The sequence below is a fragment of the Novosphingobium sp. FG90 genome (assembly GCF_057808725.1).
Genome location: NZ_JBMDIO010000028.1, coordinates 1 through 54,186, shown reverse-complemented (window position 1 = coordinate 54,186; position 54,186 = coordinate 1). Strand labels below are relative to the sequence as shown.

61 protein-coding genes, 1 tRNA gene and 1 riboswitch (1 of these 63 only partly in view) are annotated in these 54,186 nt (G+C 65.8%); of the genes, 31 read left to right on the top strand and 31 right to left on the bottom strand.

Going from position 1 to position 54,186, the window contains the following annotated elements; all coding sequences use genetic code 11:
- Both ACODRZ_RS20115 and ACODRZ_RS20110 read right to left on the bottom strand, forming a co-directional pair.
- Positions 1–1,873, bottom strand: partial view of a TonB-dependent receptor gene (locus ACODRZ_RS20115; RefSeq protein WP_488970323.1) — the 5' portion only. It extends 161 nt beyond the left edge of the window; 1,873 of the gene's 2,034 nt are visible here — the first part of the coding sequence; it begins with the start codon at positions 1,871–1,873; its stop codon lies off the left edge, out of view.
- A gap of 172 nt (positions 1,874–2,045) precedes the next feature.
- On the bottom strand, positions 2,046–2,858 hold the full coding sequence (locus ACODRZ_RS20110; RefSeq protein WP_488970324.1) for a DUF7847 domain-containing protein: 813 nt from the start codon (positions 2,856–2,858) through the stop codon (positions 2,046–2,048).
- Positions 2,859–2,941: 83 nt separating this feature from the next.
- On the opposite strand from ACODRZ_RS20110, the gene lipB reads away from it, so the two are divergent.
- The 3 genes from lipB (at position 2,942) to ACODRZ_RS20095 (ending at position 4,791) form a co-directional block, all read left to right on the top strand.
- Positions 2,942–3,625, top strand: coding sequence for a lipoyl(octanoyl) transferase LipB (gene lipB / locus ACODRZ_RS20105; RefSeq protein ID WP_488970325.1), 684 nt, complete (start codon positions 2,942–2,944; stop codon positions 3,623–3,625).
- A complete protein-coding gene (locus tag ACODRZ_RS20100) occupies positions 3,622–3,948 on the top strand; it encodes a hypothetical protein (protein ID WP_488970326.1) in 327 nt (108 codons plus the stop codon). The genes lipB and ACODRZ_RS20100 overlap by 4 nt, the downstream gene beginning before the upstream one ends.
- 195 nt (positions 3,949–4,143) lie before the next feature.
- Entirely contained in the window at positions 4,144–4,791 is a 648-nt protein-coding gene (locus tag ACODRZ_RS20095) for a glutathione S-transferase family protein (protein WP_488970327.1), read from the top strand.
- Positions 4,792–5,136: 345 nt separating this feature from the next.
- Here ACODRZ_RS20095 and ACODRZ_RS20090 read toward each other — a convergent pair whose 3' ends face one another.
- Positions 5,137–6,297, bottom strand: coding sequence for a GNAT family N-acetyltransferase family protein (locus ACODRZ_RS20090; protein ID WP_488970328.1), 1,161 nt, complete (start codon positions 6,295–6,297; stop codon positions 5,137–5,139).
- Positions 6,298–6,443: 146 nt separating this feature from the next.
- Here ACODRZ_RS20090 and ACODRZ_RS20085 point away from each other — a divergent pair, with 146 nt between their 5' ends.
- On the top strand, positions 6,444–7,550 hold the full coding sequence (locus tag ACODRZ_RS20085) for a fatty acid desaturase family protein (protein WP_488970329.1): 1,107 nt from the start codon (positions 6,444–6,446) through the stop codon (positions 7,548–7,550).
- A gap of 100 nt (positions 7,551–7,650) precedes the next feature.
- Here the strand turns inward: ACODRZ_RS20085 and lptG are convergent, their stop codons facing one another.
- From lptG to ACODRZ_RS20060, 5 genes are all read right to left on the bottom strand, one after another.
- A complete protein-coding gene (lptG, locus tag ACODRZ_RS20080) occupies positions 7,651–8,748 on the bottom strand; it encodes an LPS export ABC transporter permease LptG (protein WP_488970330.1) in 1,098 nt (365 codons plus the stop codon).
- 2 nt (positions 8,749–8,750) lie between these two features.
- Positions 8,751–9,977, bottom strand: coding sequence for an LPS export ABC transporter permease LptF (gene lptF, locus ACODRZ_RS20075; protein ID WP_488970331.1), 1,227 nt, complete (start codon positions 9,975–9,977; stop codon positions 8,751–8,753).
- A 172-nt stretch (positions 9,978–10,149) separates the two neighbouring features.
- Positions 10,150–10,548 (bottom strand): ATP-dependent Clp protease adapter ClpS, encoded by a 399-nt coding sequence (gene clpS / locus ACODRZ_RS20070; RefSeq protein ID WP_488970332.1) that lies wholly within the window; start codon positions 10,546–10,548, stop codon positions 10,150–10,152.
- 118 nt (positions 10,549–10,666) lie between these two features.
- On the bottom strand, positions 10,667–11,659 hold the full coding sequence (locus ACODRZ_RS20065) for a phasin family protein (RefSeq protein ID WP_488970333.1): 993 nt from the start codon (positions 11,657–11,659) through the stop codon (positions 10,667–10,669).
- A 282-nt stretch (positions 11,660–11,941) separates the two neighbouring features.
- Positions 11,942–13,801, bottom strand: a complete 1,860-nt coding sequence (locus ACODRZ_RS20060; protein ID WP_488970334.1) for a PHA/PHB synthase family protein — start codon at positions 13,799–13,801, stop codon at positions 11,942–11,944.
- 191 nt (positions 13,802–13,992) lie between these two features.
- Between ACODRZ_RS20060 and ACODRZ_RS20055 the strand changes: the two genes are divergently transcribed.
- Positions 13,993–15,192 carry an LL-diaminopimelate aminotransferase gene (locus ACODRZ_RS20055; protein WP_488970335.1) on the top strand — a complete coding sequence of 400 codons (1,200 nt, stop codon included), beginning with the start codon at positions 13,993–13,995 and terminating at the stop codon, positions 15,190–15,192.
- A gap of 339 nt (positions 15,193–15,531) precedes the next feature.
- A complete protein-coding gene (locus ACODRZ_RS20050; protein ID WP_488970386.1) occupies positions 15,532–16,071 on the top strand; it encodes a winged helix-turn-helix domain-containing protein in 540 nt (179 codons plus the stop codon).
- Positions 16,072–16,086: 15 nt separating this feature from the next.
- Here the strand turns inward: ACODRZ_RS20050 and mobA are convergent, their stop codons facing one another.
- Positions 16,087–16,617, bottom strand: a complete 531-nt coding sequence (gene mobA, locus ACODRZ_RS20045; RefSeq protein ID WP_488970336.1) for a molybdenum cofactor guanylyltransferase — start codon at positions 16,615–16,617, stop codon at positions 16,087–16,089.
- A gap of 181 nt (positions 16,618–16,798) precedes the next feature.
- Between mobA and ACODRZ_RS20040 the strand changes: the two genes are divergently transcribed.
- A tRNA-Cys gene (locus ACODRZ_RS20040) sits at positions 16,799–16,872 on the top strand.
- Between the two features lie 154 nt (positions 16,873–17,026).
- Positions 17,027–17,164, top strand: coding sequence for a hypothetical protein (locus tag ACODRZ_RS20035; protein ID WP_488970337.1), 138 nt, complete (start codon positions 17,027–17,029; stop codon positions 17,162–17,164).
- Between the two features lie 61 nt (positions 17,165–17,225).
- Here the strand turns inward: ACODRZ_RS20035 and ACODRZ_RS20030 are convergent, their stop codons facing one another.
- The 3 genes from ACODRZ_RS20030 to ACODRZ_RS20020 all read right to left on the bottom strand — a co-directional run bounded on the left by ACODRZ_RS20030 (position 17,226) and on the right by ACODRZ_RS20020 (position 19,856).
- Positions 17,226–17,804, bottom strand: coding sequence for a Smr/MutS family protein (locus tag ACODRZ_RS20030; protein ID WP_488970338.1), 579 nt, complete (start codon positions 17,802–17,804; stop codon positions 17,226–17,228).
- Positions 17,801–19,051: a murein transglycosylase A gene (gene mltA, locus ACODRZ_RS20025; RefSeq protein WP_488970339.1), complete on the bottom strand. Its 1,251-nt coding sequence runs from the start codon at positions 19,049–19,051 to the stop codon at positions 17,801–17,803. Before mltA ends, ACODRZ_RS20030 begins: the two co-directional genes overlap by 4 nt.
- A gap of 115 nt (positions 19,052–19,166) precedes the next feature.
- Complete coding sequence (locus ACODRZ_RS20020) at positions 19,167–19,856, bottom strand: Tim44/TimA family putative adaptor protein (RefSeq protein ID WP_488970340.1); 690 nt, start codon at positions 19,854–19,856, stop codon at positions 19,167–19,169.
- Positions 19,857–20,199: 343 nt separating this feature from the next.
- Between ACODRZ_RS20020 and secB the strand changes: the two genes are divergently transcribed.
- The 3 genes from secB (at position 20,200) to trpS (ending at position 23,682) form a co-directional block, all read left to right on the top strand.
- Positions 20,200–20,715 carry a protein-export chaperone SecB gene (gene secB, locus ACODRZ_RS20015; protein ID WP_488970341.1) on the top strand — a complete coding sequence of 172 codons (516 nt, stop codon included), beginning with the start codon at positions 20,200–20,202 and terminating at the stop codon, positions 20,713–20,715.
- A gap of 180 nt (positions 20,716–20,895) precedes the next feature.
- The gene (gene murJ / locus ACODRZ_RS20010) at positions 20,896–22,467 is read left to right on the top strand and encodes a murein biosynthesis integral membrane protein MurJ (protein ID WP_488970342.1); all 1,572 of its coding nucleotides are present in this window, start codon (positions 20,896–20,898) and stop codon (positions 22,465–22,467) included.
- 195 nt (positions 22,468–22,662) lie between these two features.
- Positions 22,663–23,682, top strand: coding sequence for a tryptophan--tRNA ligase (gene trpS / locus ACODRZ_RS20005; protein ID WP_488970343.1), 1,020 nt, complete (start codon positions 22,663–22,665; stop codon positions 23,680–23,682).
- A gap of 151 nt (positions 23,683–23,833) precedes the next feature.
- Here trpS and ACODRZ_RS20000 read toward each other — a convergent pair whose 3' ends face one another.
- Entirely contained in the window at positions 23,834–24,490 is a 657-nt protein-coding gene (locus tag ACODRZ_RS20000; RefSeq protein ID WP_488970344.1) for an MOSC domain-containing protein, read from the bottom strand.
- 217 nt (positions 24,491–24,707) lie between these two features.
- Here ACODRZ_RS20000 and ACODRZ_RS19995 point away from each other — a divergent pair, with 217 nt between their 5' ends.
- The 3 genes from ACODRZ_RS19995 to ACODRZ_RS19985 all read left to right on the top strand — a co-directional run bounded on the left by ACODRZ_RS19995 (position 24,708) and on the right by ACODRZ_RS19985 (position 25,877).
- On the top strand, positions 24,708–25,394 hold the full coding sequence (locus tag ACODRZ_RS19995; protein WP_488970345.1) for a DUF4136 domain-containing protein: 687 nt from the start codon (positions 24,708–24,710) through the stop codon (positions 25,392–25,394).
- Positions 25,395–25,524: 130 nt separating this feature from the next.
- On the top strand, positions 25,525–25,707 hold the full coding sequence (locus tag ACODRZ_RS19990; RefSeq protein ID WP_488970346.1) for a hypothetical protein: 183 nt from the start codon (positions 25,525–25,527) through the stop codon (positions 25,705–25,707).
- Between the two features lie 38 nt (positions 25,708–25,745).
- Positions 25,746–25,877, top strand: coding sequence for a hypothetical protein (locus ACODRZ_RS19985; RefSeq protein ID WP_488970347.1), 132 nt, complete (start codon positions 25,746–25,748; stop codon positions 25,875–25,877).
- A 1-nt stretch (position 25,878) separates the two neighbouring features.
- Here ACODRZ_RS19985 and dut read toward each other — a convergent pair whose 3' ends face one another.
- From dut to ACODRZ_RS19960, 5 genes are read right to left on the bottom strand one after another with little or no spacing between them, the layout of a single operon-like run.
- The gene (dut, locus tag ACODRZ_RS19980) at positions 25,879–26,349 is read right to left on the bottom strand and encodes a dUTP diphosphatase (RefSeq protein WP_488970348.1); all 471 of its coding nucleotides are present in this window, start codon (positions 26,347–26,349) and stop codon (positions 25,879–25,881) included.
- Positions 26,333–27,691, bottom strand: coding sequence for a bifunctional phosphopantothenoylcysteine decarboxylase/phosphopantothenate synthase (locus tag ACODRZ_RS19975; RefSeq protein ID WP_488970349.1), 1,359 nt, complete (start codon positions 27,689–27,691; stop codon positions 26,333–26,335). The genes dut and ACODRZ_RS19975 overlap by 17 nt, the downstream gene beginning before the upstream one ends.
- A 37-nt stretch (positions 27,692–27,728) precedes the next feature.
- Positions 27,729–28,889, bottom strand: a complete 1,161-nt coding sequence (locus tag ACODRZ_RS19970) for a hypothetical protein (protein WP_488970350.1) — start codon at positions 28,887–28,889, stop codon at positions 27,729–27,731.
- Positions 28,856–30,421, bottom strand: a complete 1,566-nt coding sequence (gene ubiB / locus ACODRZ_RS19965; protein ID WP_488970351.1) for a 2-polyprenylphenol 6-hydroxylase — start codon at positions 30,419–30,421, stop codon at positions 28,856–28,858. The genes ACODRZ_RS19970 and ubiB overlap by 34 nt, the downstream gene beginning before the upstream one ends.
- A gap of 7 nt (positions 30,422–30,428) precedes the next feature.
- Positions 30,429–31,187, bottom strand: a complete 759-nt coding sequence (locus ACODRZ_RS19960) for a class I SAM-dependent methyltransferase (RefSeq protein WP_488970352.1) — start codon at positions 31,185–31,187, stop codon at positions 30,429–30,431.
- Positions 31,188–31,318: 131 nt separating this feature from the next.
- On the opposite strand from ACODRZ_RS19960, the gene ACODRZ_RS19955 reads away from it, so the two are divergent.
- A complete protein-coding gene (locus ACODRZ_RS19955; protein WP_488970353.1) occupies positions 31,319–31,657 on the top strand; it encodes a hypothetical protein in 339 nt (112 codons plus the stop codon).
- Between the two features lie 61 nt (positions 31,658–31,718).
- On the top strand, positions 31,719–32,093 hold the full coding sequence (locus ACODRZ_RS19950; protein ID WP_488970354.1) for a DUF4870 family protein: 375 nt from the start codon (positions 31,719–31,721) through the stop codon (positions 32,091–32,093).
- Here ACODRZ_RS19950 and ACODRZ_RS19945 read toward each other — a convergent pair.
- The 12 genes from ACODRZ_RS19945 to ACODRZ_RS19890 all read right to left on the bottom strand — a co-directional run bounded on the left by ACODRZ_RS19945 (position 32,090) and on the right by ACODRZ_RS19890 (position 41,072).
- Complete coding sequence (locus tag ACODRZ_RS19945) at positions 32,090–32,344, bottom strand: DUF1294 domain-containing protein (protein ID WP_488970387.1); 255 nt, start codon at positions 32,342–32,344, stop codon at positions 32,090–32,092. The genes ACODRZ_RS19950 and ACODRZ_RS19945 overlap by 4 nt on opposite strands.
- 29 nt (positions 32,345–32,373) lie before the next feature.
- On the bottom strand, positions 32,374–32,799 hold the full coding sequence (locus ACODRZ_RS19940; RefSeq protein WP_008833131.1) for an MAPEG family protein: 426 nt from the start codon (positions 32,797–32,799) through the stop codon (positions 32,374–32,376).
- Between the two features lie 51 nt (positions 32,800–32,850).
- Positions 32,851–33,375, bottom strand: a complete 525-nt coding sequence (locus ACODRZ_RS19935; RefSeq protein ID WP_488970355.1) for a hypothetical protein — start codon at positions 33,373–33,375, stop codon at positions 32,851–32,853.
- A 167-nt stretch (positions 33,376–33,542) separates the two neighbouring features.
- Positions 33,543–34,592, bottom strand: a complete 1,050-nt coding sequence (locus ACODRZ_RS19930; RefSeq protein ID WP_271182071.1) for a ribonucleotide-diphosphate reductase subunit beta — start codon at positions 34,590–34,592, stop codon at positions 33,543–33,545.
- Between the two features lie 212 nt (positions 34,593–34,804).
- Positions 34,805–35,536 (bottom strand): sigma-70 family RNA polymerase sigma factor, encoded by a 732-nt coding sequence (locus tag ACODRZ_RS19925; RefSeq protein WP_488970356.1) that lies wholly within the window; start codon positions 35,534–35,536, stop codon positions 34,805–34,807.
- The gene (locus ACODRZ_RS19920) at positions 35,533–37,659 is read right to left on the bottom strand and encodes a flagellar biosynthesis protein FlhA (RefSeq protein ID WP_488970357.1); all 2,127 of its coding nucleotides are present in this window, start codon (positions 37,657–37,659) and stop codon (positions 35,533–35,535) included. The genes ACODRZ_RS19925 and ACODRZ_RS19920 overlap by 4 nt, the downstream gene beginning before the upstream one ends.
- Positions 37,656–38,504: a transglycosylase SLT domain-containing protein gene (locus ACODRZ_RS19915; RefSeq protein ID WP_488970358.1), complete on the bottom strand. Its 849-nt coding sequence runs from the start codon at positions 38,502–38,504 to the stop codon at positions 37,656–37,658. Before ACODRZ_RS19915 ends, ACODRZ_RS19920 begins: the two co-directional genes overlap by 4 nt.
- A gap of 235 nt (positions 38,505–38,739) precedes the next feature.
- A complete protein-coding gene (locus tag ACODRZ_RS19910) occupies positions 38,740–39,078 on the bottom strand; it encodes a flagellar protein FlgN (RefSeq protein WP_488970359.1) in 339 nt (112 codons plus the stop codon).
- 2 nt (positions 39,079–39,080) lie between these two features.
- The gene (flgM, locus tag ACODRZ_RS19905; protein ID WP_488970360.1) at positions 39,081–39,392 is read right to left on the bottom strand and encodes a flagellar biosynthesis anti-sigma factor FlgM; all 312 of its coding nucleotides are present in this window, start codon (positions 39,390–39,392) and stop codon (positions 39,081–39,083) included.
- 105 nt (positions 39,393–39,497) lie between these two features.
- The gene (locus ACODRZ_RS19900; RefSeq protein WP_488970361.1) at positions 39,498–39,986 is read right to left on the bottom strand and encodes a flagella basal body P-ring formation protein FlgA; all 489 of its coding nucleotides are present in this window, start codon (positions 39,984–39,986) and stop codon (positions 39,498–39,500) included.
- Positions 39,987–40,026: 40 nt separating this feature from the next.
- On the bottom strand, positions 40,027–40,431 hold the full coding sequence (locus ACODRZ_RS19895) for a hypothetical protein (RefSeq protein WP_488970362.1): 405 nt from the start codon (positions 40,429–40,431) through the stop codon (positions 40,027–40,029).
- Positions 40,428–41,072, bottom strand: a complete 645-nt coding sequence (locus tag ACODRZ_RS19890; protein ID WP_488970363.1) for a MotA/TolQ/ExbB proton channel family protein — start codon at positions 41,070–41,072, stop codon at positions 40,428–40,430. Before ACODRZ_RS19890 ends, ACODRZ_RS19895 begins: the two co-directional genes overlap by 4 nt.
- 295 nt (positions 41,073–41,367) lie before the next feature.
- Here ACODRZ_RS19890 and flgB point away from each other — a divergent pair, with 295 nt between their 5' ends.
- From flgB to ACODRZ_RS19815, 15 genes are all read left to right on the top strand, one after another.
- Complete coding sequence (gene flgB, locus ACODRZ_RS19885) at positions 41,368–41,715, top strand: flagellar basal body rod protein FlgB (RefSeq protein WP_488970364.1); 348 nt, start codon at positions 41,368–41,370, stop codon at positions 41,713–41,715.
- A 13-nt stretch (positions 41,716–41,728) separates the two neighbouring features.
- Entirely contained in the window at positions 41,729–42,133 is a 405-nt protein-coding gene (flgC, locus tag ACODRZ_RS19880; protein WP_488970365.1) for a flagellar basal body rod protein FlgC, read from the top strand.
- The gene (locus tag ACODRZ_RS19875) at positions 42,130–42,453 is read left to right on the top strand and encodes a flagellar hook assembly protein FlgD (RefSeq protein WP_488970366.1); all 324 of its coding nucleotides are present in this window, start codon (positions 42,130–42,132) and stop codon (positions 42,451–42,453) included. Before flgC ends, ACODRZ_RS19875 begins: the two co-directional genes overlap by 4 nt.
- Before the next feature lie 22 nt (positions 42,454–42,475).
- Positions 42,476–43,285, top strand: coding sequence for a flagellar hook-basal body protein (locus tag ACODRZ_RS19870; protein WP_488970367.1), 810 nt, complete (start codon positions 42,476–42,478; stop codon positions 43,283–43,285).
- 225 nt (positions 43,286–43,510) lie between these two features.
- Positions 43,511–44,254, top strand: coding sequence for a flagellar basal body rod protein FlgF (locus ACODRZ_RS19865; protein WP_488970368.1), 744 nt, complete (start codon positions 43,511–43,513; stop codon positions 44,252–44,254).
- Between the two features lie 66 nt (positions 44,255–44,320).
- Positions 44,321–45,109 (top strand): flagellar basal-body rod protein FlgG, encoded by a 789-nt coding sequence (flgG, locus tag ACODRZ_RS19860; protein WP_488970369.1) that lies wholly within the window; start codon positions 44,321–44,323, stop codon positions 45,107–45,109.
- A 173-nt stretch (positions 45,110–45,282) separates the two neighbouring features.
- Complete coding sequence (locus tag ACODRZ_RS19855) at positions 45,283–45,936, top strand: flagellar basal body L-ring protein FlgH (RefSeq protein ID WP_488970370.1); 654 nt, start codon at positions 45,283–45,285, stop codon at positions 45,934–45,936.
- A 71-nt stretch (positions 45,937–46,007) separates the two neighbouring features.
- Positions 46,008–47,138, top strand: a complete 1,131-nt coding sequence (locus ACODRZ_RS19850; protein WP_488970371.1) for a flagellar basal body P-ring protein FlgI — start codon at positions 46,008–46,010, stop codon at positions 47,136–47,138.
- Positions 47,135–47,491, top strand: coding sequence for a rod-binding protein (locus ACODRZ_RS19845; protein ID WP_488970372.1), 357 nt, complete (start codon positions 47,135–47,137; stop codon positions 47,489–47,491). Before ACODRZ_RS19850 ends, ACODRZ_RS19845 begins: the two co-directional genes overlap by 4 nt.
- Before the next feature lie 299 nt (positions 47,492–47,790).
- Complete coding sequence (flgK, locus tag ACODRZ_RS19840) at positions 47,791–49,128, top strand: flagellar hook-associated protein FlgK (protein ID WP_488970373.1); 1,338 nt, start codon at positions 47,791–47,793, stop codon at positions 49,126–49,128.
- Between the two features lie 8 nt (positions 49,129–49,136).
- Positions 49,137–50,054, top strand: a complete 918-nt coding sequence (locus tag ACODRZ_RS19835) for a flagellin N-terminal helical domain-containing protein (protein WP_488970374.1) — start codon at positions 49,137–49,139, stop codon at positions 50,052–50,054.
- A 109-nt stretch (positions 50,055–50,163) separates the two neighbouring features.
- Positions 50,164–51,027, top strand: coding sequence for a flagellar motor stator protein MotA (gene motA / locus ACODRZ_RS19830; protein ID WP_488970375.1), 864 nt, complete (start codon positions 50,164–50,166; stop codon positions 51,025–51,027).
- 2 nt (positions 51,028–51,029) lie between these two features.
- Positions 51,030–51,845: a flagellar motor protein MotB gene (locus ACODRZ_RS19825; protein ID WP_488970376.1), complete on the top strand. Its 816-nt coding sequence runs from the start codon at positions 51,030–51,032 to the stop codon at positions 51,843–51,845.
- A 190-nt stretch (positions 51,846–52,035) separates the two neighbouring features.
- On the top strand, positions 52,036–52,434 hold the full coding sequence (locus ACODRZ_RS19820) for a nuclear transport factor 2 family protein (protein WP_488970377.1): 399 nt from the start codon (positions 52,036–52,038) through the stop codon (positions 52,432–52,434).
- Between the two features lie 68 nt (positions 52,435–52,502).
- A riboswitch (cobalamin riboswitch) is annotated at positions 52,503–52,757 on the top strand.
- Positions 52,758–52,943: 186 nt separating this feature from the next.
- Complete coding sequence (locus tag ACODRZ_RS19815; protein WP_488970378.1) at positions 52,944–53,975, top strand: HoxN/HupN/NixA family nickel/cobalt transporter; 1,032 nt, start codon at positions 52,944–52,946, stop codon at positions 53,973–53,975.
- 92 nt (positions 53,976–54,067) lie between these two features.
- Here the strand turns inward: ACODRZ_RS19815 and ACODRZ_RS19810 are convergent.
- A partial coding sequence (locus tag ACODRZ_RS19810; RefSeq protein WP_488970388.1) for a flagellin occupies positions 54,068–54,186 on the bottom strand: 119 nt, incomplete at its 5' end.

The following is a 54,186-nucleotide window of genomic DNA, read 5'->3' as shown; positions in this document are numbered from 1 at the left end:
GCGTCGTCGCGGCGGGCAGGGTGTCGACCTGAAGGTCGTGCTCGTACTGCGCGCCGGTGCGGCGCAGCGTGGCGGCAAGGCGCCAGCCGTCGGCGGGTGCCCATGCCACCGTTCCGCTCGCCGCCAGCTTGGGCACCTGCGCCGGGCGCATGCCGTCGAGCGCGATCTGCGCGGCGGTCGCCTTCACCTTGGCGTCGGTCCACGACAGCGAGCCGGACAGATCGACCTTGCCCAGCTTGAGGTCGGCGCTCGCCTCGATCCCGCGCGCGTGGATCGAATCGACGTTCTGCCGCTCGCGCACGGTGGAGGACAAGGTGACGTTGGCGATGGCGTCCTTGAGGGTGTTGTCGAAGGCGTTGAGCGACAGGTTCAGCGCCTCGGAGGGGTGGAAGTCCACGCCCGCCTCGTAGCCGCGCAGACGCTCGGGCTTGAGGGCGGCATTGGCGTTGGTAGTGATCGGGAACACCACGAAGGGCCGGTACAGCTCGTTCAGGGTCGGCAGGCGCAGGCCGGTATAGGCGGCGGCGCGCAGCGAGACGGCGGTGCCGGCATTCCACACGATCCCGCCGCGTCCGTTCGCGTTCCAGCCGTCGCGGTAGGCGTAGCGGGTGTCCTGCGTCACCACACCCGCCGCGCTTACCTGATGGTAGTAGCCGTCGGTGATCGTCCAGCGGTCGAGGCGGCCGCCCGCGGTCAGCACGAACTGGCCGATGGTCCAGTCGTCCTCGATATAGAAGCCGAGGTCGGACTGCCGCCCGCCCGCCTTGCGATGCGCGGTGGCGAGGCCGGTGACGGCGCTATAGGGTGCTTCCACAAGGTTCCCGCGCGAGAGCTTCACGTCGGTGCCGATGCGCAGCACGTGGTTCTCGCCGACCGGCGGGCGGATCTCCGCCTTGCCGCCGACCGCCAGCGTCGGGGTCTTGGCCTGATCGAGCGTCTTCCTGTAGCTCGTTGAACTGATGACGATGTTCGAGAAGTCCTGCGCCTGGACGAAGCCCAGCACGTCGAACTGCCAGTCGCCCCGGCCGACGAAGCGCAGCGAACCCTGTTGGCCGGACGACGTCGAATCCGCACCCTTGAAGCGCAAGGTACGCGAATCGTCATAGACGAGACCCGATGCCTGCACTTCGACGGTGTCGCTCAGCGGCGCCACGGCGCGCAGTGAGCCGGACAGGCTTTCGTACTGTGCGCGGGCGGTTGCGGCGACGCGCTGGTCCTTGGGGGTGGTCCAGAAGCCCTGACCGCGATCCCACTGCACGCCCGCGACGACGAAGCCTTCACCCAGGCGCGGGGCCACGGTGAGCGAGCCTTGCGTCTCGCCCCGGTTGTTGACCAGCGCCTCCGCGCTTACCGGGCCGAGTTCATCGGGGCCGGCGCTCTCCATCTCGATCGTGCCCGAGACCGCGCCCATGCCGAACGCGCCCATGCCGCCGCCGCGCGTCACGCGCACGGTGCTCAGGCGGTCGGGAGAGAGCGCGCTGAGCGGAATGTAGCCGAAGAACGGGTTCGCCACCGGCACCCCGTCGAGCAGCACTTGCGCGCGGCTCGATGCATTGCCGCCCAGCGCGCGCAGGGTCACGCCCTGGTTCGAGGGATTGGACGAGCGGCTGTCGGAGCGGCGGAACTGCTGGAACCCCGCGACCGAGGCCAGCACGTCCTCGATCCGGCCCGAGGCGCTGGAGACCAGCTTGTCGCGCTCGATCGTCTGGACGTCGTAGGCGGGCGTCGTCGGGCCGTCGGAAAGCCCGTGTCCGGTGACGACGATGGGCTCGCGCGGGGCGGCGTCATCGTCCTCGGCCAGCGCGGGATGCGCGAGCAGGGTGAGCGGCAGGGTGAGCAGGGCACGGGCGGTACGGCGTCGAATCGAGGTCATGGTTTTTCCGGTTTTCAGGCATCGTTCTCCGCCCCGGTGTCTCGTGCAAAGCCTCGCGGCTGACAAGACGGACACCGCGCGGGCGACCAAAGGGATGACGCGGAAACTCTTCGCCTGGGCTCGCCCGGAGACCGAACCACCCGCAGGATGGCGGAGCAGCGGGGGCAGGAACTTATCCGAAGAGATCCGCCTGCGCATCCGCCGATGGTCCAGCCAGCTGACGATGGACCTGTGCAACCACGGCCACGAAATAGAGCGCCATGATCGTCGCCAGCACGGCCTCCACGGCCGCCGCCGCGAAGCGCGCGACTTCGCCCGGAGCAAGCAGCGCGATCGGCATCGTCAGCATATTGGCGAAGATCAGCAGCACCACCATCGCGATGACCAGCAGCGCATAGAACCCCAGCAGCCGCGCCGTGTTGCCCCGGGTGAGTTGCCATGAGCGCACCAGCGCCGCGACCGGATTGAACACGTGCTCCACCGCGATGACGGGTGCGGCCACCGAAAGCCGCACGCCCACCGCGATGGCAAACAGCAGCACGATTGCCAGCCCGATCACCCCGCCGACGACGCCGCCCGCAAGCCCCAGAACACCCGCCACCACCATCGCGATCAGCGCCAGCCCCATGCCCGTCAGGATCTGCGCGACGAGATAGGGAACCACGCCCTTCAGCCCGGCGCGGATCGCCCCACCCACGGTCGGCCGCCGGTCGCTGTCGAGCAGGCACAGCAGCGAGAGCGAGCCCAGCGCCTGAAACAGCGCCATCGGGAGCAGCACCCACGCCGCCGAGAGATAATAGTTCCGCAGCATGGTCATCATCTGCGTCTCGGTCATCCCCGCGCCGGTTTCCGGCGGCGGGAAGAAGATCGAGAACATCAGCTGCGGCAGGAGGAAGAACACCCCCGCCAGAGCCAGCACCACCTCGCGGTTGGCGGAAACGGCCTGGGACGCCTGGCTCCAGGCCCGGCTGCTGTCGAACTTCATCAAGGGTTCCATGATCCCGCCATAGACGCCGGTTGGCGCGTTTGCACTTGATAACCGCATGGAATGACGCCACGCAACGCGGCATGACTTCGCTACCCGGTGATATTGAACTGCGCATCTCCACCGAGCCGGTGCCTTACCGCGAGGCGCTGGAGGAGATGACCGCCCGCAACGCAGCCATCGCCGCCGGAGAGGCGCGCGAACTGGTCTGGCTGCTGGAGCATCCGCCAGTCTACACCGCCGGCACCAGCGCCGCCGTCGCCGAACTGCTCGACCCGCGTTTCGAGGTGGTCGAGGCCGGTCGCGGCGGGCGCTATACCTACCACGGCCCCGGCCAGCGCATCGGCTACGTCCTGCTCGACCTCAAGAAACGCGCCCGCGACGCGCGCGGCTTCGTCCACGGCCTCGAAGGCTGGGTGATCGAGACCTTGCGCGATTTCGGCGTCGAGACCTTCCGCTCCGAAGGCCGCATCGGCATCTGGACCACTGACGTCGACGGTCGCGAGGCCAAGATCGGCGCGATCGGCGTGCGCATCCGCAAGTGGGTGACCATGCACGGCTTCTCGGTCAACGTCGCGCCCGACCTGTCGCACTTCACCGGCATCGTGCCTTGCGGCATCGAGGAATTCGGCGTCACCAGCCTCAAGCGGCTGGGCAAGGACGTGGACCTCGCCGCCTTCGACGCCGCCCTGATCGCGCGCGCCCCGGCGTTCCTCGCCTCGCTGGAAAGCCCCTGCCCGCCGAGTACACCGGAGACCGCAGCATGAAGTCCGCACACCTGATCCTGCCCGTCGCCATGGCAGTGCTGGCGCTCGGCGGCTGCGGCAAGAAGGCGGACGACCAGCCCAAGGCAGCGGCGGGCGGCGAACTGCTGCCGCGCTCGGTCAGCGACGACATGCTGCCGTATGATACGGTGAAGTCGCAGGCCTCGCTGTCGGACCCGAATGCCGGGCTGGGTCTGCCGCGCACGGGCGGACCTGCGGTGCCGCCGTCGGAAGTGGCGGATGACGTGGTCGAGGGTGAAGAGCCCGCGACGGTGATCGAAGCTCCGCCGCCTCCGGCGCCATCCGCTACGCCGACGCAGCCCTAAGCAAAATCCTCCCTGTTGCGAAGCAATGGGGAGGTGGCAGCCCGCAGGGCTGACGGAGGGGTCTGCGCCTTCTCCCCCTCCACCACCGCCTGCGGCGGCGGTCCCCCTCCCCATCGCTACGCGACGGGGAGGATGCGCCCCTTGCACCAACCTCTCCATCAGGCGCATCATGCTCCCCAACCGGAGCCACCCGCGATGCTGCCCATCCTCACCGTCTTCGAAACCTCCCCCGACCGCGGCCGCGGCCTCGCCCGCGACATGCCGGTCCGCTGGGCGCTGGAGGAAGTGGCGCAGCCCTACACAGTGCGCCTCGTCTCGTTCGCCGCGATGAAGAAGCCCGAGCACCGCGCCCGCAACCCCTTCGGCCAGATTCCGACATACGAGGAAGGCGATCTCACCCTGTTCGAATCGGGCGCCATCGTGCTGCATCTGGCGCAGGGCCATACAGGGCTGCTGCCGGAGGACGGCGAGGCCCGCGCCCGCGCGATCACATGGATGTTCGCCGCGCTCTCCACGCTGGAGCCGCCGATCATCGAACGCTCGATGGCCACGCTGTTCGAGCACGACAAGCCCTGGCACGAAGAGCGCCTGACGATGCTCGACGCCCGCGTGCGCACGCGGCTGGGCGACCTAGCAGCGCGGCTGGGCGGGGCGGAATGGCTGGACGGTGCTTTCAGCGCGGGCGACCTGATGACGATCGCGGTGCTGCGCCGTCTGGCGAGTTCGGGACTGCTGGAGGACTACCCGAGGCTCCGCGCCTATATCGCACGCGGCGAGGAACGCCCCGCCTTCCAGCGCGCCTTCGCGGCACAGCTGGCGGTGTTCGAACAGGCCGGGCGCTGAGGGAACCGTTTTCCTACAGCAGCAGCGCAGCGGTATCCTCGCCCGATGCGCGCCCTGCCCCGCCTTCTTCCCGGACGTTACGCAGCCGGTTCATCGCGCAAGGTTACACTTTTCACGCACAAGGTGACACATCGCGCCTGCAAGGTGACAGGTCCGGCGCCTAAGGTGACACTTTTTGCGCGCAAAGTGACACATCGCGCGCACAAGGTGACACTCTCCAATGGAAAGCTGTCACCTTGCGAAAGACAGCTCGGCCCGAAAACCACGCAAATCCGCCATTCACGCCCGCGAACGACGGCCCGGTGTTTCCCTCTGGACCGTGTAAACCGTGTAAACCTCGGGCGCTCAGAGCGCCTTGTCGTAGATCGCGTATTCGCGGTTCACGGTGCTGTCGATGGCGTCGGCGATGGCGACCATGCCCTGGTTGTCCTCGAGCACCCAGCCGATCTCGCCCCGCTTCGCCCCGAACTTGCTGGTGGCGGCGCGGCGGATATACTCGATCATCATGAAGGCCAGCTGGCTGGCGAGGCGCGAGGACTGCAGCTTCTTGCGCACGCCCATCAGCGGCACGCGCATGTCGGCGGGCTTCGGCTTGCGCAGCCACAGCAGCAGCTTGATCAGGCCGAGGATCGACGGCTTGCCGTTGCGCTTGTTGACCTTCATCTGGATGCCGTTGAGATCGGGCAGCGTCATCATGAACGCCACCGGCTCGCCCTCGTACTCGGCGATCATGATCAGTTCGGGGTGCACCAGCGGCTTCAACGCCTTGCCGGTGTACTCGATCTCCTTGTCGGTGAAGGGCACGAAGCCCCAGTTGTCCGACCAGGCATCATTGAGGATCTCGCAGATGATCGCGGCTTCGCGGTCGAAATGCTTCAGCTCTACGCCGCGCACGTTGATCTTGGCGTTCTTCTCGCCGGACGAGACGATGCGCTGGATCAGCGGCGGGAACTGCTTGGTGACGTCGAGTTCGTAGGTCTTCAGCGTCTTGACGACGGTGTAGCCCTGGCTCTCGATCCAGCCCTGATAAGCGGCATTGTGGTGCGCCATCATCACCATCGGCGCATGGTCGTGGCCTACCGTCTGGATGCCGGGCTCCTCCCATACCGACAGGTTCATCGGCGCCAGCACGCGGGTCATGCCCTGCTCGCGCAGCCACTGCTCGGCACGGGCGATGAGGGCGTGTGCCACTTCGGCATCCTCCGCCTCGATCGCGCCCCAGTTGCCAGTACCCGGCCCCATGCCCTGCTCAAGCGGCTGTTTCAGCGCCTGTTCATCGATATGCGCCGATATGCGGCCGACGATACGGCCGTCCCGCTTCGCCAGGAACAACTGGACGCGGGCATGCTCGAAGAACGGGTTCTTGCCTGCGGTGAACTTGGAGATCTCCTCCGAGCGCAGATTCGGTACCCAGTTTTGATCTGACGCATTGAGTCGATAAGCGAGATCGACAAAAGCGGCGATGTCGGCCTTGCTGGAGATCGGTGTGATGACTAGTTCGGCCACGATGCTGCCTTTGTTCTGGCGTAACGGAATATGAGCGCGACGTGCTGCCGATGGCGGCAGGTTGTCAAGTCGGACCGCACGGCGAATTGCGGTGGAGCGCTAACCGGGCGGCCTTATGCCCGGAAACACTTTGGAAATCTTGCACGATGAATGCCCAGAATGCGATCGACCTGACCCAGACCGATGGACAGCCCAATGCGCGCGACGCCGCGCAGGGATCGACGTGGCACTCGCAGATGCCCGACGACAAGGCGATGCTGCGCGCCGCCGTCGAACTGACGCGCGACATCGCGGCGGCCAGGCCCGGGATCTACTGGCCGGACATGCTGGGCAGCGCCGCGCTCGGCTATGCCGCGCTGGCGGGGGCGATTCTCGTGAGCAATCCGGTGGTGGCGGTGCTGCTGGGCGTGATCGCCTCGCTGGCGCTCTACCGCGCGCTGCTGTTCATCCATGAACTGACGCACATCCACAAGGACGCCCTGCCCGGCTTCCGCTTCGGCTGGAACCTGCTGGTCGGCGTACCGATGCTGATCCCCTCGTTCATGTACGAGGGCGTGCATACCCAGCACCATGCCCGCACCCGCTACGGCACGGTCGAGGACCCGGAGTACCTGCCGCTGGCGCTGATGAAGCCGTGGAGCCTGCCGGTCTTCGCGCTCACCGCGATCCTGCTGCCGCCCGCGCTGCTGATCCGCTCGGCAGTGCTGGTGCCGCTGGGCGTGGTGATTCCCCCGCTTCGCACGCTGGTGTGGGAGCGCGTCTCGGCGCTCGCCATCAACCCGCAGTACAAGCGCCGCAAGCCTGAGGGCGACTTCGCCCGCATGGTGTTCTGGCAGGAACTGGCCTGTTCGGTCTGGGCCATCGGCGTCGTCGCGGCGAGCTTCGCCTGGGGCTGGAGGCCGCTGCTGATCGCGCTGTGCGTCGTCTCGTTCACCGCGCTGCTCAATCAGGTCCGCACGCTGGTCGCCCATCTGTGGGAGAACGATGGCGAGGCGATGACCGTCACCGCGCAGTATCTCGATTCGGTGAACGTGCCGCCGCCCGGCTTCGTCGCGGCGATGTGGGCACCGGTGGGCCTGCGCTATCATGCGCTGCACCACCTGCTGCCCTCGATGCCCTATCACTCGCTGGCCGAGGCGCACCGCCGCCTCACCGGCCATCTGGAAGAGGACTCGACTTACACAAAGGCCAGCTATCCCGGCCTCACCCCGCTGCTCGGGCGGCTGGCGCGCAGCACGATGACCCGCCGCTGATACAAAAAACCCGATGAGGCTGGCTCATCGGGTTTTTGTGAAGCCCATCCGGAGCTTCCAAGTCTGATGCCTCAAGCACCTCGGAGACTTTGGGAAAGGTTTACTCCTCGGTCCTGATCAGGACCGTCTCGCCGATGAGTGCAAACAGCAGGAACGGCGCCCATGCCGCGATCAGCGGCGGGTAGCCACCGAAGTTACCCATCGCCAGAGCCGCATTGTCGAACACGAAGTAGGCGAAACCGAGCGCCATGCCGGTCACCGCGCGGATCAGCAGCGCACCGGAACGAGCCAGACCGAAGGCCGCCACGGCCCCCAGCAAAGGCATGAGCGCCGAAGACAGCGGTCCGGAAAGCTTGTGCCACCACGCGGCGTCGAGTTCGCTGGTCCGCCGCCCTGCCTCACGCACTGCCTTGATCGAACCGGTGAGTGTGAAGATGTCCTCGGCATCGGCATCGACCTTCGAAATGAAGATCTTGATCGGCGTGATCCCCGGCGCGACGGTGGCTGCAGCCAGCGTCGTCGTCGTGGTGTCGGACACCTGAAATCTGGTCGGCTTGTCGAGCCTCCAGCCGGGATTCGCGTAAGCTGCGGTAGACGCGCGCATCATCTCGACGATCATGTCGTTGTCGTCGCGACGATAGTACGTGACACCGTGCAGCGTCATCGCGTTACCCTCACCCGAAAGCGACTGCGCCAGCAGCAGATCGCGGCCGTCCGCGAGATAGAGGTTCGCCTTCGGGCTCGCGTTCTTCGGGATCGGCCCATAATCGACCGCCTGCCACGCATCTAGGGTGCGCGCGGCGCGGGTGACCACGCGCTCGTTGAAAGCGAAGCTGAAGCCGGAGATCACTAACGCTGTCAGAATCAGCGGCGCCAGCACCTGATGCGCCGACAGGCCCGCCGCCTTCATCGAGATGACTTCGCTGTTCTGGTTCAACGTCGCAAGCGTGATGATCGTGGCCAGCAGGACGGAATAGGGCAGGAACCGCGCGATAAGCTGCGGGACCCGCAACGACACGTAGTAGAGCAACTGCATCTGGCCGTTGCCCTTGTAGGCCAGAATATCGCCGCTTTCGCCGAGAAGGTCGAGCACCTGCAGCACCAGCACCAGCATGATCAGCACGGCGACGATGCGTGTCAGGAAAAGCCGCGCAAGGTAGAGCGTCAGCGTGCGCGACGGGAAGAATTCGAGGTTCATGGTCAGCTCTGGTCCGCTGGCGTCGGCAGGATAGGCCCGCGCCTGTTCCGGCGCAGCAGCGACTTTAGGCGCTTGACTACCTTGTCGGACGCCGTCTCGAGCCATCCGATCGCCTGCCCTCCCGGTATGTATGCCACACGCCAGTACATCCACAGGATGATCGCCGCGAAGACGAAGAACGGTCCCCACAGCCCCAGGATCGGGTTCATCTTGCCGAGCGAGGCGACGTCGTTCGCGTACTGGTTGACCTTGTGATAAGCCACCACCATCACGATCGAAACAAACAGGCCGAGGGCCGAAGTCGACCGCTTGGGCGGGATCGCCAGTGCGACGCCAAGGAGCGGCAGCAACAGCATCATCACCACTTCGACCATACGATAGTTGAAGTTCGCCTGGCTGGAGACGCGCTCCTCGGTAGGCGCATCCTTGTCCCAGCCCAGTTTGAGAAGTTCGGGCAGCAGGTATTCGCGCTCCTGCCCGCCGCGCTGGCGGAACTTCTCGATCGCGGGAAGTTCGATCGGCAGATCATGGCGAGTGAAGGTCAGGACGCGAGAAGGCTTGCCGGGTTCATCCTGGATGATCTGGCCCTGTTCGAGGCGGAAGATGATCGTGTCCGGATTATCCTTGAGCGCGAGGAAGCGTCCTTCGCGCGCAGAGATCGAAAGCACCTGCCCCTTGTCGTTCGACAGTCGCGCGAAGATGCCGATCAGCTTGCGCCCGTCGTCCCGGCTCTCATCGATGCGCAGGGCGATACGATCCTTGAGCGCGGTGAACTCACCCACCTTGATCGAGGCGCCCAGCGCACCCGACTTCAGCTCATAGTTGAGTTCTTCGTAGTAGTAGCGCGACAAGGGCTGGAGGTAGCCGACGATCGCGAAGTTTGCGATGACCAGCACGATCGTGATCATGTAGGGCACGCGAAGTATGCGAGTGTAGCTAAGGCCCACGGCACGCATGACGTCGAGTTCGCTGCTCGTCGCCAACTTGCGGAAAGCCAGCAGGATGCCGAGCATCAGGCCAAGAGGAATGGCGAGGCTGGCATATTCGGGCATCATGTTCGCCAGCATCTTGAAGACGACGCCGATCGGCCCGCCCTCCGTAGCGACGAAGTCGAAGAGCCGCAGCATCTTGTCGAGCACCAGCAGCGATGCCGCGAGCAGGAATATGCCCAGCATCGGCATCAGCACGAGGCGAAAGATGTAGCGATCCAGGGCGTTGATGAACTTCACTTAGACGTCGTCACTCAACCGTTCTCCCTCGCCCTTAACGGCTCGCGCCGGGTGGGCAAAGCGATTTGTCGCAAGCCGAAGGTCTTGCCGCCCTGATGGCATTATCAAAGCGCTTGTTTCGCTGTTCAACGGTGCAGGAACCTGAAGGTTGCTCGCCTGCAAGATGACGCGATCAGGCCTTTTCCAGCGTGCACTGGAGGGGGTGCTGATTCTGCCGGGCGAAATCCATCACCTGATTCACCTTGGTCTCGGCGATTTCGTAAGGGAAGATGCCGCAGACACCGACACCTTTTTGGTGAACGTGAAGCATGACGCGCGTGGCCTGCTCGAGGTCCATATGGAAGAAGCGCTTCAGGACCAGCACCACGAATTCCATCGGGGTGTAGTCGTCATTGAGCATCAGCACCTTGAACTGGCTGGGCTTCTTCGGCTTGGCGCGGGTCTTGGTGGCGATGCCGATCTGATGGTCATCGCCAGTACCATGATCGGAATCGTCGCTGTCCGCCATCACGACCGGGACAGGCGCGAACGGATAGAGCGACAGGTCAGAATCAGCGATCAGGGGAATCATGGTGCTCAGAATATCGTACCGAGGCGTCCGATAACAAGATGCCCCGGCCGATATTCTCGGTCAGATGGCTCAATCAGCCGGATAACAACGTCACCCGGCCGAGCGAACCTGTCTGAAATCAGAACGGAGCGGCCGAGCGCGCCTTCTCGACGGCGATGCTCACGCGGCCAGAAATCGGCGCGAAAGTGTCGCTGAACAGCTTGAGCATGGCTTCGCTGTTCTTCGAGCTGTACGCCACGGCGGTGTCGAAGTTCTTGCGAACGAGATCGCTCTGCAGCTTGAAGAAATCGGTCGGCGACTTGGCGGCGGCGAGTTCCTTGACGTCACCCGACATCTTCTCGAAAGCAGCGCGGCTTTCCGACACGAATTCCGAACCAAGCGCCTGCACGCCCTCTGCGTAGATCTTACCCGATTCGACGGCAGCTTCGACATTGCCCTTTGCGAAGTCGCTGACTTCGCCGAGCATGCTGGTGCTCTTTTCGAAAGCGGCCTTGGCCTTGGCCTGAGCCTCGGTGATGGCGTCCTGAAAACCGGTGAAGTTAGCGCTCATGTCCATTGTCGTTTCCTCGAGCATGAAATTGGAGAACAGTCCTGCGAAGACGGGCTTGCCCGAAACGGGCCTCGGGGCGGTCTTTGGTGCCGCCGTTTTTGTGGCCGCCTTCGGAACCGGAACGGCAGCAACCGTTTCCTTGACGTCCTTGGCAACCGTAGTGGCCGGCTTGGTCTCGACAACCTTGGCCGGAACAACTGGTGCGACCGGCTTCGGCTTTGCGGGAGCGACCGAAGCGGCCTTGATCTTGGGTTCCGCAGCCTTGACCACCGGCGTCTTTGCCGGTGGTGCCTTGGCTACAGGCGCCTTGACCGGCGCCGCCTTTACGACGGGCGCCTTGACGGGAGCATCAACCTTCGTCGAGGCTTCCGGCTTGGAGGGAACTGGTGCCGCAGGCTCCGCCGCCGAGGGCAGCGCAGCCGCCACAGGCTTGGGCGCTTCCGCCTTGGGCTTTTCCGGCGCATCCGGAATGGATTTGACCGGGTCAGCCACCCTGGCTTCCACAACCTTGGGAGGCGTTACGGGAGCGACATTGGTCTTCGGGTCTTCATTATCGGCCATCTGAGCATCCAGCCTTTTTTGAAAACTTCGATTATGAGCCGGGCGTCACCCCGGTAAAATCCATGCAAACCACGAGTCGCACGGACCGTTGCTGCGTTGCAAAATAGATTTTTGCAGACGCGAAGTCAACACTTCTATGTTGCGGTGCACAATTTGTGCTGCGCCGCACAATTTTGTCTTGCTTTTCAGGTTCACGCAGACTGTCTGCAGCAGATTACAGCCATGTGTCAGCACGCCTGCAAGCTCGGGTCACGCAATTAAAATGCCGAAATGGACCTTGTTTCAGCGCGTGGAGACGTAGCGACCCGGCGCGTCTTCTATGACCTTGTCACCGCGTGCGCCCGGCTTGCGCTTACCGCGCGAAGGGACTTCGGCAGGGTCGAGATCGCGCAGCCACTCGACCCAATGCGGCCACCAGGAACCGGGATGTTCGGTCGCCCCTTCCACAAATTCCGCTAGAGACTCGGGCGATCCGGCATTCGTCCAGTACTGGTACTTGCCGGTAGACGGCGGATTGACAACGCCTGCGATGTGGCCGGAGCCGGCGAGGAGGAATGTCCAGTCCCCGGCGAGATAGCGGGTCAACTTCCAGACGCTGGTCGCCGGAGCAATATGATCTTCGCGTCCGGCCTGGATATAGCAGGGCGTTGCGATGCGGTGCAGGTCTATCGGCGCCCCGCAGGCGGACAGCGAATCGGCTACGGCCAACCGGTTGTCGCGATAGAGGTCGCGCAGGTAATTGCGATGCCAGCGCGCCGGAAGGTTGGTGACGTCACCGTTCCAGTGCAGCAGGTCGAACGCAGGGTAATCCTCGCCCTTGAGGTAATTGCGCTCGACGTAGTTCCAGATGAGGTCGTTGCCGCGTAGGATGTTGAAGGTCGCGGCAAGATAGCGCCCATCGAGATAACCCTCGGGCGACAGGCGGCCGACCGTCTCGATCTGCTGGTCATCGATGAAGTTCTTGAGGTCGCCTGCATCCTCGAAATCGACCTGTGCGGTGAAGAAGGTGGCGCTGGCGACCTTGCCCGCTTCACCTTTTCGCGCGAGGACAGCCAGCGTGGCGGCGAGCGTAGTGCCGGCCACGCAATAGCCGATCGTGTGCACCGACGGCACGTCGAGACGGTTGCGCGCAAAGTCCACCGCCTCGATCTGAGCGGCGATGTAGTCGTCCCAAAGAAGGTCCGCCATCGAGGCGTCGGCCGACTTCCACGAAACCATGAACACGGTCACACCCTGCTCGACCGCCCAACGCACGAAGCTTTTCCGGGCGTTGAGATCGAGAATGTAGAAACGGTTGATCCATGGCGGGAAGATCACCAGGGGAGTCTTCAGAACCTTGTCGGTCGTCGGGGTGTACTGGATGAGCTGGTAGAGCGGCGTCTCGAAGACGACCTTGCCCGGCGTCACCGCGATGTTCTCGCCCAGCACGAAGGCGCCGGGTCGCGTATGCGTTAGCTGCCCCTTGCGCATGTCGTCTAGCAGGTTCTCGAAACCGCGCACGAGGCTCTCACCACGGGTTTCGGTAGCTCTCGCCAGAGCGACAGGGTTGGTAAGCGGGAAATTCGCCGGGCTCAGGGCATCCACTATGGCGCGCGTCGCGAAAAGCAACTGCGCCTTGCGCGCAGGCTCCATTCCTTCGACCGCCTCCGCAAGACCGGTAACCTGTTCGCTCATCAACAGATAGAGCTGATGCAACATCGCGAAGAACGGCTGGCGGCGCCATTCCGGATCGGAAAAGCGATGGTCGCGGCGCGGCAACTCGGGCTCCGCCTGAGCCTGCTCCCCGCGTGGACCAAGGCCGTACTGCCCGAATACCGCATTCACCAGCGCCAATCCCTCGTTCCAGAACTTCTGCTGGACTTCGGGGTTGGCAAAAGGAAGTTGCCGGAACACGCCTTCGGCCGTGGCGATCCACTTCATGGGATCGGCATAGTGAGGCGGCTTTTCGGCCGATGCCTTGCTCAACTGATCGACCTGGAACTCAGTCCAGATCGAATGCAGTCGCCCCGCCACCTCGGCCCATTGCACCGTGGCTTCCGCCTCAGGCGTACCCTCTGCAGGGATCATCTGGCCGAACAGCGTGGTGAGGCTCTGGACCTGGGACTTCATGACGTCGCTGATGAGGTCGGCGTCGGTAGCCATCGGCAATCGCTCTCCTTGGGATTCGCATGCAGGTTGGCCGCGTCGCAGACTCCTGTCGAGCCCCCTTCGCACGCTTCGGCGTGACATTTCCTGCAATTATCTTTCGCGAGTCCCCATTTGCGCAGGCTTGCGAATCCCCTACAGGGACCAAGCGGCGATCCTGCCGCCAAAGTTACTGGATACCAGAGGTCATGGAAGACGAGTTCTACCGCATCAAGCGACTGCCGCCCTATGTCATCGCCGAAGTGAACGCGATGAGGCACGCAGCCCGCCAGGCCGGTAAGGACATCATCGACCTCGGAATGGGCAATCCGGATCTGCCGCCACCCCAGCACGTGCTCGACAAGCTGTGCGAAGTGGCCCAGAAGCCCGACGCGCACGGCTATTCGCAGTCCAAGGGCATTCCCGGATTGCGCCGCGCACAGGCCAACTACTACGCCAACCGCTTCAACGTGGAGTTGGACCCCGAGAGCGAGGTCGTCGTCACGATGGGCTCGAAGGAAGGCCTTGCCAGCTTGGCTACCGCGATCACAGCGCCCGGCGACGTGGTGCTGGCGCCCAATCCCAGTTACCCGATCCACACCTTCGGCTTCATCATCGCCGGCGCGACCATTCGCTCGGTGCCGACGACACCCGACGAGAATTATTGGCGCTCGCTCGACCGCGCGATGGCCTTCACCGTGCCGCGCCCATCGATCCTGATCGTCAACTACCCGTCGAACCCGACGGCCGAGACTGTTGACCTCGCCTTCTACGAGCGCCTTGTCGCCTGGGCAAAGGAGAACAAGGTCTGGATCCTGTCCGACCTCGCTTATTCCGAGCTCTATTACGACGGCAACCCAACCCGCTCGATCCTTGAAGTGCCGGGAGCCAAGGACGTCGCGGTGGAATTCACCTCGATGAGCAAGACCTACTCGATGGCCGGCTGGCGCATCGGCTTTGCGGTCGGCAACCAGAAGCTGATCTCGGCACTGACCCGCGTGAAGTCCTACCTCGATTACGGTGCCTTCACCCCGATCCAGGCGGCTGCCTGCGCCGCCCTCAACGGTCCACAGGACATTGTCCAGCGCAACCGCGATCTCTACCAGAAGCGCCGCGACGTGATGGTCGAGGCATTCGGCCGTGCAGGGTGGGACATCCCCGCCCCCAAAGCCTCGATGTTTGCCTGGGCTCCGCTGCCTCCGGCGCTCAAGGAAATGGGAAGCCTGGAATTCTCCAAGCAACTCCTCACCCATGCTGAAGTCGCAGTCGCCCCGGGCGTCGGCTATGGCGAGGATGGCGAAGGCTTCGTCAGAATCGCCATGGTGGAAAATGAACAGCGCCTCCGTCAGGCGGCCCGCAATGTGAAGCGCTACCTGACATCAATGGGGGTTAATACTCCTTCATCGTGACAGTCACATTCCGCAGAAACCTCAGGATTTCTGCGGGATTTTGAAGTTAACGAACGGCCGCCCTGTAATAATATACGTGTTGTACCATAGGGCAAGAATACGCCATCTCGCCGCCCATTGCATTGGAATAGCGGGCTATTTGGGGGGCAGATGGCGGATCTTCTTTTGCGGCGTGAATCGCCGTATCACTTTCGATGGTTGGGCGCTGACAGGATCCCGATCGACTTCGACCTCAGGGCTTGCGGCTGGACGCTCGACTTCGGCGAACCTTCCTGCACCTGCATAGGCGTGATGTCCGCAGGCCGCCTCGATGCGGGGGGTTGGGAATGGTTGCTGGCCGTGCGCAGCGAGGTTCGCCGATTCATCCTCGTGATCGGCGCTGCTAGCCCAAGCGAACGCGCCGAGCTTCTTCAGGCCGGATTCGGTGAAGCCGTTCCCGACACGATCGACCGCAGCGAATTCGAGGCCCGGGCCTGCCGACTTGCCGAACTGACGCACTGGCTGCCCCGACACCGCCGCCTCGGCGACCTCGAATTGGATCTCCTCGCGCGTGAGGCTTACGGGCAGGGAAAGTCGCTCAACCTCAATCCGCGCGAATTCGCTCTGATCTGGCGCCTTGCGGACACGCCCGGCGAGCCGGTGAGCAAGCAGGATCTGATCCAGGACGTCTGGCGCATGGGCTTCGTACCCGAAACCAACAGCATCGCCGTCCATATGTCACGCCTGCGTCGCAAGCTGGGTTTCGTCGGCATGTCAGGCATCATCGCCACCGCTTCTGCAGGAGGGTACTGCTTGATGACGCCGAGCGATGAAGATGCGCGGCCTCTCTTCGTCTCAGGCAGCGGACCGTACACCAACCCTCAGCAAGCGGTCGCGTGAGGCTGGCGGACCTGCTCAATAGGATGGTCGATTGGCGATCCGGGCGAGGTCCTCGAGCGTATTGATATTGGCTATCGGCGTGGCGACCTCGACGGGTCGCGCGTCGATCAGTTCTCCAAAACGCCGCATGGAATGGCGTTCCGTGCTCTCAAGCAAGGCGTCCAGTTGCAAAGCGGCAGATGCCGGCCACAAGCCGATGACCGGCTGCGAGGCAAGATAGGCTGGCGCCTGTCCCAGCAAACGCGGCAAATCCTCCGGCAGAAGCCCAGCATCGACGCCGCAACTCAGGACGGCCTCGTAGCCCTCGTCCAGCGCATGATGCAAGGCGGCAGCCAGCCCGCCGAGTGGCCCCATGCCTGCCCTCGGCCAATCAGGGAGCGTAGGCGCCGGCGCTGTTTCACGGCCTGTGACGACAACGTGCTCGCACCAGCCCGAAAGCGCATCTACCGCCAGTGAAATCAGCGTGCGACCGCCGATTTCCGCCAGCGCCTTGTCACTGCCGAAACGGCTGGACAGACCGCCGGCAAGGACTGCTCCTAGAATCATGCATGGGCCTTTCATGCGAGTAAACCACCATTAAAGCGCCCCGTCCTTCCATATCGCAAGCAAAAGCACGGCTGCCACGGTGCCTTCTCGCGATCCCGCACAAACAAAATCCTACGACTAGCGCGAATCCCATTGCGCTCCCCTCTATCGGTTGCTAGGCGCGCACTCCTCCACACCGGATGGCCCGATGGCGGAGTGGTGACGCAGAGGACTGCAAATCCTTGCACGCCGGTTCGATTCCGGCTCGGGCCTCCATTTCTCTCTCCGGAGACGTCCACGGACGTCCGGAGAATGGCTGTTTTGCCGGGTTTAGTGACCGGCCTGTGGTGTCGTTCGGAAACCTGAGCCTTGCCAGCGCTGGCGACTGGCAGAACGCCGGCTGCTCAATCCCGGCAATCAGGGCGGGCCGATGTCCCAGCTCTCGCTGACGTTCCTCACGGGATTCATGCAGTGGCAGCCCAGGGACAAGGCGGTCCGCAACGCCATCGGCGATACACGCACCGACAGGTTGATCGACGAGGGCCATTATCGGCGCGACTTGTCCTGAGCAATATGGCTTGCAGTTCGTGCTCAATAAGTCCCGTGCAGATAAGTCAGGCAGCGCTGCGTCAGCGCCATTTCTTCAGCACCACATAGATAGCACCCTGCCCGCCATGGCGCCGATGCGCACCACGAATGGCGACGATGTCCGCGACGTGTTCGCTCGCGGCAAGCCAATCTACGATCTTCGCGCGGATCGCGCCCCGAGCGCTGCCTCGGTCCGCAGCATCCACCGGCCGTGGCTTGCCCGTCACGATCAGCACTACACGCGCCCCCATCGCCTTGGCCTGCACGAGTCCGTGCATCAGCCGCATGTAAGCCTGATCGAGGTTCGAACCATGCAGGTCGAGGCTGAAATCAGGGAGCAGCGTACCTTTGGATATCCGTTTTTCCCACGAACCGTCCAGGTTCACAGGCACTTCCGCGCGCGGCGGCGGCACGGGTGCCTTTGGCGGCAGCGGAGGCGGGATACGGCCCTTGACCTTCCTGGCAGGCACAAGGGGAACAACCAGTGCCGGAATCACGGGTGCGGGCACAGGCTCAGGCGCTACCAGCTTGCGGGGCGCTACAAGCGGCTTCACGGTACGAGCGACTTGCGCCCAGACCGCCTTTTCCTCCGCCGTAAGCCTGCGTCCCGGGCGTTTCACTGCGCACCGATACGGGTCAGCACGCCCTTGGGCAGGAAGATCAGCGCATTGCCCCGACCGCTCATGCCGCCAGCGGACTTGCGGGCCTGTGCGCCTGCTCCCCAGAAGGTGTCGAAGCGATTGACGCCCTTGATCGCACCGCCAGTGTCCTGCGCAATCCACAGGCCATTCGCCTCCCGGCGATCCAAATCGAGGTACACAGGGGCACCTAACGGCACATAACGGGGGTCTGCGGCCACCGAGTTACCTGCACGCACAGGCACATTGAGCGCACCGATCGGCCCGTCGCCGTTCAGCACCTTGAAGAACACCCAGGAGCGATTCTGCTCCATCAGCGCGCGCCCTTCGGCGGGATGTTCGCGGACGTATTGCATGATACCCTGCATCGACCCGGGATACTGTCCCGGCCCCGAACCGACCAGCCCCTGATCGCGCATGAGCCCACCGATCCCGGTATAGGGCAAGCCGTTCTGGCCTGCATAGCCGATGCGGGTAACGGTGCCATCGGGCGCGACGAGGCGGCCCGAGCCCTGTACCTGCAGAAAGAAGAACTCCACCGGATCGGCGACCCAGGCGATTTCCAGGCCTTTGCCCGCCAGCGCACCCGCATCGATCTGCGCGCGGTCGAAATAGGTCGTGAAAGTGCCGTCCGGCGCATAGCGGCCGAGCGGCATGCGACCGCTCTTGAGAGGCGCGGCATCGCCCGGTTTCGCACGCACCAGATCGGGAGGGAAGGCGTAGACCGGCACCGGGTAGCCCGGCCGCGGCGAGCGGCCGCCCGCGATCTCGGGTTCGTAGTAGCCGGTCGCGTAGGAACTGCCGTCACCGATGCGGGCGGTCTCGAAGTAACTGGAGAAAAACAGCACCGGCGATCCTCCCCCCCAGTTCGCGGCAGCCGTGCAGGCCTGCCGCCAGTCCTCGGGCCGGGTCAGGCCGCTACCGTCGTTGCGTGTGATGAGGCGCGGACAACTTTCACGGAAGGAGGCGAGCGCACCCGCCGCATCGGCGGCACCCATCCGCAACGAAGACAGCGTTGGCCCCCGGCGGACGCCGGCGGCAAGGGCGTTCTGAGGCGAGGGAAACGTCGGCTGCCCCGTCGAGGGAAGCGTTGGCATCCCCCCGGGCCTTGGTCCACCGGTCTTCGGGATGACGCCGCCGCAAGCAGCGAGCATTGCCAGCAGACCGACGACCAGAAGAGCGCGCAAGGTGCCTCGGATCGACCGGCCCGGCACGACGCCCCGTGCCATACTCTCCAGCGCCAATATACCCTCCCCGCAAAGCAGACGCCCCGCGCCGAGGGTGGCGCGGGGCGGATCAAGCTCAGTCGGCTAGCAGCACGATGAAGTGGGGATCAACCCCGGATCAACCTTCGTCGGTCTCTTCCAGGAGCCAGTCGGGATCAGGCGAGTTCACTGCGCGACCGAATGTCCAGACGTCGATCGCCTCGATCGCATCGTCGAGAGAACCGGCGACCACATGGCCCTCGGCATTGCGCGTCACGGCGGCGATGTCGGCGCGGAAACGCAGGCTGATGCGTGCATGCCCATTTTCGACGCCAGCGGCGGTGAAGCTCGTTTCCTCGATGCGGATCAGGCGGTTGTCGAGCGTTTCACCAGCCTCGATGCGCGCATCGATGGCAGCGGCGAAGCTGGCATAGACATCATCGTCGCAAAGCTGGCGCAGTTCTGCCTTGTCGCCCTTCCAGAAGGCTTCGAGGATCATGCGATAGGCGCTGCGCGCACCATCAAGGAAAGCGGCCGCGTCGAAGCGGCGATCCGCCTGCGAAATCTCGGCAAGGCCACGTTCGACCGATGGCGGCGCAAGCGGCACCACGCGCTGGCGCGGCTGCTCGGCACGGGCACGATCGTCGCTGCGCTGATCGGGACGCGGCGGCGCGGAAACGCGCGGAGCGCCCGGCTTCTGGCCCTGGCGACCTTCGAAGCGCCCCTGGATGGGCTCTTCCTCATGCTCGGCACGGCGGCCGAGCACGGAGTAGAGCCGCAGGCCAAGGAAGGCTGCGATCATGGCCAGGATCACTATTTCCGGTGTCACGTCCCTAATTCCATCCTTCTGTGGCGCCATGCCTGCCCCGACCCCGCAGCGAACAGGGCCATCCGAAAGGCACATCGCACTCCGGCGCGGTTCGAAGACTCGAACGTGTCTTCGGCCTAGCACTCGAACATAGCCCCAGATAGGTACGCATTACAAATGAACAACGCATGAGTGGCTCGTTCGGGGCATTTTCCCGGCGGATCGAGCCCCTCCAGGCGATGCGAGCGCAACTTCCGGACACAACCTCTACAATTTTCCCGACGCTCGGGTGTTCCCCGCGCCCGCAAAATGTTTTACCCGCCCCCGCTGAACGTTTCAGATTCCATTGCGGGACACAGATCAGATGGCCGACGAAGGCAACATCATTTCCGACCTCGACCTCGGCAACGGCGAAGACAGCGCCCCGGCCGCAGGCATCATTTCGCAGTACATCAAGGATCTCTCGGTCGAGAATCCGAACGCTCCCGAAGCGTTCTCGTGGCAGGAACAGCCGCAGATCGACGTGCAGTTCAACATCGGCGCGCGTGCGATCGAGGGCGAAGTCCACGAAGTCGAACTGAAGATCACCTGCTCCTCGCGCACCAGCCTGGGCGTCGCCTTCGCGGTCGAGCTGAGCTACTGCGCGCTCGTCGGCATGCGCAACCTCGAAGAGGGCCAGTCGCATGCGTTCCTCTTCGCCGAGGCACCGCGCATCCTGTTCCCCTACGCCCGCCGCATCGTGTCGGACGCCGTGCGCGACGCCGGTTTCGCGCCGCTCATGCTCGAGCCGATCGACTTCAACGGTCTCTACGTGCAGCAACTGCAGGCGCAGGCGCAGCAGGCCGAGGCCGGCATGGGCGAGCCGGTCGGCAACGCCTGAATTTCAGGTAAGGCGGGGTGATGCAAACATCCCGCCCTGCACTCTATCGTCACCCTGAACTTGTTTCAGGGTCCATCGTGCCGATCAGGCCGCCGGTCGAGGCCGCGAAATGGACCCTGAAACAAGTTCAGGGTGACGTCGCGAATGAAGGCGACGTTTCGTGACAGGAACAGGACGCGCATGAACCTCGCAAAAGCCCTCGCCAGCGTCGGCGGACTGACGCTTGCCAGCCGTGTGCTGGGGCTTGCCCGCGACAGCCTGTTCGCCCGCTTCGTCGGCGCGGGCTTCGCTTCCGACGCCTTCCTGATCGCGTTCCGGCTGCCCAACATGTTCCGCGCGCTTTTCGCGGAGGGCGCCTTCGCATCGGCGTTCATCCCGATGTTCAACAAGAAGGTCGCGGACAAGGACGGCCCCGGCCTCCCGGCTGGTATCACTTTTGCAGAGCAAGCGCTGGCCGTACTCCTGCCGATCCTGATCGCCATGACGGTGGTACTGGAAATCTTCGCCTGGCCGGTGACTTTCCTGCTTTCGGGCAAGTTCAACGGCGTCAGCCAGGAACAATTCGCCTATGCCGTGCAGCTGAGCCGGATTACGATACCCTATCTCGCTTTCATCAGCCTCGTCTCGCTGCTGGGCGGCATTCTCAATTCCCTGAACAAGTTCTGGGTCAACGCCGCGGCGCCGATCCTCCTCAACCTGACACAGATTGTGGCCATTCTGGGCTTCCACTCAGCCGACGCCCTGATCACTGCACGCAACCAGGCCATCGCCGTCTCGATTTCGGGCGTCCTGCAATTGCTTTGGCTCATGTGGGCCTGCCGTGCCAACGGCGTGTCGATGCGACTTCGCATGCCGAAGTGGAACCAGGACGTAAGGCAGCTGATGAAACTGATTCTGCCCGCCGCTGCCGGAGCAGGCGCCATGCAGATCAACCTCATGATTTCTACCGCGCTGGCTGCATCGCTGCTGGTTCACGGTTCGGTGACTTACATCTATCTGGCTGACCGTCTGAACCAGCTTCCGCTCGGGTTGATCGGCATTGGCCTTGGCACCGTGCTGCTGCCGACGATCTCACGCCAGCTTAGCGGCGGCGAAGAAACGGCGGCGATGGAGACGCAGAACCGCGGCCTCGAACTCGCGCTGCTGCTCACACTGCCCGCCTCCGTCGCGCTGATCGTCTGCGGGGGGCCGATCGCCGCCGCCCTGTTCGGCTACGGCAAGTTCGACGCGAACGACGTCGCCCGCACGGCCGAGGCGCTGGCCGCGTTCTCGATCGGCTTGCCCAGCTACATCCTCGTAAAAGTGCTGACGCCCGGCTACTATGCGCGGCAGGATACCAAGACGCCGGTGCGCTACGCGATGATCTCCATGGTGGCGAACCTCGTAGGGAATCTAGCGCTCATCGTGCCGCTGCAGCACATGGGGCCGCCGCTGGCGACGGCGCTGGCCTCCACCCTCAACGTGGCGATGCTTTACCGCACGCTGGTGAAGCGCGGGCACTTCACCGTCGATGCCCGGCTCAAGCGGCGCGGGCCGAGACTGGCGCTCGCCGCCGTGGCGATGGGCGCGGCGCTGTGGTTCGGGCAGGACCTGATGATGCCCTATGTCCACGGAACCTGGCTGGTGCGGGGAATCGCGCTGGCAGTGCTCGTTTCGGCGGGCTGCGCGGTCTACGCCGTCGCGGCCGTCGCGACCGGCGCCTTCACCCGCGCCGACCTCGCCCTCCTGCGCCGCCGCAAGCGCGCCGCCTGAAGGGTTCCATCGATGCGCGAACGTGCTATGAGCCCCGGCCATGCAGGATCGTGCGATCTCTTCCCCGCTTGCGCCTCATGCGCTTGCTTCGCCTTCAGGGCGATGGCGTTCGGCCGCGCGCTGAGCGCGCCTGCATTCGTGCCCTCCCGGCACGCAAACCTCACATCCATCGACAACTGACTTAAGGACGCGACCATGCGTATCGTCTCCGGCATCCAGCCTACCGGCAACCTGCACCTCGGCAATTACCTGGGCGCGATCCGCAACTGGGTGAAGATGCAGGACGAGGTCACCGCCGAGGGCGGCCAGTGCCTCTACTTCCTGGCCGACCTCCACGCGATCTCGATGCCGCACACCCCCGCCGACCTCGCCGCCAACACGCGCGAGATGGTCGCCGCGCTGGTGGCCTGCGGGCTCGATCCCGACCGCTCGATCCTGTTCAACCAGGCGCAGGTGCCCCAGCACTCCGAGATGCAGTGGCTGCTCAACGGCACCGCGCGCATGGGCTGGCTCAACCGCATGACGCAGTGGAAGGACAAGGCGGGCAAGAACCGCGAGGGCGCCAGCGTCGCGCTGTTCACCTACCCGGTGCTGCAGGCCGCCGACGTGCTGCTCTATCAGGCGACGCACGTGCCGGTGGGCGAGGACCAGAAACAGCACCTCGAACTGGCCCGCGACATCGCACAGAAGTTCAACAACGACTTCTGTGCCGAAGACGCCCCGCTGTTCACCCTGCCCGCGCCGTTCATCCCGCCCGAGGCCGCGCGCATCATGTCCTTACGTGACGGCACCGCGAAGATGAGCAAGTCTGACCCGTCGGACATGAGCCGCATCAACATGACCGACAGCGCCGACGCCATCATGCAGAAGGTGAAGAAGGCCAAGACCGACCCCGAGCCGCTGCCTTCGGAGAAGGACGGCCTCGAAGGTCGGCCCGAGGCGAAGAACCTCGTCGCGATCTACGCGGTGATGGCGGGCACCACGGTCGAGGCGGTGCTGGCCGAGTTCGGCGGCGAAGGCTTCGGCAAGTTCAAGCCCGCGCTGGGCGAACTGCTGGTCGAAAAGCTGGCGCCGATCAACGCCCGCTTCCTCGAACTGCGCGAAGACCGTGAACGCCTCGACGCGATCCTGTGCAAGGGCGCGTCCAAGGCCCGCGAACTGGCGATCCCGACGCTGGAGAAGACTTACGAGGCGCTTGGCCTCGTGCGGGGTTAAAATTCGTCTGGAAAATGCCCGATGGGCATTTTCGTAGCGGCACCGGCCCTCTCCCCCACCCGACCACCCATAGGGTACTATCGTTGGGTGGTCGGGTGGGGGAGAGGGCCGGTGCCGCCAAATCCGCCTGCAGCGGATTTGCAGACGGGCTCTAAAGCCCCAGCAGCTTCGCGCGTCGCCGGACCCACGGTTCGGCGAGCGCGGAGACTGCGCCCAGCGCTTCCAGCCCTTCCGGGTCGCCCTTGTGCTCACCGGCGATGAGCAGGCCGAAGACCCGGCGCACGCTCCAGTCCGGGAACGGCCGGTCGACCAGTTCCAGCGCATCGCCCGCGCCGACCTCGCCATCCTCGATCACCCGGTAGTACCAGCCCGCGCGGCGCGATTTCACGCACCCGGCGTTGACCTTCGCGCCGTCGAAACGGTGGTCGAGCTTCCAGCATGGCTGGCGGCCCTGACTCACTTCGACGAGCGCGGTGCCCATGCGCCAGCGGTCGCCGATGCAGATGGCATCCTCGGTCAGCCCGGCAGTCGCGATATTCTCTCCGAAGGCACCGTAATCGGCGAGCAGCGGATGGTCGCCGATCGCCTCACGCCACCAGTCGTAGTGGTCGTGGGGATAGTGATGAATCGCCTTGTCCGGGCCGCCGTGGACCGAAAGATCGGCCTGACTGTCGCCTTCGAGGCCCAGTCTGTGCACGCGCACCCGGCCCTCCGCAGGCGTCTTGGCGATGGCGCTCGGCTCATCGTGCCCGCGAAACGGAGCGACCTTGCCGCAAAGTACGGAAAGAATGGGGAACGGACTCGTCATGGCGGTGCTTTATTCCTACATGAACGAAACGCGATCAAGCCGCGAAGCCAACCCCGGGGCGGTGGATGCGGGATGAACCGACGGAACGGTCCGTCGCTCACCCAAGTCCATTCAACCTCTATTCAGGGCGTTTATTTCACGACAGTATCGTTAAAGGAATCGAAGGCTGCGCCGGAGTGGGGCGTCAGGATCTCTTCGGGTTCGTGGAGCAAAGATGATGACACACCATTCCGGATCGCAGCTCGGCAGGCTGAAAATGGCCGCTGCCGCCATGCTGCTCATGGCGCTCGCCGCGTGCGCGACGCCGTTCAAGGCCGACGTTTCGCGCTTCGCCACGCAGCTTCCCGCCCCACAGGGCCAGAGCTTTGCCATCGTGGCGGACAATCCCAAGCTCGCAGGCGGGCTTGAATTCAGCCAGTACGCCTCGCTCGTGGGCGATCGCATGGCCAAGCTGGGATACACCCCGGTGGAAGACCCGGCCAAGGCCACGCTGATCGTGCGCTTCGACTACGGCGTCGACAACGGCCGTGAGCGGGTGCGCAGCACCGGCATGGGCGCAGGCGCGTTCGGCCCGTGGGGCGGCTGGGGTCCCTATGGCGGCGGTTTCTACGGCCGCGGGTTCTACGGTCGCGGCTTCGGCTGGGGCGGCCCGTGGCGCTATGGCTGGTATGATCCGTTCTTCGACAACGGCATCCAGTCCTACACCATCTACACCAGCGGCATCGACCTGAAGATCGACCGCGCCGCCGACGGCCAGCGCCTCTTCGAAGGCAAGGCGGAAGCCGTCTCGACCTCCAATCGCCTGCAGTATGTCGTGCCCAATCTGGTGGAAGCGATGTTCACGAATTTCCCCGGGAACTCCGGTGAGACCGTGCGCATTACAGTCGCGCCCGAGAAGAAATAAGCACGCAATCTGACAGGCTCCCCCCTGCGAAGAGTGGGAGACACCGAGGGACGGGTCCGCTGAAATATTGCGGGCCCGTCCTTTTGCTATGGGGCGTCAAGCGCTATCTGGCGCTCCATAGGATTTGTTGATGCATAATTTCATGGCCATCCTCTCGCAGCTGTTCTGGGGCGTCACCATCGGCGCCCTGAGTGCTGCGTTCGAGACGCTTGCCAAGGGCGCGATGATGATCGGCGGGCTTGGCGGCGCGGGCTGGTATGGCCTGAAATGGCGCAAGGCCCGGCGTGAGCGGGACGGGAAGGGCAAGGACTGACGCTTTTGTCCTGGCTCGTTGAATGGATCTTCGAAGGTTTGATCGAAGCAACCGCCGAAGCGATCCACCACCGTTATGGCTGGGTTGGATGCGCCTCGCTGATCCTGTCGCTCGTCGCAGTGATCGGGGCCTTGCTGTGGCGGGGCGGAGTGTTCAGCTCCGCCACCTGAATCAGCTCCCCAGCGCGACTACGCCGCCGGTCGAGCCGAAACCGCCCTCACCCCGCGCCGTTTCATCCAGCTCATCGACGGCCACCCACGAGGCGCGCGTCACCGGCGCCAGCACCAGCTGTGCAACGCGGTCGCCGCGGCGGATGTCGAAGCCTTCCGCGCCGTGGTTGATGAGGATGACCTTGACCTCGCCGCGGTAGTCCGAATCCACCGTCCCCGGCGAATTGGGCACCGAAATGCCGTGCTTGAGGGCAAGACCCGAACGGGGCCGCACCTGAATCTCGTACCCCACCGGGATCGCCACCGAGAGGCCCGTCGCCACCGCATGACGCCCGCCGGACGGGATCGTCACGTCCTCGGCCGAGACCACGTCCATGCCCGCCGCGCCTTCGGTGGCGTAGACGGGCAGGTCCAGCCCCTGCCCATGCGGCAGGACCTTGACCATGACGGGGACTTCATTCGGCGAGTGCATCGGCAATCCTTTCGACGAGGGCGCGCGCGACGTCCCCCTTGGGCATTTCGGGAAGGGAAACCACCTCGTCGGCCATGACGATGTGGACGGTATTGGCGTCGCCGCCCATGACGTCGCCAGAAACGTCGTTGGCGACGATCCAGTCGGCGCCCTTGCGCAGCCGCTTGGCCTGCGCATAGCGGATAACGTCCTGCGTCTCGGCCGCGAAGCCGACGACCAGCGGCGGACGGCGCAGCCCATGGGCCAGACCGGCGAGAATATCGGGGTTCTCGGTCAGTTCGAGCGGGGCGATGGCGCCACCGTCCTTCTTGAGCTTCTGATCGGCCGAGCGCACCACGCGCCAGTCGGCGACGGCGGCGACCATCACCGCAACATCGGCGGGCAGCGCGGCGTCGACGGCAGCGGCCATCTCCAGCGCGCTCTCGACATCGACGCGGTCGACACCCGGCGGGGTCGGCAGGTGGACCGGCCCTGCCACCAGCGTCACCCGCGCCCCCGCCTCGGCGGCGGCTGCGGCAATGGCGAAGCCCTGTTTGCCCGAGGAACGGTTGGCGATGTAGCGCACCGGGTCGATCGGCTCGTGCGTAGGCCCGGCGGTGACGAGGACGTGCTTGCCGAAAAGCCGCAGCGGCTCGTCGGAGAGCGGGATCAGTTCGAGCGCGCCGGGATCAGTGGCGGGCGCCGCCCGGGCACTGCCCTTGACCGCCAGCGGCGAAGTGCTGGCGGGTATGGCACGCGGCCCGCGCGGGATCATCGTGGCGGAAAGGCCGCCCGGCTCGTCACCGACGATACCTTCGGGGCCATGGCCGAGGCAGCGGGCGATGTGCTCCCAGATTTCCGCCGGTTCGGGCAGGCGGCCTGGGCCGTATTCGCCGCAGGCCATCGCGCCCTCGTCGGGCTCCATCACCTCGACGCCGGAATCGCGCAAGGTCTGAACGTTGCGCTGTGTCGCGGCGTGGAGCCACATGCGCACGTTCATCGCCGGGACCGCGAGCACCGGCTTGTCGGTCGCCAGCAGCAGGGTGGTGGCTAGATCGCCTGCCATGCCCGCCGCCATCTTCGCCAGCAGGTCCGCCGTCGCCGGGCAGACGACGACCAGATCGGCCTGGCGGCTGAGCTGGATATGGCCCATCTCGGCCTCGTTCTTGAGGTCCCAGAGCGTCGTGTGGACGGGGTTTTCCGATAGCGCCGCGAGCGTCATCGGAGTGACGAACTTGGCGCCCCCCTCGGTCAGCACGCAAGTCACCGAGCCGCCTTCGCGGCGGATGATGCGCACGAGTTCGCAGGCCTTGTACGCAGCGATGCCGCCGCCCACGATCAGCAGAATGCGCGGTCCGTTCATGACTGGGGCTTCTGCAACAGCGCGGAGGTGGGCGCAATCAGTTTGGCACCGGACCTCTCGCCGCCGCGACCAGTTGCATCAACGCGCGCGGCGCGAAAACCAGCCCCGCGAACATGACCGGGGCGATCATCGCACCCCAGTAGAAGTTGTCCCACCGCCCGACGATCATGAACGCGAGCCCGTAGCCTGCGCAAAGCAGGAACCCCGCCAGCCCCGAGCGGCTACGCCAGCCGAGCCAGCCGAAGGTCATCAGCACCACCGCAGGCCCGGCAAGAAAATGGGGGAGCCAGCGCAGGTTACTCGACTGGACGACATTGACCAGCCAGCCCGCCATGCCGCGCAGGACCAGCCACGAAGGGCCATGCGGATCGCTCGGCAGCACGTCCTTCGCGATGATCGAGAGGTGCCAGGCTAGCCCCGCGAAGAACACCGCGATCAGCGCGATCCACGCCGCGCTTTCGCGCCAGTTGCGGTTCCACAGCGCGAAGGCGGTCATGAGCAGCACGTAAGGCAGGGTCAGTTCTCGGATCGCCAAGGCCAGAGCGGCGCAGAGGAAAGCCGCGATCCAGCGTCCGCCCTGCCCCTCCCTGCCGATCCGGTGGAGGCCGAAGGAAAGCGCGATCAGACCACCGGCCCAGAGTTCGTGGAGCGGGAAATAGTGCCGGTTGAGCTGCAGGGAGGCACCCACGAATACCATAGCGGCACCCAAACGCTGGGTACGGCCCCCATCCTCGCCGTCGAGGCCGAGACGGCGCCACCACACTGCGATGATCGCCAGCATCAGCACCATCGCCGCGGCCATCTGCCCGCGCTCGCCGAGCATCGCATCGATGTATGCCAGCGTCGGCAGCCGCACCGCGATGCCGGGGTTCACCGGATAGTTGCGCGACCTCTGCTCGGGCACGATGAAGTCGTAGTAGTTCTCCCCCTTCTGGATGCGGGCGATGGCGACCTCGTAAAGCGCGAGGTCTTCGTCATAGGGCTTGTCCGGGGTGATCACCGCCTGCCCCTGCGCGTCCACCGGCCCTTCGACCGCGCCCTCCCACGGCGAGCGGTTGCCCGGCTTGTTGGTCGGCGCGATCATCGAGGCGGCCAGCACCAGCGCCAGTAGCGCCAGCACCAGCCGGGCAAGGCCGGGCGAGAGCCGCGCGAAGCGGCCCCGGTCTAGTTCAACAGAGTCCAGTACGTCAGTGCCCACGCCGCCGCGCCCCCAAGGATTGCGGCCAGAGCATAGCCCCCCCAGTGGTTACTTTCGCGTTTACGGCGCTCCCAGATCAGTTCGACTTCCGGCAGCGGGGCCTGTTCCGGCGCGCCGCCCTTGGGCGGGAAGCGGTCCTCGATCCGGCGCACCAGCGCGGGCAGGCGCATCAGCGTTTCGAGGTCTTCGCGCACCCGGTCGACGATCACCGCCTCGGGGCCGAGTTCATCGCGGATCCAGTCCTTCACGAAAGGCGCGGCGACGTCCCACATGTTGATCTCGGGATCGAGCGCGGTGGCCAGACCCTCGACCATCACCATGGTCTTCTGCAGCAGCAGCAGGTGGGGCTGCACCGCCATGTCGAAATCGCGGGTGATCGCGAAGAGTCCGTCGAGCATCTGCCCGACCGAAAGCTCCGACACCGGCTTGCCGCGCATCGGCTCGCCCACGGCACGCAGCGCGGTCGCGAATTCCTCGACCGTGTGATAGCTGGGGACGTACTGCGCCTCGAAGTGGATCTCGGCGACGCGGCGATAATTGCCGGTGGTCAGGCCGTAGAGGATCTCCGCCAGCCACAGACGGGCCTGACGATTGATCCGACCCATGATGCCGAAGTCGATCGCAACGATCGTGGTGTGCTCCGGCGCCCCCTGCACGAACAGGTTACCCTGGTGCATGTCGGCGTGGAAGAACCCGCAGGAAATCGCCTGCGTCAGGAAGGTCAGCACCAGCCTGCGCGCGAGCTTGGGCATGTCGTGCCCCGCCTCGCGCAGCGCCGCGAGGTTGCTCATCTTGATGCCGTCGATCCACTCGACCGTCAGCACCGAGCCGTTGGTGCGGTCCCAGTCGATGTCGGGGACGCGGTAATCCTCAATCCCCTTCATCGCATCGGCGAGTTCGGAGGCCGAAGCGGCTTCGCGGCGAAGATCGAACTCGCGCTGGGTCCAGCGCTTGAGGTTCGCGATCACGGCACGCGGACGCAACCGCGCCGCCTCGTTGCCAAGCGCCTCGAGATGAGCGGCGGCCCATTCATAAGTCTCGACGTCGTGCGCGAACTGCTCGCGGATGCCGGGACGTAGCACCTTGACGGCGACGTAGCGCCCGTCCGGCGTCACCGCGCGGTGGACCTGCGCGATCGAGGCGGCGCCCACTGGGGTCTCCTCGATCGAGGCGAAGATGCGCTCGATCGGGCGGCCGAAGGTGCTCTCGATCTGCGCGCGGATCGCCGCGAAGGGCACGGGCGGCAGGCTGTCCTGCAAGGTCAGCAGGTTGTGCGCGGGGCCTTCGCCGACGAGGTCGGGCCGGGTGGCGAGCGCCTGCCCCAGCTTGATCGCGGCGGGGCCGATCTCCTGGAAGGCGCCGGCATAGTCGGGCTCGGCCGGCTGGCGCGTGCCGAAGCGCGCAATCCGGCACAGGCGCTTGACCGGCGCCGGGGCATTGCGGTCGTTCTCGATCCCGCGCAGCGCCCCATGGCGCGCGAGGACGCGGCCCCACTTGAGGAGACGCGCGATGTGGACGGGGGTGGAAGTCACCGGATCGTCAGACCTTCCAGCCCGAATGGATCGCGACGAGGCCACCGAGGATCGGCTCGACCTTGGTGTGCTTGAACCCGGCCTTGCGGATCATCCCTTCGAATTCCGGCATCGGCGGGAAGCGGCGGATCGATTCGATCAGGTAGCGGTAGGAATCCGCGTCACCCGCGATCATCGAGCCGATCTTGGGGACCAGCTTGTGCGAATAGGCATCATAGACTTCCTTGAAGCCCGGCCACTCGGTGGTCGAGAATTCGAGGCAGAAGAAGCGCCCGCCGAACTTGAGCACGCGGTGCGCCTCGGCCAGCGCCTTGTCGATGTGCGTGACGTTGCGGATGCCGAAGGCGATCGTGTAGGCGTCGAAGAAGTGGGCCGGGAAGCTCAGTTCCTCGGCGTTCTGGCGCGACCATACCAGCGTATCGATGCCGCGTTCCATGGCGCGCTCGATGCCGACGTCGAGCATGTCCTGGTTGATGTCCGAGACGGTGACGACCGCGCCCTCGGCTTCCATGCGAAAGGCGATGTCGCCGGTGCCGCCCGCCATATCGAGGATCTGCTCGCCGGGACGCGGGCGCACGCGGCGCACGAACTTGTCCTTCCACAAGCGGTGCATGCCCACCGACATGGCATCGTTCATCACGTCGTATTTGCGCGCGACGGAGGAGAAGACGGCGCCGACGCGGCTTTCCTTGTCCTCGGCTGCGACGTCTTCATAGCCGAAGGAAACGGTTTCGGGGCCGGCCTGGCCACTGATTTCGCTGCTCATGGCGCAGTCCTCTAAACGGCCGGGCGCGCCTGCGCCACCGCTTTTACCGCAAGGATGTGACGGGATTCGTCATGCACAGGCGCCGCCGCCTGCGGCATTCTTGTCCGCATCCCCTTTCCCGGAGAAACGCGATGGCCGAAATGTCCCTCCAGCCCACCTTCAGCCTCGCGCCCGAGAAGCTGTGGCAGGCGATCAATCCCTGGACCTGGACGTTCGAGGGCTCGCAGGTCGGGCTGGTCAACGTCAACATCGGCGAGACCAAGTACCCCGAGACCGAGCGCGCGATCCTCGATGAAGTCGGCAGTTACGGCCGCCAACTGGGCCGGATCGGCGATGCCCTGGAAGTGCTGATCGCCCATTTCGACACGGCCCGGCTCTCCGAAGCGGAGCGCGACGCACTGACGATCCTCGAAGGCGACCTCGCCAAGATCCGCCGCGTCAAAGCACGCGAACGGAAGAAGGCGCAGTGAACTTGCCAGCCCGGCCCAATGAAAGCACCCTCCCTTCAGGGGAAAACAGGAGGACGAACCAATGACCGACTTCGACCCAAAACCCGCGAGTTCGGCGCCCAAGTCGGGTTTCGACTTCAACCAGCCGACGATCATCAACCTGCTCTATCTCGCATCCTACGTGACTGGAGTGACGGGCATCGTCGGCGTCGTGCTCGCTTATGCCTGGCGCGGGGATGCGAAGGCCGCGTGGGAGGTGTCGCATTACGAATATGCGATCCGCACGTTCTGGCTGTTCTTCCTCGGCATGGTCGTGGGCACGATCCTGACGCTGGTGCTGATCGGCATCCCGATCCTGATCGCGGTGTCGGTTCTGGTGATCGTGCGCTGCGTGATGAGCATCCTCAACGCGCAGAAGCAGGTGCCGATGCCCAATCCGGGCAGCTGGCTGGTTTAGAACGCCCCGTACGCAAGGTACGCCAGACCCGCCAGCTGCACCGCGGCGATGGTGTGAAGCTGAGCGACGAAGGGTTGCTTGCGCGTCTTGTGCCGGAAGGCCCGGCGCCCGGCATAAGCGCCGGGCGTCCCGCCCGCGAGCGCCAGAAGCAGCAGCCGCGCTTCCGGGATACGCCGTTCTCCCTGCCGCGCGCGGGCCTTGTCGATGCCGAAAGCAGCGAAGGCGACGAGGTTGAGCCCCGCCGCCAGCATCCATAGAACCTGCGTCAAATTCAGGCCGGTCACAGGCGGGCGAAGATCGACACCGCAAGGTTGATCCACAAGGCGAGCGTGAACAGCATGCCCAGAACGAAGGCCCCGCCCCGGTGCGCCGGGTTATTGTAGGTCATGTGGATCAGGCTCTGCACCACCCGCGCGGCGACGTAGCCCCAGGCGAAGATCAGTGTCCAGCGTCCCACGACCGCCACCACGAAAGCGGTGAGGCAGGCGGCGTAGAACAGCGTCGGCAGTTCGAACAGGTTGTCATAGTGCCGCACCGCCGCGCGGGCGCTTTCGGGCTCGGGCGGGCCGATGTGCGCGCGGTAGTAGTCGGGATCCATCGACTTGATGATACCGGTGCGGGCGACCGCCATGCGCACGAAAGCCACGAACGTCAGCGCGACCACCACCAGCATCGGCAGGAAAATCAGGGTCGGGTTATGGGACATGCGGCGGCCTCCTTCATGATGGTTCCGCGTAAGGGAGCGGGTATCGCCCGGTCAGTTGCCGGGCGTTGCAGCCGTATCCGGCGCCGCATCCGCAGGCGCAGGCACCGCCGGTTCAGCCTCGTCGTCGGGGAGCGGCCCGCCTTCCGGCCCCAGTTTCTCCCAGTCCTCGTCGGCATCGGTCGGCGGCGGAGGCGGTGCGGAAGCGACGATCGGCTCGGGCGTCAGCCGGGATTTCGGAGTACGGCTGGCGTAATGGTCGGCGCCGTCCTTGCTAAAGGCATAGACCTGCGTGAACGGCACCCGATACTCGGCCGTCCCGTCGGACACGATCACCTCGTTACCGGCGAGGCGTTCGACAGTGCCGATGGCGATCCCGTCGTCATCGACGAGCGGCAATCCGTAGACGAGTTCGGCGCGCGACACGTTGCGCACGGTCACCGCATTCTCGTCAAGCAGGGCGCGCTTGCCCGCCTTGCTCTCGGCGGAGACGGGGGCCTGCGCTTCGGCGAGCGCCGGCGCGGCAGTGAGTGCGGGAGCGAGCGCAAGCGCGCTCAGCAGCAGCAAGGTACGAGGCACGGACATTTCTCCGAACAAGATTCTCAGGAGAAATGCGCATGGAGTGTGCCGGTTGCCAAGGACTACCCGCTGCGGGAGGCCGGAAACATCCGACAGAGGCCGAGAAATAGACGCCAGGACGAAGGGAATGGCGGGAAAATTCCCCCCATCCCCCGATCCAATGCGACTTACTCCGCCGCCACTTCGCCGAACAGGCCGGGCTCGGAACCGTCGTCCACCAGCGGCTCGTCGTTCGCGCGCACCTTCTTGCGCGAGTCGAAGTTGGCCCACACGGTGTTCCAGTCGCCGCGCGTCGCGCCCTTCGAATATTCCGTGGAGCGCGTCTCGAAGAAGTTGGCGTGCTCGACGCCATTGAGCAGCGGCTGCAGCCAGGGCAGCGGGTGATCCTCGATGAGGTAGATCGGCTTCATGCCCAACTGGCCGAGGCGCCAGTCGGCGATGTAGCGGATGTACTTCTTGATATCCTTGGGCGTCATGCCCGGCACCGGACCGAGTTCAAACGCGAGGTCGATGAAGTTGTCCTCGAGACGGATCGTCGTCTGGCACTGGTCGGCGATGTCGTCCTTTACCGCCTTGGTGAGGCAGCCACGCTCTTCGCAGAAGGCGTGGAACAGCTTGATGATGCCTTCGCAGTGCAGCGATTCGTCGCGCACCGACCACGAGACGATCTGGCCCATGCCCTTCATCTTGTTGAAGCGCGGGAAGTTCATCAGCATCGCGAAGCTGGCAAAGAGCTGCACGCCCTCGGTGAAGCCGCCGAACATCGCCAGGGTGCGGGCGATGTCCTCGTCGTTGTCGACGCCGAACTTCTGCAGGTAGTCGTGCTTGTCCTTGAGTTCCGAGTACTCAAGGAACGCGCCGTACTCGCTCTCGGGCATGCCGATGGTGTCGAGCAGGTGCGAATAGGCCGCGATGTGCACCGTCTCCATGTTGGAGAAGGCGGTCAGCATCATCTTGATCTCGGTCGGCTTGAAGACGCGCGCGTACTTCTCATGGTAGCAGTCCTGCACTTCCACGTCGGCCTGCGTGAAGAAGCGGAAAATCTGGGTGAGCAGGTTGCGCTCATGCTCCGAGATGTTCTGCACCCAGTCGCGGCAGTCCTCGCCCAGTGGCACTTCCTCGGGCAGCCAGTGGACCTGCTGCTGGATCTTCCAGTAGTCGTAAGCCCAGGGATATTCGAAGGGCTTGTAGGTCTTGCGGGCTTCGAGAAGGGACATGGGCGGCTCCGGTGGATCGTCTGAAATTGCGTTCGCCCACAACGCTTTCACGCTTGGGCGGAAAGGCCAGAGATAGGCAAGATCGCGCGCAAATCGAGTGCGTGAATCATCTTCCCACAGGAATATGTGGGGGCAAGGAAAAAGTGCAGCCCCAAGGGGTTGTGGGTGTGATTAATTTCGCCGACCTCGCACGAATCCCCGGATTGCGCCGGTCAGAGGACTTCGGCGACGCCTTTCAGGCTCTCGCGCAGCTTGTCGATCGCCTGCGCTTTCAGTTGATGCACGCGCGGGATCGAAACTTGCAAGACCTCGGCGATCTCGGCAAGGTTCAGCTCCTCCACGAAGTAGAGTTGCACGATCAGTTTCAGCCGGTCGGGCAGGTCGGTGATCGCCGCGATCACCGCGCCGCGCATCTCGGCGTCGGCCAGCATCGCGAAGCTGTCGGGGGTTTCCGTGGCGAAAGTCATCGAATGGTCGGAATAGACCTCGTCGATCGGCTCGAAGCGCATCGGACGAGCGGCGTCCTGCAGCGAGACCAGTTCGCCCTCGCCCATGCCCATCGCCTGCGCCAGTTCGTCGGGCCTCGGATCGCGGCCGAGCCAGCCCCGCAACTGCGTCTCCTTGTGGGCCAGCATGCGGCGACGCTCCGACGTCCCGCGCGTGCCCGGCGCGGCGCGGCGCACGAGGTCGACCATCGCCCCCCGCACCCGCATCTTGGCATAGGCGGCAAAGCCGTCCTCGGTCGGCAGATCATGCTTCTGCGCGCATTCGGTGAGGGCGACGAGGCCGACCTGCACCAGATCCTCCAGTTCGATTCCCGGCCGCCCGGTGCCGTGGACATGCCAGGCCTGCCGCTTGACCATCGGCAGGAAGCGCCTGACGCGGTCGGCCACGTCGCCCCGGTATGCGCTACGTGCGGAGAAGGACATCTGGTCGATATTCATGCGGCCATGCTCTCTTCATCGGGGGCGGGAAGGCCCATCGGCTCATGGGGCGGGGCGGCGGCGCCGATCACGTCGATCACTTCGATCGGCTGGGTCGCGGGCAGTTCGGAAATCGAGAGGACGAGGCACCCCGGCGCCCTCAAGCGCAGCAGCGCGGCGAGCGCACGGCGGGCTCTCGGCTGCACCACCAGCGCCAGCGGCAGGGCGTGCGACCCACGCATGTCGCCGAGCGCGACGATGCGCTCGCCGATCATGCGGGCGAGGTCGGGCTCGATCACCGGCTGGCCGGTCGCGGGATCGACCATGCCCTGCACGATCGCGCCCTCCAGCCCGGCGTCGAGCGTCACCACCGGCAGCCGCTGCGTCGGCGAACAGACGCGCCCGACGATCAGCGCGCCGAGGTCCGCGCGCACCAGTTCGACGAGGCGGTCGTGATCCACCGTCTGCTGCACGGCGCGCGAAAGGCTGGCGAAGATCGGCACCAGATGCGCGATCGGGATATAGTCCTCCAGCAGCGCGCGCAGCAGCCGGGTGACGGCGGCGAGGCTCAGCGGTTGCGGCGTCACCGTCTCGACGAGGCCCGCCGAATGCTCCTTGAGCGCCTCGATCAGCGCGCGCACCTGATCGGGGCCGAGCAGGTCCTGTGGCCGCGCCGAAAGCAGCTGGTTGAGGTGGGTGGCGATGACGGTGCCCGGATCGACGGTCAGGAACCCGTCCGCCGTCGCCTGATCACGCGCGGCGGGGTCGATCCACATCGCCGGGCAACCGAAGCTGGGGTCGAAGCAGGACTCGCCGCGCAGGGCGCTGCCGGGGCGGGCTTCTCCGGCATCGATGGCTAGCACCCTCTCCGCCCGCACCATCGCGCCGCCGAGGTTCACCCCGCCCAGCACGATGCGATATTCGTGCGGCGGCATGTCGAGCGCGTCGCGCACGCGGAACTGCGGGACGATGAAGCCGAAGCTCTGGCTCAGCTGCTTGCGCACGCCGGTCACGCGGCTGACCAGCGGGGCGCCGCGCCGCTCGTCCACCAGCTGCACGAGGCCATAGCCCAGTTCGATGGTGACGAGGGTGTGGTCGGAAACGTCCTCCAGCGTGATCCTGGAAGGGTCGGGCGCGGCCTCGGGCAAGTCCTCCACCACCGGTGCGATCAGAGCGCGGTCGGCGCGCTTCTTGAGGCTGTGCCAGAGCCAGAACGCCATCGCCGAGGCGGGTAGGAAGATCGACTGCGGCATCGCCGGGATCACCCCGATCGCGGCCAGCACCACGCCTACCGGGAGCCACGTGCCGGGCGAGGCGAACTGCCCGCCGATCTGTCCGGCAAGGCCCCGGCTGTCGGACACGCGCGTCACGATGATGGCCGCCGCGATCGATAGCAGCAGCGCAGGCACCTGCGCCACCAGCGCGTCGCCGATGGCCAGCGTGATGTAGGTCTGCGCGGCCTGCGATGCGGACAGCCCGTGGCTAATCATACCGAGGCAGAAGCCTGCGACGATGTTGACGCCCAGGATCAGCAGCGCAGCGATGGCGTCGCCCTTCACGAACTTGGAGGAGCCGTCCATCGAGCCGTAGAAGTCGGCCTCGGTCGCCACTTCGCGGCGGCGGGCCTTGGCTTCATCGGCGGTCATCAGCCCGGCGGCGAGGTCCGCGTCGATCGCCATCTGCTTGCCCGGCAGTGCGTCCAGCGTGAAGCGCGCGGAGACTTCGGAGACGCGGCCTGCGCCCTTGGTGACGACCACGAGGTTGATGATCATCAGGATCAGGAACACGAAGATCCCGACCGCGAAGTTGCCGCCGATCAGGAAGGCGCCGAAGCTCTCGATCACCTTGCCCGCCGCCGCCTCGCCCTCGTGCCCGTGGACCAGCACGACGCGGGTGGAGGCGACATTGAGCGCGAGGCGCAGCAGCGTCGCGAACAGCAGGACCGAAGGGAAGGCCGAGAAGTCGAGCGGCTTTTCCGCGTTCATCGCCGCCATCAGCACCGCCACCGACAGCGCGATGTTGAGCACGAACGAGACGTCCAGCACGATCGCCGGAACCGGCACGATCATCAGGCAGATGAGGACGAGAATACCCGCCGGAAGCGCGATCGCCCCCGGATTGCCGATCCGTGCAAGCAGGTTCACAGACCGAGCCTCGCGAGCTTGGCATAGGCGGCGCGGACGTTATCGGGAGCGGACGTGCTGGAGCCTCCGAAAGCGGCGGCAAGCGTCTCGGACATCGGGCGCTGCGGCGCAGCCGTTTGCGGCTGGTTCTGGTGGAACTCACGCGCGAGCGGCCCGGCGTGGGCGTCGAGCCCGGCGGTCTGGTAGCCGATCTGCGGGTTGGCCCAGTCTATCGTCGTGGACGACGTATAGCCCCCCTCCATCGCGCCCTGCACCTTGTCGCGGATCAGCGCCATGACCCCGCCGACCGAGCGCGGCGCGCCGCCCGCAAAGAAGATGCCGCGATTGGCGGCCGCCGCCTTGGGCAGCAGCGCAACAGCACTTTGGGTGGAGTCGGCGGCCAGCGCCTCGAGGAACTTGCCCGCCCCGGCCGAACCGAGGAAATGCGCGAGGTACAGTTCGGAGGCATCCGGCTCGCGCCCCAGCCGGGCGGTGAGGTCGGCGCGGTTGTCGGCGGCGAGGTGGCCCGCCATCAGCGCGGAGACTTCCGGGTCATAGCGCATTGCCATGACCTGCGCGCGGCCGGTCGGCGTGGAGAGTGCGTCGTTGACCCAGCCCATGCCGTGCTCGGCACCGTGGCGGCCCATCGTCGCGGTCCAGGTGCCGGAGGTGAACTGGTAGAGCCCCGCCGCACTGGAGGTGCTGGCGCGGGCTGCGGGGTTGAGGCTGGACTCGATCTTGGCCTGGGCCAGCAGGTAGTCGAAATCGACCCCGGTGGCCTGCGCGGCCCTGGCTATGGCATCGCGCACTTGCGCGCCTGCCGCCGCCAGCGTGCCAAGACCGCTGAGAACCCGTCCGTCACTCAAGATACTGCTCCCGGCTAAAGAGGTTGCCGGGCGGTTTCAGCAAGAGGTGTGCCAGATGGAAAAACGCCCGTCATCCCAGCGAAGGCTGGGACCGCTGGCAATTCTTTAGGCGAGAGCTGGCGTCAGGGCGTCCTGCCGAGGGTTCGGCTGTCCACGGCCAGCGGTCCCAGCTTTCGCTGGGATGACGGGTGTAATCTGGGATGACGGGTGGTTTATCGCCGAGTTTGTGCGCCCTTCAGGCCCGCGCCATAGCCGCGTAGCCCTTGGGAATTCGGTACAGCTGCGGGCTCCCGGTCAGCGCGTTGAGACGCCGCGACACGTTGGCGGCGATGATGTTGCGCACCTGCCGGTTGACCTCATTCAGCCGCCGCGCGGCGTCCAGCATCGAGCGGCATTCCTCGTCCAGTTCAGGCGCGCCGAAAGGGTCGCCAAAGTTCTCCAGCGCCCCGCAAAGGCGGTCCTTGTTGCGCGTGGTCCCGACGATCGCGTCGAGGTCGAGAGCGGCAAGCGCCTGCCGTTCCTCTTCCAGAACGGCAAGCATCTGCCGCAGGCTCTCGCGAAGGTCGGAAGTCATCATCAGTGTCCTGTCCTCAGCAGCATTCCGGCCGCGATCATGGCGTCGGCGATCTTGGCCGGGACCAAGGGATAGTTCCCGGACTCCACCGCCTGACGGATGAGTGCGACGCGGTCGGTGTCGACCGGGGCCTTGCCGGCCGCCAGCGCCTGTGAAGTCTCGATCGACGGGGCCGCCGAGACGGGTGAATTGGTCGTCGCCTTCGCGACGGTCGTGGTCGTGTCACCGCCCGTCACGCGGGCCAATCTGGTCTCTGTGGGCCTGCTTTCGATAGCGCCGACGCGCTGCGCAGACCCCACTTCGATTGGTGGCATGTTGCCGCTCCTTGAGATGTCCTGAACCCCAGAACGGCAAGGGCGGCGGTTTATTAAGACGGCGTCAAAATTACGGCGGCAGAATTTTGCCGGAAAGCGGCAATCTTACGGCAGGGGCACGGAGACCAGCCCCGGTCGCTCGATCCGTGCGCGCATCACGTCACCGCGCGCTACCGTTCCGGAGACCGGGCGGACCTTGATCCATCCGCCCACCGGGCCGGATTCCATCGCCTCGCCGGGCTGGGAGACGGTGAAGCCCTCTCCCGAGACGGCGATCGACACGGCATCGCCGCGCGCAATTGCGATCGGCCCGGCTTGCGCCGCCCCTCCTGCACTGCGGACCGGCACGAAGATGCGCCAGCCGCCCGCATCGCCGCACTGGACTACGACGCTGTCCTGCGCAGGCGTGCGCCACGACAGCGCCATGCCGGTGCGGCAGGGTTGCAGCCGCAGACGGCGATCGACAGGCGTGACGGCGCCCCCTGCCTGCCCGATCTGGGCGCCGGTAAAGGCAACGACCTGCCGGTCTATGGCATCGAGATCGGCGAACTGCGCCGAAACGGTGGCGGCAAGCACCACGAGACTTAGGGACATTCTAAGGAGCGACCTCCAAGGCGGGGAACGGGTTTGCGCCTCAGGGAGCAAGTCCCGTGCCATTCGGCGTGTCGTATGCCAGCGCCACCCGCGCAGGCCCCGCCCCCGGCTCGACGACGATGCGCGCGGCGCGGCCTGCCTGCCCGGCCTCGGCCAAAAGGCGCGCGGCTTCGCGCAGGGCGGCCTCGCGCGCGCCGGGCTGGCGCCCATACCGCGTGGTGATGGTCAGTTGCTGACGCGGATCGGCAGCCTGCTGCGCCAGCCATTCGTCCAGGCCAGGCGCATCGCGCGCGGCTTCGTAGACCGCCACCGGCTCCGACTGCGGCGAGGCACGTTCCGGCCCTTTCGCTGGCGGACGCTGGTGCAGGGCCGCCGCCGAGAGCATGAACAGGATCAGCGCGAGATCGGCGAGCGAGGTCTGCCAGCCATAGCCACCGTTCTTCACCGCTTTGGTCCGAAAGTGTGCGGCAACGCGCCCGCCACTTGCCTTTCCAGCCAGTCGAGCACCCGCCGGCGCTCTCCCTCTTCACGCGCCGCGCGACGCGCGATCATTCGACCGACCGGGGCGAACAGCAGGTTGCCGAGCAGCAGGCCGTAAAGGGTCGTCAGCACCGCCATGGAGATCGCACTCGTAAAGTCCGCCGCCGCATCCGGATTGGCGGGCAGCCGCGTGAGCGACACCAGCGTCCCGGCAAGCCCGAACACCGGCGATAGCTCAGCAGCCTGATCAAACGTGCGGATGGCGCGGCGGCTTTCGCGCAGGCGGCGGCGCTTGTGGGCCACGTGCGCCTCCTGCAGCGCCTCGATCGAGCGCGAGCCGATCAGGGCGTCGGTGACATCGTCGATCTCCGCATCGCCGACGTGGTGCGGTTCGGCGCGAATGACGCCGTCCTGCTGGATTTCCTGCACCTGCACCGCCAGCTCGGCCCTGGCCCGCGAGGCCTTGAAGCGCGGCTGGAACAATCGCCCGGCCGCGCCGAGCGCCGCACTCGTATCGCCCAGCCCGCAGCGCAGGACAGTGGCAAGGCAAGTGCCCCCCACGACGATCGATGCGCCGAGCGGGTCGAACAGGGACTGGAAAAGCATTCAGCCGAATCCTCCTTTTGAGGATGTAGAACGGCCGTGCCGCCGCAATTTCAGGCGGCAGCGCGGATTTGCCGCCGACCGGCAAAGGTTTGCCGGGCCTTGTGCCAGCACCCTTCGACAAGCTCAGGGTGAGCGGAGTTGGGAGTGCCCGGGGCAGATACCCAAAAACCCCGCAATTCCGCTCAGGCTGAGCTTGTCGAAGCCCCCGCGACAGGACGCTGCAACCGTTTGGCACGCCCTTTGCAGAGTATCCCCCGAGCCTTCGGGCACAATCGTTTTCGGGACCACAACATCCATGTCGCAAGACCTTTTCGGAATACACGGCAAGGCGCTGGAGCTGCGGTCGCAGCGCATGGGCCTGATCGCCTCGAACATCGCCAATGCCGGCACGCCGGGCTACAAGGCCAAGGATATCGACTTCTCGGCCGCGATCCGCGCCGCCGACAAGGGCGCCAGCGTCGATCAGGCCAGCAAGGGCGCCGAACTCTACCGAGTGCCCGTCATGCCCTCGCTCGACGGCAACACGGTGGAACTGCAGAACGAACAGCTCGCCTTCTCGGAGAACGCGGTCGGCTATTCGGCCACGCTCGATTTCATTCGCGGGCGGGTCGACACCGTCAAGCGCGCCCTTCGCGGCGAATGATGGAGGGCGAATGATGAGCAGCCCCATGAACCTCTTCGGCGTCGCCCAGAAAGGCATGTCTGCCCAGCTGGTGCGGATGAACGCGGCGGCCTCGAACCTTGCCAACGCAGGGTCCGTCTCGGCCACCGAGGACGGCGCCTACAAGCCGATCCGCGCCGTCTTCTCCGAGGATCTCGACCGCGCCAGCGGCCTTGCCTCGGTGAAGGTCAGCGGCGTGATCCGCGAAAAGGCCGCCGCCGTGCGCCAGCACAACCCCGATCACCCGCTCGCCGATGCCAACGGCGACGTGTGGACCGCTCCGGTCGATGAGAACGCGGAGATGGTCGAGATGCTCGAAGCCTCGCGCCAGTACCAGAACATGGTCGAGGCCCTTTCCACCGCCAAGCAGCTGATGCTCGACACCCTGAGGATGAAATGACCGTAAACGCCATCAACTCCACCGGACAGAGCGCCGGGGCCACCTCGGCCGTGAAGGCGAAGAACTCGCTCGCCGACCTCGATTCGGGGGACTTCATCAAGCTGATGACGGGCCAGCTCAAGCAGCAGGATCCGACGAACCCGACCGACAACAACGAGATGCTGGCCCAGATGGCGCAGTTCTCCTCGCTCGCGAGCACGACCAAGAGCGGCGAGACGCTGCAGTCGATCGCCGACAAGCTCGACAAGGTGGTCTCGGCCCAGAACGACACCGCCGCCGCCGTCGCCAAGCTTGCCGCCTCTCAGAACCCCTCTGCCTGACCCTCATTTTCGGAGATAACAGATGTCCTACTACACCTCGCTCACCGGCCTGAAGAACGCGCAGACCGACCTCAACGTCATCTCGCACAACATCGCCAACGCCGAGACCAACGGCTTCAAGAAGAGCAACACCCAGTTCGCCGACATCATCTCGTCCTCGGTCATCACCGACCCGTCGCTGACCGTGGGCATCGGCAGCCGCGTGGCGGAAATCCGCCAGAACTTCGGCGTCGGCGCGATCGAGCAGACCGGCAATGCGCTTGACCTCGCGATCGGCGGCGAAGGCTTCTTCACCACCGCCTCGCCGATCTCGGGCCAGACCACCTACACCCGCAACGGCGCGTTCAGCGTGGACGGTAACGGCTACATCAAGAACGCCGAGGGCGGCCGCCTGCAGGTGTTCCCGAACACGGGCGGCACCGTCAACACCGCCACCCATCAGGACGCGCTGGTCGCCCCGCAGAACGCCGCCGGTTCGACGCTGGCGAGCGTGACGATCGACAACGAAGGCCAGGTCGTCGCCTCCTACGACGACGGCACCAACACCAATATCGGCACCGTCGCACTTGCCAACTTCACCTCGCCCACGGGGCTGAAGCAGGTCGGCGATTCGAGCTGGAAAGTTACCGGCAAGTCGGGCGCGGCCACGTATGGCGCCCCCGGTTCGGGCGCGTTCGGCGCGATCAACTCGGGCTCGCTGGAGCGCTCCAACGTCGATATCGCCGAGGAACTCGTCGATCTGATCAGCGCGCAGCGGTACTTCCAGGCCAATGCCAAGGCGATCGATACCGCCACGCAGATCTCGCAGACCGTCATCAACCTGCGCACGTAAGCCATGATGCAGGGAGGGCACCCCCGCCCTCCCCCACCCGTCACCCTGAACTCGTTTCAGGGTCCATCAGGCCGATAGCGCAGTGCGCCGATCAGCAAACCGCCAGTGCAGCATGGTCACCCGACCCTTCGGACCATGCCGCGCGATGGACCCTGAAACGAGTTCAGGGTGACGCGGTGAAATTCCGGGGCGTCGTTCGAAACGGCGCCCCCCACAGGACAGACCATGGACCGCCTCATCTACACCGCCGTCTCGGGCATGAACGCCTCGATGAACCGCGAGCGTGTCATCGCCAGCAACATGGCGAATGCGCAGACCGTTGGTTTCAAAGCGGAAATCCTGCAGGCGACGCCCACCACGCTGGAAGGCCCTCAGCTCGAAGTGCGTGCGCTGTCCAGCTCGGAAGTGTCGGCGGCGTCGATGAAGGCGGGCGGGCTCAACCGCACCAACCAGCCGCTCGACGTGGCGATGCAGGGCGATGCCATGCTCGCGGTGCAGGCACCGGACGGGCAGGAAAGCTATACCCGGCGCGGCGATCTTTCGATCACGGTGACCGGCGTATTGCAGAACGGCGACGGGCTGCCGGTCATCGGCCAGTCCGGCCCGATCACCGTGCCACCCGGCTCCAAAGTCACCATCGGACCAGACGGCGGAGTGCTCGCCAGCGATCCCGATACGCCGGATGCGGCGCCACAAGTGCTTGATAAGCTTAAACTCGTCAGCACGGCGGGCACGCAGATCGCCAAGGATATCGCCGGCCAGTTCCGCGTGCCGAACGGCGGAATCCTGCCGGTCGACGAGAACGCTCAGGTGATTCCCGGAGCCCTCGAGCAGTCCAACGTAAACCCTTCCGAGGTACTGACGGAGATGATCGCGGCGCAGCGGCTTTTCGACATGCGCACCAAGCTGGTGAAGACCGCAGGCGATCTCGACGAGGCCGGAGCGCGCCTCATGCGCCTCGACGGCTGAGGTTTTCGCCTGATGGCACACAACGGCACTAAACGGCACCCTAACGCCACCTAGAGGATACACACCATGCCCAGTTCCGCACTTCAGGTCGCCCGCACCGGTCTAGAGGCACAGGACACGCGCATGCGCGTGATCGCCAACAATCTGGCGAACGTCTCGACCACCGCCTTCAAGCGTGATCGTGCCAATTTCGAGACGCTGGCCTATCAGGACACCCGTGTAGCCGGCGCCCAGTCCTCGACCGAGACCGCCTATGCCACCGGCCTCAATCTCGGCACCGGCGTCGCCGTGCAGTCGACCACGAGGATGGAGACGCAGGGCTCGTTGCAGACCACCGGCAATGCGCTCGACCTTGCGCTCGATGGCGATGGCTACTTCCAGATCCAGATGCCGGGCGGGCAGCTCGGCTATACCCGCGCGGGCAACTTCAGCCGCACGTCGGAGGGCCAGCTGGTGACTTCGCAGGGCTACCCCGTGCAGCCCGGCATCACCGTGCCCGAGGGCGCGACCTCGATCACCGTGTCCGACGACGGCACCGTCTCGGCGACCTTGCAGGGGCAGTCGGAGCCGACGCAGCTGGGGCAGATCACCATCGCCAGCTTCACCAACCCGGTGGCGCTGCAGGCCGCCAGCGACAACTTCATGCTGGAGACCGCAGGCAGCGGCCCGGCGCAGATCGGCCCGGCGGGCGAGCAGGGGCGCGGGCATATCCGTCAGGGCATGCTCGAAGCCTCGAACGTCAACGTCGTCGAGGAACTGGTCGACATGATCGAGACGCAGCGCGCCTACGAGATCAACTCGAAGATGATCTCGGCCGTGGACGAGATGCTGCGCAACGCCAACCAGACGCTGTGATGAAAAGGATGCGCCAGTCCCTCCCCGGTACGGGGAGGGGGACCACCGGAACGGTGGTGGAGGGGCACCCTCGCATGACGAGAGGCCGCGTGAAGAGAAGTCACGCGAACGGCGCGTGCCCCTCCACCATGCTGCGCATGGTCCCCCTCCCCCGGTGGGGGAGGAATGCCGCGATGCTACTTTGCGCGACCGCGCTTTCGGCGACGCCCGCGCTGGCCAAGAAGGAACCCAAGCCCTCCGGCTTCGAGCCCACCCTGCCCGTCGCCGCGCCCATCGCGCCGGTGGCGGCGAACGGCTCGATCTTCGCGACCTCCGCCGGCTACGCGGCGCTCTATCAGGGCACCCGCGCCGCGCGCGTTGGCGATCCGCTGACGATCCTGCTGATCGAGAGCACCAGTGCCTCCAAGGCGGTCAGTTCCAAGAGCGGCAAGTCCGGCTCGCTCGGCGTCACCCCGCCGACCAAGGGTCTCCTCTCCAAGCTGCTCGACGCCGATGCGCTGAAGGCGGGTTCCAACTCCACCTTCACCGGACAGGGCAGCGCGGCGCAGACGTCCTCGCTCAGCAGCACGCTGTCGGTGACAATCGCCGAAGTGCGTCCCAACGGCACCGCACTGGTGCGCGGCGAGAAGAAGATGCTTATCAGTCAGGGCGACGAATGGGTGCGCTTCTCCGGCATCGTGCGGCTGGCGGACATCGATCAGGAGAACCAGATCGCCTCCGACCGCGTGGCCGACGCCCGCATTGAGTACACCGGCAAGGGCGCGCTGCAGCAGGCCAGCAAGCAGGGCTGGCTGGGCCGGTTCTTCAACACGATCTCGCCGTTCTGATGGTGGCCGACGTGACCTTGCGCCTCGCCTCGACATCCTTCGATAAGCTCAGGATGAGCGGAACTGGACGCATGCGCATTTTTCCGCTCGTGCTGAGCTTGTCGAAGCACCTGGCCCACGCCGCCCTCGCCGCGCTGCTCCTCACCACGCTCGCCTCCCCCGCCCACGCCGAGCGCGTCCGCGATCTCGGCCAGTTCCAGGGCGTGCGCACCAACCAGCTGACCGGCTACGGCGTAGTGGTCGGCCTGCCCGGCACCGGGGACGACAACCTCGAATATCTGACGCAGGCGATGAAGGGCGTCTCGGGCCGCATGGGCCTGACCCTGCCGCCGGGCGTGGCGCCCGGCCTCAAGAACGCCGCCGCCGTCATGATAACCGCCGATCTGCCCGCCTTCGCCAAGCCGGGCCAGCGCATCGACGTCACCGTCTCCACCATCGGCAAGGCCAAGTCGCTGCGCGGCGGCGCACTGATCCTGACACCGCTTTACGGCGCCGACGGCCAGATCTACGCGATGGCGCAAGGCAACCTCGCGGTCGGCGGGCTCGACGCCTCGGGCAAGGACGGCTCCAAGGTCACCGTCAACATACCCACCGTGGGCCGCATCGCCGAAGGCGCCAGCGTCGAGCGCACAGTCGCCACCGGCTTCGATGCGGGCGATACCTTGCGCTGGAACCTGTTCGAGGCCGACTTCCTCACCGCCGCGCGGGTGCGCGATGCGATCAACAGCCGCGTCCCCGGCATCGCCTCGGTCGAGGACGGCGTGACGCTCGCCCTGCGCATGCCCGCCGATCCCGACAGCCGCGCCAGCATGATGGCCGCGATCGAGATGATCGACGTGAACCCCGCCGAAACCGCCGCGCGCGTGATCGTCAACAGCCGCACCGGCACCGTCGTCATCAATTCCGCCGTGCGCCTGTCCCCTGCCGCCATCAGCCACGGCAAGCTGACCGTGCGCGTGGAGGAAAACGACCGCGTCTCCCAGCCCGGCCCGTTCAGCGGCGGCAGCACCCGCACCGAAAACCGCTCAAACGTCTCTGTGGAGGAGGAGAACCGCTCGGTCGCGCTGTTCCGGGGCGGGGCCTCGCTGTCCAAGGTGGTCGACGCGCTCAACATGCTGGGGGTGACGCCGTCCGACCTCGTGGCGATCCTTGAGGCGCTGAAGCAGGCGGGCGCGCTGAAGGCGGAAATGGTGGTGATATGAGCACGATCCTCCCTGCCGCGCCCGGAATGGCGGTCAAGACCCAGCAGACCGACCGCGAGAAGCTGCACACCGTGGCGAAGCAGTTCGAGGCGGTGTTCCTGCGCCAGATGCTCAGCGCCGCGCGCGCCACCTCGTTCGGCGGAGATGGCGGCGCGGGGGACATTTCCGGCGGGCAGGCGATGGAAACCTTCCGCCAGTTGCAGGACGAACACTTCGCCGATGCCACGGCGGATACCGGCACCATTGGTCTGGCGAAGATGCTGGAAGCGCAGATGGCGCGGTTCGTGGATGGTCCTTCGATAGCGCAGGGGAGTCCAGAAGCCACCCCGCCCGCGAACCCGAAGGTCAAGTGACCTCTCCCCCTCCCACCCCGTCACCCTGAACTTGTTTCAGGGTCCATTTCGCCGCGAGCGCAGGTGTCTGACGCAGTAAACCGACAGAGCGGCTGATGACATGACAGGGCCGGAAACGCTGCCCGATGGACCCTGAAACAAGTTCAGGGTGACGGGGAGAGACAACGGAAGCCGGCAGTTTCCCCACCCAGCCCTTTAACCAGACGCCCTGCTGCCGTTCTGACAAGCAACCCCATCAACCCCGCTCAGGCTAAGCTTGTCGAAGCCCCGGCGCGCGAACACGGATACCCGGCGAACCCATGGCCTCCGACCTTCTCTCGATCGGCAAATCCGGCGCCCGCGTAGCCCGCGCGGCGCTGGAGGTGACGTCGAACAACATCGCGAACGCCTCGACCGAGGGCTACGTGCGCCGGTCGGTCGCGGTGTCCGAGGTCGCAAACGGGGTCAGCCTCACCACGCCCAGCGCGATCAACCTGTCGGGCGCACGGATCACCGGGATCGTGCGCAACGCCGATACCTTCCGCCAGTCCGAGGTACGCCGCACCGGCTCCGACGCCGCACGTGCCACCGCCGAAGTGCAGGGCCTCGAAAACGTCGAGGCCGCCCTCGAACAGACCGGCGTGTACGACTCCATCGTCAGCTTCGAAGGCAGCCTGAAGCAGCTGCTCTCCGACCCCACCGACGGCTCCTTGCGCGCGCAAGTGGTGGAGGACGGCCGCACCCTGGCGCAGACCTTCAACACCGCCGCGCAGAGCCTCGACTCCGCCGCCAAGGGCCTGCAGTTCGAGGCGCAGGACGGCGTCGACCAGATCAATACCACCGCAGGCGAGCTGGCGCGCGTGAACCTGCGCCTGATGCGCTCGGCGGATTCGTCGAGCGACCAGAGCGCCCTGCTCGACCAGCGCGACGCCCTGCTGCAGAAGCTGAGCGGGCAGGCGGACATCACCACCACCATCAATCCCGACAAGACCGTCTCGGTCATGCTCGGCGGCCCGACCGGCTCGGCGCTGGTGTCGGGCGCGAGCGCCAATACCCTGGCGATGAGCATGGCGGCGAACGGCACCCTCAACTTCACGGTGAACAGCCAGGCAGTGACGCTCAGCTCCGGCGCGATCGCGGGCAAGGCGCAGGCGCTGGTGGAACTGTCGAACGCGCGCACCTCGCTCGACGGTATCGCCGCCAGCATCGCCAGCACCATCAACACCGCGCAGGCCTCCGGCGTGGACCTGCAGGGCAACGCGGGCCAGCCGCTGTTCTCGGGCACCGACGCCGCCAGCCTGAAAATGGTGGCGAGCGGCGGCAGCGCCATCGCCACCGCGCCCGCCGGGGCCGCCGCGAACAGCCGCGACGTGTCCAACCTCACCGCGATGCGCTCCGCCTTCGACGGCGCCGATCCGGCGGGGCAGATGGACACCCTGCTGTTCACCGTCTCCAGCGCCGTTGCGGGCCGCACCGTCACGCGCGACGCGCTCGACACCATCGCCAGCAGCGCGAAAGTCTCGCTGCAGAGCCAGGCGGGCGTCAACCTCGACGACGAGGCGGTCAATCTCATGCGCTACCAGCAGGCCTATCAAGCCTCGGCGCGCGTCATGCAGGTCGCCTCCGACCTGTTCGATTCCATCCTCGGCATCAGGTAAGGCTTCCGATGAGCAGCATCACGACCAGCACCGGCGCCTTCTTCGAACGCTCGCGCTCCGACATCAAAACGCTGCGTTCGCAGGCCGAAAGCCTGCAGTCGCAGCTGTCGAGCGGGAACAAGCTGGACCGCTCCTCCGACAACCCGGTGGCCGCCTCACGCCTGCGGGCGCTGGCGCGGATGGACTCGCTCTCGCAGATCGACACCGCCAACGCCGAGCGCGCCAACGCGGACCTGACGCTGGCGGGCGGCACCATGTCGGACATGGCCGACGCGATCATCCGCGCGAAGGAACTGGCGACGCAGGCCGCCTCCTCCACCCTGACGGGCGACCAGCGCAGCGCGATCGCGGCGGAACTGGACCAGCTTCACAATTCGATGTTCGCGCTGTCCAACGCGCGCGATTCGAACGGCCACGCGCTGTTCGGCGGCGAGGCTTCGGGCGATGCCTACCAGCTCGACGCCGCCGGCAAGGCGCAATACGTCGGCACCGCACAGGTCGACGACCTGCCGCTGGGCGAAGGCCAGCAGGTCACCCGCTCGATGACCGGGCCGCAGTTCCTCTCCTTCACCGGCAAGAACGGCAGCGCGACCGACGTGATGGCAACCGTGCAGGCGCTGTCGGACGCGCTGAAATCGGGCACCGGAACCACAGCGGCCACCGATGCGCTGACCGACCTGCAGACCGGCCTCGACACCCTGACCACCGCGCAGACCGTGGTGGGCAGCCGCCTCAACTGGATCGAGCTGACCACCGACCGCCGCACCGACTTGTCCGAACTGCGCTCCACCGAAGAGGCGAACATCGGCGGCGCCGACCTCGCCACCACGATGACGCGGCTGCAGGAGACGCTGACCGTGCTGGAAGCCAGCCAGGCCAGCTTCACCAAGCTCTCCAGCCTCTCGCTGTTCGACCAGCTGCGCTGATCCTTCATGCGGGGATGCAAGGAGAACTACCTCCAAATCCGCTCAGGCTGAGCTTGTCGAAGCCCCCTCGCGCGGCAACCTTCCCTAACCGAACCCTTCGGAGTCCCTAATGTTTGCAATCATCGGCGTCGTGATCCTGCTGGTGATGGTCTTCGGCGGCTTCGCGATCACCGGCGGTGCGCTGGGGCCGGTGATGCACGCGATCCCGCACGAAATGCTGATCATCGGCGGCGCTGCCATCGGCGCGATCGTCACCGGCAATTCGATGCATGAACTCAAGGGCATCGGCGGCGGCGCGGTAAAGGTGTTCAAGGGTCCGAAGCACAACAAGCAAGACCATATTGACGCGATCATCCTGACCGCACGGCTGATGAAGATGCTGCGCACCGAAGGCCCGGTGGCGCTGGAAAGCCATGTCTCCGATCCGAAATCCTCCGCCATCTTCGCGGAGTTTCCCCGCCTCCTCGCCAACGACGCGCTGATCCACGTCATCGCCGACACGCTGACGCTGATCGTCGTCTCCTCGGGCACGCTGGAGGTGCACGCGGTGGAGGACGTGATCGACAACGGGCTCAAGACCCACTTCCATGAAAGCCACGAGGCGCAGCACGCGCTGCAGGGCCTTGCCGACGCCCTGCCCGCACTGGGCATCGTCGCGGCAGTGCTCGGCGTGGTGAAGACCATGGGATCGATCGACAAGCCCCCGTCGGTCCTTGGCGAGATGATCGGCTCGGCGCTCGTCGGCACGTTCATGGGCGTGTTGCTGGCCTACGGCATCGTCGCGCCGATGGCCGGGAGGCTCAAGCAGGTGCTCGAACAGGACGAGCAGATCTTCCACGCGGTCAAGCAGGTCATCATCGCAAGCCTGCACGGCTGGCCCCAGCCGCTGGTGGTGGAATCCGCCCGCTCGGGCCTCGGCCACGCCTTCCGCCCCAGCCTGTCCGAACTGCTCGACGCGATGAGGGGCAAGTAGGCATGGCGAAGAAGCCCGACGAACCCGTCCGCCCCATCATCGTCAAGAAAGTCACCGTCGTCGCGGGCGGGCACCATGGCGGTGCGTGGAAGGTCGCCTATGCGGACTTCGTGACCGCGATGATGGCGTTCTTCCTGCTGCTGTGGATCCTCGGCGCCACCACCGAGAAGCAGCGCAAGGGCATCGCCGACTACTTCTCGCCCACGCTGGTCAAGAACCGCAAGTCGGGCACCGGCTCGGGCACCGGGCTGCTGGGCGGCACCTCGCTGACCGCGCAGGACAAGCTGCCCCACCCCGGCGGCAGCGGCAACAAGGCAATCACCATCCCGCGCGACACCACCGGCGGATCGAAGGAAGGCGCCCGCCGCACCACCCGGCAGGAGATCGCGAAGAAGCTCGATTCCACCGCCCGCCTGCGCCTGCTGGCCAGGCAGGTGCGCATGGTCGACACCACCGAAGGCATCCGCATCGATCTGGTGGACGACGCCAACTTCTCGATGTTCCGCATGGGCACCACGGTGCTGACGCCCGAGGCAAGCGACCTGCTCGTCGCGCTCGGGCAGGCGCTGGAGGAGGGGCATGGCGGGCTGACCGTGCGCGGCCACACCGACGCGCTGCCCTACAAGCCGGGCATCGTCGGCAACAACTGGTCGCTCTCCGCCGGGCGCGCCGAGGCGACGCGGCAAGCCCTCATGCGCGACGGCATCGCCGAAGACCGCTTCCGCCGCATCGAGGGCGTGGCCGACCGCGAACTGCTGATCCCCGGCGATCCGCATGATCCGCGGAACCGGCGGATTTCGGTGACGGTGATGGATTGAGGGCGTGCGCCTCACGGCAGGGGCTTCGACAAGCTCAGCCTGAGCGGGTTTAGAGGTTTGTGCTACTTCCGCTCAGGCTGAGCTTGTCGAAGGCCCCGCGCGCAAACGCATCCATTGCCCCCGCGATGCCCGCCCGCTTGCCTCGCCGCGCGCATCGCCACACCCTCCCGTCAAAAGCAGGGAGAGCATCATGCAATTCACCGGCCCCGCCGAGGACCGCGCTGCCATTCGCGAACTGATGGAGACTTACGCCGACGCCGCATCGCGGATCGACAAGGCGCAGTGGCTGGACTGCTGGGCACCCGACGCCGAATGGATCACCAGCCACGCCGAAGTCCGGGGCCACGAAGCCCTCTCGCGCACCTGGGACGACCTCTTCGCCACGATGGACGCGATGGTCTTTTTCGCCATGCCCGGCGCGATCCAGGTCTCGGGCGACACCGCGAAAGGCCGCTGCCATATCCGCGAGATCGCCCGGATCGAGGGCAAGGTGGTGAAGTTCGCCGCCCGCTACGACGACGACCTTGTCCGCCATGACGGCCGCTGGCGCTTCGCCCGGCGCACTTACGCCATGAACATCGCCGAATAGCGCCCCCTCTTGCGGCGGAACCACGGCGCGATTAGGAATGCCGCGTCGAAGCGCTCATCTACGAGCAATTCGGCAAAGATCGCGCCGGTGCCCCGCAAGGGGCTTAATAGGGAACGCGGTGAGGGTGCCCGTCGCAAGCAGCGCATCCGAATCCGGGGCTGTCCCTGCAACTGTAAGTGGCGAGCGCGATGCATAGGCCGGTGCCCCGAAGGTGGACGCCGGCAGCCACTGGGCCGGACGCTGCGACATGCGAGGCCACGGGAAGGCCATGCATCAAGCGATGACCCGCGAGCCAGGAGACCTGCCTGCGTCCGGTCGCTCTTGCCTTGGTCCAGGGGATGACCGTGGCACGGAAACTGTCCGTCTGAGCGACGCAACGTGCGGCGGGGGCCGCATCGGCGCGAGGGACGCCGGACGCTGCCGCGTCCGTCCGGGGCCTCCGTACCGACCGCGCCGAGTGCGCGGCACGCCCCCGTCAGGTCGCCGACGCGAGACGGATCGTTTTGCCGATGTCTTCTGCCACTACGCCTCTCAAGAGCCGGATCATCGTGCTCTTTTCCCTGCTCGTCGCCGCCAACCTTGTCGTGTGGGGCTGGGCCTTCAGCCTGTTCCACGCCAGCCCGGTGATGCTGGGCACCGCCCTCCTCGCCTGGAGTCTCGGCCTGCGCCACGCGGTCGACGCCGACCACATCGCCGCCATCGACAACGTCACCCGCAAGCTGATGCAGGAAGGCCAGCGCCCGATCACCGTAGGCCTGTGGTTCGCGCTCGGCCACTCCGCCATCGTCCTGATCGCCGCCACCACCATCGCGCTGGCAGCGGGCACGCTCGACGATTTCGAGGCGTTCGGCCGCTCGGGCGGCGTGATCGCGACGATCATCTCGGCGACGTTCCTCTTCGTGATCGCGATCATGAACCTCGCGATCCTGCGCGGCGTGTGGCAGCGCTTCGTCGAGGTTCGGCGCGGCGGGACTTATGCCGAGGAAGACCTCGACATGCTGCTCGCCGGGCGCGGGCTGATCGCGCGGATACTGCGCCCCGTGTTCCGACTGGTGCGCCACGCCTGGCACATGGCGCCGCTGGGCTTCCTGTTCGGCCTGGGCTTCGACACCGCCACCGAAGTCGCGATCCTCGGCCTGTCCGGCGCCCATGCGGCCGACGGGATTTCGCTCGGCTCGGTACTGGTGTTCCCGGTGCTGTTCGCGGCGGGCATGGCGCTGGTCGATACCGCCGACGGTGTCATCATGCTGGGCGCCTACGAGTGGGCCTTCGTCAAACCGATCCGCAAGCTCTACTACAACATCGTCATCACCGCGATCTCGGCGATGGTGGCGCTGGTGATCGGCTCGATCCAGACCGCCGCGCTGCTGTCGGAGAAGTTCGGGCTGGAGGGCGGCGTATGGTCGGGGGCGGCATCGCTGTCGGAGCAGTTCAACACGCTGGGCTTCCTGATCATCGGCCTGTTCGTGGCGTGCTGGCTGCTGAGCTGGGCCGTGTACCGCTGGGGCGGGCTGGATTCGGTGGAAGTCAGAAAAGGCTGATAACCCCGCACGAAAAAAGCCCGGCGGCCATGGGGAACCACCGGGCTTTCCGAACCTTCCGGGACAGGAAGGCTCTATATTTCAGTTCGTTATCAGCGCAGCAGCGAGAGGACGTTCTGCTGGCTCTGGTTGGCCTGAGCGAGCATCGCGGTGGACGCCTGCGAGAGGATCTGCGCCTTGGCCATCGCGGTGGTCTCGGCCGAGTAGTCGG

Bases quoted from the DNA above. Each gene is read 5' to 3' on its own strand.
- lptG (WP_488970330.1), bottom strand. From the start codon at position 8,748: ATGAACCTCGAATTCTTCCCGTCGCGCACGCTGACGCTCTACCTTGCG.
- lipB (WP_488970325.1), top strand. From the start codon at position 2,942: ATGACTTCGCTACCCGGTGATATTGAACTGCGCATCTCCACCGAGCCG.
- clpS (WP_488970332.1), bottom strand. From the start codon at position 10,548: ATGATTCCCCTGATCGCTGATTCTGACCTGTCGCTCTATCCGTTCGCG.
- ACODRZ_RS20085 (WP_488970329.1), top strand. From the start codon at position 6,444: ATGAATGCCCAGAATGCGATCGACCTGACCCAGACCGATGGACAGCCC.
- ACODRZ_RS19825 (WP_488970376.1), top strand. From the start codon at position 51,030: ATGGCGAAGAAGCCCGACGAACCCGTCCGCCCCATCATCGTCAAGAAA.
- ACODRZ_RS20100 (WP_488970326.1), top strand. From the start codon at position 3,622: ATGAAGTCCGCACACCTGATCCTGCCCGTCGCCATGGCAGTGCTGGCG.
- ACODRZ_RS19950 (WP_488970354.1), top strand. From the start codon at position 31,719: ATGACCGACTTCGACCCAAAACCCGCGAGTTCGGCGCCCAAGTCGGGT.
- ACODRZ_RS19835 (WP_488970374.1), top strand. From the start codon at position 49,137: ATGAGCAGCATCACGACCAGCACCGGCGCCTTCTTCGAACGCTCGCGC.
- ACODRZ_RS20095 (WP_488970327.1), top strand. From the start codon at position 4,144: ATGCTGCCCATCCTCACCGTCTTCGAAACCTCCCCCGACCGCGGCCGC.
- ACODRZ_RS19870 (WP_488970367.1), top strand. From the start codon at position 42,476: ATGTCCTACTACACCTCGCTCACCGGCCTGAAGAACGCGCAGACCGAC.
- ACODRZ_RS20035 (WP_488970337.1), top strand. From the start codon at position 17,027: ATGTCCCAGCTCTCGCTGACGTTCCTCACGGGATTCATGCAGTGGCAG.
- ACODRZ_RS19865 (WP_488970368.1), top strand. From the start codon at position 43,511: ATGGACCGCCTCATCTACACCGCCGTCTCGGGCATGAACGCCTCGATG.
- ACODRZ_RS19945 (WP_488970387.1), bottom strand. From the start codon at position 32,344: ATGCTGGCGGCGGGGCTCAACCTCGTCGCCTTCGCTGCTTTCGGCATC.
- ACODRZ_RS19995 (WP_488970345.1), top strand. From the start codon at position 24,708: ATGACACACCATTCCGGATCGCAGCTCGGCAGGCTGAAAATGGCCGCT.
- ACODRZ_RS19940 (WP_008833131.1), bottom strand. From the start codon at position 32,799: ATGTCCCATAACCCGACCCTGATTTTCCTGCCGATGCTGGTGGTGGTC.
- flgB (WP_488970364.1), top strand. From the start codon at position 41,368: ATGTCGCAAGACCTTTTCGGAATACACGGCAAGGCGCTGGAGCTGCGG.
- ACODRZ_RS19925 (WP_488970356.1), bottom strand. From the start codon at position 35,536: ATGAATATCGACCAGATGTCCTTCTCCGCACGTAGCGCATACCGGGGC.
- ACODRZ_RS20060 (WP_488970334.1), bottom strand. From the start codon at position 13,801: ATGGCTACCGACGCCGACCTCATCAGCGACGTCATGAAGTCCCAGGTC.
- ACODRZ_RS19820 (WP_488970377.1), top strand. From the start codon at position 52,036: ATGCAATTCACCGGCCCCGCCGAGGACCGCGCTGCCATTCGCGAACTG.
- flgK (WP_488970373.1), top strand. From the start codon at position 47,791: ATGGCCTCCGACCTTCTCTCGATCGGCAAATCCGGCGCCCGCGTAGCC.
- ACODRZ_RS19850 (WP_488970371.1), top strand. From the start codon at position 46,008: ATGCGCATTTTTCCGCTCGTGCTGAGCTTGTCGAAGCACCTGGCCCAC.
- flgG (WP_488970369.1), top strand. From the start codon at position 44,321: ATGCCCAGTTCCGCACTTCAGGTCGCCCGCACCGGTCTAGAGGCACAG.
- trpS (WP_488970343.1), top strand. From the start codon at position 22,663: ATGCGTATCGTCTCCGGCATCCAGCCTACCGGCAACCTGCACCTCGGC.
- ACODRZ_RS19930 (WP_271182071.1), bottom strand. From the start codon at position 34,592: ATGTCCCTTCTCGAAGCCCGCAAGACCTACAAGCCCTTCGAATATCCC.
- secB (WP_488970341.1), top strand. From the start codon at position 20,200: ATGGCCGACGAAGGCAACATCATTTCCGACCTCGACCTCGGCAACGGC.
- murJ (WP_488970342.1), top strand. From the start codon at position 20,896: ATGAACCTCGCAAAAGCCCTCGCCAGCGTCGGCGGACTGACGCTTGCC.
- ACODRZ_RS20000 (WP_488970344.1), bottom strand. From the start codon at position 24,490: ATGACGAGTCCGTTCCCCATTCTTTCCGTACTTTGCGGCAAGGTCGCT.
- ACODRZ_RS19890 (WP_488970363.1), bottom strand. From the start codon at position 41,072: ATGCTTTTCCAGTCCCTGTTCGACCCGCTCGGCGCATCGATCGTCGTG.
- ACODRZ_RS20065 (WP_488970333.1), bottom strand. From the start codon at position 11,659: ATGGCCGATAATGAAGACCCGAAGACCAATGTCGCTCCCGTAACGCCT.
- ACODRZ_RS19960 (WP_488970352.1), bottom strand. From the start codon at position 31,187: ATGAGCAGCGAAATCAGTGGCCAGGCCGGCCCCGAAACCGTTTCCTTC.
- ACODRZ_RS19975 (WP_488970349.1), bottom strand. From the start codon at position 27,691: ATGAACGGACCGCGCATTCTGCTGATCGTGGGCGGCGGCATCGCTGCG.
- ACODRZ_RS19855 (WP_488970370.1), top strand. From the start codon at position 45,283: ATGCTACTTTGCGCGACCGCGCTTTCGGCGACGCCCGCGCTGGCCAAG.
- ACODRZ_RS20110 (WP_488970324.1), bottom strand. From the start codon at position 2,858: ATGAAGTTCGACAGCAGCCGGGCCTGGAGCCAGGCGTCCCAGGCCGTT.
- mobA (WP_488970336.1), bottom strand. From the start codon at position 16,617: ATGATTCTAGGAGCAGTCCTTGCCGGCGGTCTGTCCAGCCGTTTCGGC.
- dut (WP_488970348.1), bottom strand. From the start codon at position 26,349: ATGCACTCGCCGAATGAAGTCCCCGTCATGGTCAAGGTCCTGCCGCAT.
- ACODRZ_RS19875 (WP_488970366.1), top strand. From the start codon at position 42,130: ATGACCGTAAACGCCATCAACTCCACCGGACAGAGCGCCGGGGCCACC.
- ACODRZ_RS19955 (WP_488970353.1), top strand. From the start codon at position 31,319: ATGGCCGAAATGTCCCTCCAGCCCACCTTCAGCCTCGCGCCCGAGAAG.
- ACODRZ_RS20055 (WP_488970335.1), top strand. From the start codon at position 13,993: ATGGAAGACGAGTTCTACCGCATCAAGCGACTGCCGCCCTATGTCATC.
- flgM (WP_488970360.1), bottom strand. From the start codon at position 39,392: ATGCCACCAATCGAAGTGGGGTCTGCGCAGCGCGTCGGCGCTATCGAA.
- ACODRZ_RS19990 (WP_488970346.1), top strand. From the start codon at position 25,525: ATGCATAATTTCATGGCCATCCTCTCGCAGCTGTTCTGGGGCGTCACC.
- ACODRZ_RS19845 (WP_488970372.1), top strand. From the start codon at position 47,135: ATGAGCACGATCCTCCCTGCCGCGCCCGGAATGGCGGTCAAGACCCAG.
- ACODRZ_RS19900 (WP_488970361.1), bottom strand. From the start codon at position 39,986: ATGTCCCTAAGTCTCGTGGTGCTTGCCGCCACCGTTTCGGCGCAGTTC.
- motA (WP_488970375.1), top strand. From the start codon at position 50,164: ATGTTTGCAATCATCGGCGTCGTGATCCTGCTGGTGATGGTCTTCGGC.
- ACODRZ_RS19815 (WP_488970378.1), top strand. From the start codon at position 52,944: ATGTCTTCTGCCACTACGCCTCTCAAGAGCCGGATCATCGTGCTCTTT.
- mltA (WP_488970339.1), bottom strand. From the start codon at position 19,051: ATGGCACGGGGCGTCGTGCCGGGCCGGTCGATCCGAGGCACCTTGCGC.
- ACODRZ_RS19910 (WP_488970359.1), bottom strand. From the start codon at position 39,078: ATGACTTCCGACCTTCGCGAGAGCCTGCGGCAGATGCTTGCCGTTCTG.
- flgC (WP_488970365.1), top strand. From the start codon at position 41,729: ATGAGCAGCCCCATGAACCTCTTCGGCGTCGCCCAGAAAGGCATGTCT.